General features: G+C 64.8%; 53 protein-coding genes (1 of these 53 running past the window's edge). 28 read left to right on the top strand and 25 right to left on the bottom strand.

Features of this window, described 5'->3' with window-relative positions; all coding sequences use genetic code 11:
* Together GEV05_00300 and GEV05_00295 are read left to right on the top strand one after the other, a co-directional pair.
* Positions 1-297, top strand: the 3' portion of a protein-coding gene (locus tag GEV05_00300) for a hypothetical protein (GenBank protein ID MPZ41847.1). 723 nt of this gene lie to the left of the window's left edge; 297 of the gene's 1,020 nt are visible here — the last part of the coding sequence; the start codon falls outside the window, past its left edge; its stop codon occupies positions 295-297.
* A gap of 137 nt (positions 298-434) precedes the next feature.
* Positions 435-1,376 (top strand): cupin domain-containing protein, encoded by a 942-nt coding sequence (locus GEV05_00295; GenBank protein ID MPZ41846.1) that lies wholly within the window; start codon positions 435-437, stop codon positions 1,374-1,376.
* Between the two features lie 10 nt (positions 1,377-1,386).
* Here GEV05_00295 and GEV05_00290 read toward each other — a convergent pair whose 3' ends face one another.
* On the bottom strand, positions 1,387-2,358 hold the full coding sequence (locus tag GEV05_00290; GenBank protein ID MPZ41845.1) for a tripartite tricarboxylate transporter substrate binding protein: 972 nt from the start codon (positions 2,356-2,358) through the stop codon (positions 1,387-1,389).
* A 318-nt stretch (positions 2,359-2,676) separates the two neighbouring features.
* Here GEV05_00290 and GEV05_00285 point away from each other — a divergent pair, with 318 nt between their 5' ends.
* Both GEV05_00285 and GEV05_00280 read left to right on the top strand, forming a co-directional pair.
* Positions 2,677-3,672 carry a tripartite tricarboxylate transporter substrate binding protein gene (locus GEV05_00285; protein ID MPZ41844.1) on the top strand — a complete coding sequence of 332 codons (996 nt, stop codon included), beginning with the start codon at positions 2,677-2,679 and terminating at the stop codon, positions 3,670-3,672.
* Between the two features lie 203 nt (positions 3,673-3,875).
* The gene (locus GEV05_00280; protein ID MPZ41843.1) at positions 3,876-4,883 is read left to right on the top strand and encodes a hypothetical protein; all 1,008 of its coding nucleotides are present in this window, start codon (positions 3,876-3,878) and stop codon (positions 4,881-4,883) included.
* Here the strand turns inward: GEV05_00280 and GEV05_00275 are convergent.
* The 3 genes from GEV05_00275 to GEV05_00265 all read right to left on the bottom strand — a co-directional run bounded on the left by GEV05_00275 (position 4,880) and on the right by GEV05_00265 (position 7,882).
* Positions 4,880-5,971: an alcohol dehydrogenase catalytic domain-containing protein gene (locus GEV05_00275; GenBank protein ID MPZ41842.1), complete on the bottom strand. Its 1,092-nt coding sequence runs from the start codon at positions 5,969-5,971 to the stop codon at positions 4,880-4,882. The two genes, GEV05_00280 and GEV05_00275, sit on opposite strands and share 4 nt — an antisense overlap.
* A 227-nt stretch (positions 5,972-6,198) precedes the next feature.
* Positions 6,199-7,161: a tripartite tricarboxylate transporter substrate binding protein gene (locus GEV05_00270; protein MPZ41841.1), complete on the bottom strand. Its 963-nt coding sequence runs from the start codon at positions 7,159-7,161 to the stop codon at positions 6,199-6,201.
* Between the two features lie 409 nt (positions 7,162-7,570).
* The gene (locus GEV05_00265; protein MPZ41840.1) at positions 7,571-7,882 is read right to left on the bottom strand and encodes a hypothetical protein; all 312 of its coding nucleotides are present in this window, start codon (positions 7,880-7,882) and stop codon (positions 7,571-7,573) included.
* Between the two features lie 198 nt (positions 7,883-8,080).
* On the opposite strand from GEV05_00265, the gene GEV05_00260 reads away from it, so the two are divergent.
* Entirely contained in the window at positions 8,081-9,010 is a 930-nt protein-coding gene (locus GEV05_00260) for an MBL fold metallo-hydrolase (GenBank protein ID MPZ41839.1), read from the top strand.
* A 256-nt stretch (positions 9,011-9,266) separates the two neighbouring features.
* Positions 9,267-10,604, top strand: a complete 1,338-nt coding sequence (locus GEV05_00255; protein ID MPZ41838.1) for an MFS transporter — start codon at positions 9,267-9,269, stop codon at positions 10,602-10,604.
* A 14-nt stretch (positions 10,605-10,618) separates the two neighbouring features.
* Here GEV05_00255 and GEV05_00250 read toward each other — a convergent pair whose 3' ends face one another.
* The gene (locus GEV05_00250; protein MPZ41837.1) at positions 10,619-11,548 is read right to left on the bottom strand and encodes a tripartite tricarboxylate transporter substrate binding protein; all 930 of its coding nucleotides are present in this window, start codon (positions 11,546-11,548) and stop codon (positions 10,619-10,621) included.
* A 138-nt stretch (positions 11,549-11,686) separates the two neighbouring features.
* Here GEV05_00250 and GEV05_00245 point away from each other — a divergent pair, with 138 nt between their 5' ends.
* The 11 genes from GEV05_00245 to GEV05_00195 all read left to right on the top strand — a co-directional run bounded on the left by GEV05_00245 (position 11,687) and on the right by GEV05_00195 (position 25,285).
* A complete protein-coding gene (locus GEV05_00245) occupies positions 11,687-12,529 on the top strand; it encodes a hypothetical protein (GenBank protein ID MPZ41836.1) in 843 nt (280 codons plus the stop codon).
* A 139-nt stretch (positions 12,530-12,668) separates the two neighbouring features.
* Complete coding sequence (locus tag GEV05_00240) at positions 12,669-13,766, top strand: gfo/Idh/MocA family oxidoreductase (GenBank protein ID MPZ41835.1); 1,098 nt, start codon at positions 12,669-12,671, stop codon at positions 13,764-13,766.
* 295 nt (positions 13,767-14,061) lie between these two features.
* Entirely contained in the window at positions 14,062-14,763 is a 702-nt protein-coding gene (locus tag GEV05_00235; GenBank protein MPZ41834.1) for a hypothetical protein, read from the top strand.
* A gap of 120 nt (positions 14,764-14,883) precedes the next feature.
* Positions 14,884-16,401: an MFS transporter gene (locus tag GEV05_00230; protein MPZ41833.1), complete on the top strand. Its 1,518-nt coding sequence runs from the start codon at positions 14,884-14,886 to the stop codon at positions 16,399-16,401.
* Positions 16,402-16,503: 102 nt separating this feature from the next.
* Positions 16,504-17,118: a hypothetical protein gene (locus tag GEV05_00225; protein ID MPZ41832.1), complete on the top strand. Its 615-nt coding sequence runs from the start codon at positions 16,504-16,506 to the stop codon at positions 17,116-17,118.
* 145 nt (positions 17,119-17,263) lie between these two features.
* Positions 17,264-18,406: a metallophosphoesterase gene (locus GEV05_00220; protein ID MPZ41831.1), complete on the top strand. Its 1,143-nt coding sequence runs from the start codon at positions 17,264-17,266 to the stop codon at positions 18,404-18,406.
* A gap of 474 nt (positions 18,407-18,880) precedes the next feature.
* On the top strand, positions 18,881-20,956 hold the full coding sequence (locus tag GEV05_00215; protein ID MPZ41830.1) for an EAL domain-containing protein: 2,076 nt from the start codon (positions 18,881-18,883) through the stop codon (positions 20,954-20,956).
* A 30-nt stretch (positions 20,957-20,986) separates the two neighbouring features.
* Entirely contained in the window at positions 20,987-21,895 is a 909-nt protein-coding gene (locus GEV05_00210; GenBank protein ID MPZ41829.1) for a PhnD/SsuA/transferrin family substrate-binding protein, read from the top strand.
* 102 nt (positions 21,896-21,997) lie between these two features.
* Positions 21,998-22,516 carry a hypothetical protein gene (locus tag GEV05_00205; GenBank protein MPZ41828.1) on the top strand — a complete coding sequence of 173 codons (519 nt, stop codon included), beginning with the start codon at positions 21,998-22,000 and terminating at the stop codon, positions 22,514-22,516.
* A gap of 3 nt (positions 22,517-22,519) precedes the next feature.
* Positions 22,520-23,671: a c-type cytochrome gene (locus GEV05_00200; protein MPZ41827.1), complete on the top strand. Its 1,152-nt coding sequence runs from the start codon at positions 22,520-22,522 to the stop codon at positions 23,669-23,671.
* The gene (locus GEV05_00195; GenBank protein MPZ41826.1) at positions 23,672-25,285 is read left to right on the top strand and encodes a SulP family inorganic anion transporter; all 1,614 of its coding nucleotides are present in this window, start codon (positions 23,672-23,674) and stop codon (positions 25,283-25,285) included. It begins immediately after the preceding gene.
* A 13-nt stretch (positions 25,286-25,298) separates the two neighbouring features.
* Here GEV05_00195 and GEV05_00190 read toward each other — a convergent pair whose 3' ends face one another.
* The 3 genes from GEV05_00190 to GEV05_00180 form a co-directional block, all read right to left on the bottom strand.
* The gene (locus tag GEV05_00190; protein ID MPZ41825.1) at positions 25,299-26,117 is read right to left on the bottom strand and encodes a hypothetical protein; all 819 of its coding nucleotides are present in this window, start codon (positions 26,115-26,117) and stop codon (positions 25,299-25,301) included.
* A gap of 120 nt (positions 26,118-26,237) precedes the next feature.
* On the bottom strand, positions 26,238-27,260 hold the full coding sequence (locus GEV05_00185) for a tripartite tricarboxylate transporter substrate binding protein (GenBank protein ID MPZ41824.1): 1,023 nt from the start codon (positions 27,258-27,260) through the stop codon (positions 26,238-26,240).
* 93 nt (positions 27,261-27,353) lie between these two features.
* Positions 27,354-28,442: a mandelate racemase/muconate lactonizing enzyme family protein gene (locus GEV05_00180; GenBank protein ID MPZ41823.1), complete on the bottom strand. Its 1,089-nt coding sequence runs from the start codon at positions 28,440-28,442 to the stop codon at positions 27,354-27,356.
* A 214-nt stretch (positions 28,443-28,656) separates the two neighbouring features.
* Between GEV05_00180 and GEV05_00175 the strand changes: the two genes are divergently transcribed.
* A complete protein-coding gene (locus GEV05_00175; GenBank protein MPZ41822.1) occupies positions 28,657-30,165 on the top strand; it encodes a DHA2 family efflux MFS transporter permease subunit in 1,509 nt (502 codons plus the stop codon).
* A gap of 61 nt (positions 30,166-30,226) precedes the next feature.
* Complete coding sequence (locus GEV05_00170) at positions 30,227-31,381, top strand: MFS transporter (GenBank protein MPZ41821.1); 1,155 nt, start codon at positions 30,227-30,229, stop codon at positions 31,379-31,381.
* Between the two features lie 20 nt (positions 31,382-31,401).
* On the opposite strand, the gene GEV05_00165 is transcribed toward GEV05_00170, so the two are convergent.
* The 3 genes from GEV05_00165 to GEV05_00155 form a co-directional block, all read right to left on the bottom strand.
* A complete protein-coding gene (locus GEV05_00165; GenBank protein ID MPZ41820.1) occupies positions 31,402-32,028 on the bottom strand; it encodes a glutathione S-transferase in 627 nt (208 codons plus the stop codon).
* A 259-nt stretch (positions 32,029-32,287) separates the two neighbouring features.
* Positions 32,288-33,316 (bottom strand): tripartite tricarboxylate transporter substrate binding protein, encoded by a 1,029-nt coding sequence (locus tag GEV05_00160; protein ID MPZ41819.1) that lies wholly within the window; start codon positions 33,314-33,316, stop codon positions 32,288-32,290.
* Positions 33,313-34,572: an alpha-hydroxy-acid oxidizing protein gene (locus GEV05_00155; GenBank protein ID MPZ41818.1), complete on the bottom strand. Its 1,260-nt coding sequence runs from the start codon at positions 34,570-34,572 to the stop codon at positions 33,313-33,315. Before GEV05_00155 ends, GEV05_00160 begins: the two co-directional genes overlap by 4 nt.
* 402 nt (positions 34,573-34,974) lie before the next feature.
* Between GEV05_00155 and GEV05_00150 the strand changes: the two genes are divergently transcribed.
* A complete protein-coding gene (locus GEV05_00150) occupies positions 34,975-35,967 on the top strand; it encodes an MFS transporter (protein MPZ41817.1) in 993 nt (330 codons plus the stop codon).
* On the opposite strand, the gene GEV05_00145 is transcribed toward GEV05_00150, so the two are convergent.
* Positions 35,895-36,191: a hypothetical protein gene (locus tag GEV05_00145; GenBank protein MPZ41816.1), complete on the bottom strand. Its 297-nt coding sequence runs from the start codon at positions 36,189-36,191 to the stop codon at positions 35,895-35,897. The genes GEV05_00150 and GEV05_00145 overlap by 73 nt on opposite strands.
* Entirely contained in the window at positions 36,192-37,226 is a 1,035-nt protein-coding gene (locus GEV05_00140) for a tripartite tricarboxylate transporter substrate binding protein (protein MPZ41815.1), read from the bottom strand.
* Between the two features lie 249 nt (positions 37,227-37,475).
* Between GEV05_00140 and GEV05_00135 the strand changes: the two genes are divergently transcribed.
* Both GEV05_00135 and GEV05_00130 read left to right on the top strand, forming a co-directional pair.
* A complete protein-coding gene (locus GEV05_00135) occupies positions 37,476-38,162 on the top strand; it encodes a transporter substrate-binding domain-containing protein (protein MPZ41814.1) in 687 nt (228 codons plus the stop codon).
* Positions 38,159-38,620 (top strand): hypothetical protein, encoded by a 462-nt coding sequence (locus tag GEV05_00130; protein ID MPZ41813.1) that lies wholly within the window; start codon positions 38,159-38,161, stop codon positions 38,618-38,620. The genes GEV05_00135 and GEV05_00130 overlap by 4 nt, the downstream gene beginning before the upstream one ends.
* A gap of 79 nt (positions 38,621-38,699) precedes the next feature.
* Here the strand turns inward: GEV05_00130 and GEV05_00125 are convergent, their stop codons facing one another.
* From GEV05_00125 to GEV05_00110, 4 genes are all read right to left on the bottom strand, one after another.
* Positions 38,700-39,263: a carboxymuconolactone decarboxylase family protein gene (locus GEV05_00125; GenBank protein ID MPZ41812.1), complete on the bottom strand. Its 564-nt coding sequence runs from the start codon at positions 39,261-39,263 to the stop codon at positions 38,700-38,702.
* Positions 39,264-39,355: 92 nt separating this feature from the next.
* Positions 39,356-40,537 carry a tripartite tricarboxylate transporter substrate binding protein gene (locus GEV05_00120; GenBank protein ID MPZ41811.1) on the bottom strand — a complete coding sequence of 394 codons (1,182 nt, stop codon included), beginning with the start codon at positions 40,535-40,537 and terminating at the stop codon, positions 39,356-39,358.
* A gap of 45 nt (positions 40,538-40,582) precedes the next feature.
* Positions 40,583-41,296, bottom strand: coding sequence for a hypothetical protein (locus GEV05_00115; protein ID MPZ41810.1), 714 nt, complete (start codon positions 41,294-41,296; stop codon positions 40,583-40,585).
* Between the two features lie 6 nt (positions 41,297-41,302).
* Positions 41,303-42,463 (bottom strand): tripartite tricarboxylate transporter substrate binding protein, encoded by a 1,161-nt coding sequence (locus GEV05_00110; GenBank protein ID MPZ41809.1) that lies wholly within the window; start codon positions 42,461-42,463, stop codon positions 41,303-41,305.
* A gap of 177 nt (positions 42,464-42,640) precedes the next feature.
* Here GEV05_00110 and GEV05_00105 point away from each other — a divergent pair, with 177 nt between their 5' ends.
* Together GEV05_00105 and GEV05_00100 are read left to right on the top strand one after the other, a co-directional pair.
* Positions 42,641-43,435: a hypothetical protein gene (locus GEV05_00105; protein ID MPZ41808.1), complete on the top strand. Its 795-nt coding sequence runs from the start codon at positions 42,641-42,643 to the stop codon at positions 43,433-43,435.
* Positions 43,432-43,614 (top strand): hypothetical protein, encoded by a 183-nt coding sequence (locus GEV05_00100; protein MPZ41807.1) that lies wholly within the window; start codon positions 43,432-43,434, stop codon positions 43,612-43,614. Before GEV05_00105 ends, GEV05_00100 begins: the two co-directional genes overlap by 4 nt.
* A gap of 278 nt (positions 43,615-43,892) precedes the next feature.
* Here the strand turns inward: GEV05_00100 and GEV05_00095 are convergent, their stop codons facing one another.
* Both GEV05_00095 and GEV05_00090 read right to left on the bottom strand, forming a co-directional pair.
* On the bottom strand, positions 43,893-45,323 hold the full coding sequence (locus tag GEV05_00095; GenBank protein MPZ41806.1) for a hypothetical protein: 1,431 nt from the start codon (positions 45,321-45,323) through the stop codon (positions 43,893-43,895).
* 160 nt (positions 45,324-45,483) lie between these two features.
* Positions 45,484-46,473 (bottom strand): tripartite tricarboxylate transporter substrate binding protein, encoded by a 990-nt coding sequence (locus GEV05_00090; GenBank protein ID MPZ41805.1) that lies wholly within the window; start codon positions 46,471-46,473, stop codon positions 45,484-45,486.
* Between the two features lie 322 nt (positions 46,474-46,795).
* Here GEV05_00090 and GEV05_00085 point away from each other — a divergent pair, with 322 nt between their 5' ends.
* The 4 genes from GEV05_00085 (at position 46,796) to GEV05_00070 (ending at position 51,312) form a co-directional block, all read left to right on the top strand.
* Positions 46,796-48,013, top strand: coding sequence for an efflux RND transporter periplasmic adaptor subunit (locus GEV05_00085; GenBank protein MPZ41804.1), 1,218 nt, complete (start codon positions 46,796-46,798; stop codon positions 48,011-48,013).
* Positions 48,014-48,228: 215 nt separating this feature from the next.
* Positions 48,229-48,933, top strand: a complete 705-nt coding sequence (locus GEV05_00080; GenBank protein MPZ41803.1) for an ATP-binding cassette domain-containing protein — start codon at positions 48,229-48,231, stop codon at positions 48,931-48,933.
* Positions 48,934-48,952: 19 nt separating this feature from the next.
* Positions 48,953-50,107: an FtsX-like permease family protein gene (locus GEV05_00075; protein MPZ41802.1), complete on the top strand. Its 1,155-nt coding sequence runs from the start codon at positions 48,953-48,955 to the stop codon at positions 50,105-50,107.
* 38 nt (positions 50,108-50,145) lie between these two features.
* On the top strand, positions 50,146-51,312 hold the full coding sequence (locus GEV05_00070) for an FtsX-like permease family protein (protein ID MPZ41801.1): 1,167 nt from the start codon (positions 50,146-50,148) through the stop codon (positions 51,310-51,312).
* Positions 51,313-51,391: 79 nt separating this feature from the next.
* On the opposite strand, the gene GEV05_00065 is transcribed toward GEV05_00070, so the two are convergent.
* The 6 genes from GEV05_00065 to GEV05_00040 form a co-directional block, all read right to left on the bottom strand.
* Positions 51,392-52,183 carry an SDR family oxidoreductase gene (locus GEV05_00065; protein ID MPZ41800.1) on the bottom strand — a complete coding sequence of 264 codons (792 nt, stop codon included), beginning with the start codon at positions 52,181-52,183 and terminating at the stop codon, positions 51,392-51,394.
* A 112-nt stretch (positions 52,184-52,295) separates the two neighbouring features.
* Complete coding sequence (locus GEV05_00060; protein ID MPZ41799.1) at positions 52,296-53,315, bottom strand: tripartite tricarboxylate transporter substrate binding protein; 1,020 nt, start codon at positions 53,313-53,315, stop codon at positions 52,296-52,298.
* Positions 53,316-53,365: 50 nt separating this feature from the next.
* Positions 53,366-53,635, bottom strand: a complete 270-nt coding sequence (locus GEV05_00055; protein ID MPZ41798.1) for a hypothetical protein — start codon at positions 53,633-53,635, stop codon at positions 53,366-53,368.
* Positions 53,521-55,011, bottom strand: coding sequence for an MFS transporter (locus GEV05_00050; protein MPZ41797.1), 1,491 nt, complete (start codon positions 55,009-55,011; stop codon positions 53,521-53,523). The genes GEV05_00055 and GEV05_00050 overlap by 115 nt, the downstream gene beginning before the upstream one ends.
* A 127-nt stretch (positions 55,012-55,138) precedes the next feature.
* A complete protein-coding gene (locus GEV05_00045) occupies positions 55,139-56,143 on the bottom strand; it encodes a tripartite tricarboxylate transporter substrate binding protein (protein ID MPZ41796.1) in 1,005 nt (334 codons plus the stop codon).
* Positions 56,144-56,294: 151 nt separating this feature from the next.
* A complete protein-coding gene (locus tag GEV05_00040; GenBank protein MPZ41795.1) occupies positions 56,295-57,002 on the bottom strand; it encodes a hypothetical protein in 708 nt (235 codons plus the stop codon).
* Between the last annotated feature and the right edge of the window lie 44 nt (positions 57,003-57,046).

Here is a 57,046-nt window from a genome sequence, read left to right as displayed (position 1 = left end):
ACGAAGCGCGAGCCCGATCTGCCCGACGTACCCACGGCGATCGAGCAGGGCATGCCAGAGCTCGTGGCCGTCAACTACTACGGCATTCTCGCGCCCGGCGGCACGCCGCCGGAGATCATCGATACCCTGTACCGCGAGATCACGCGCGTATCGAAATCCGAAGCTGCGCGCCGTGCGTACGCCAAGGCCGAGCTCGACCTCGTGCTAAATACACCCGCGCAATTCACCGAGTTCATCAAGCAGGACAGCGCGAAATGGCGGCGGGTCGTGCGTGAAGCGAACGTGAAGCTCGAGTGACGGCATCGACATCCGACTCGAACAGTGAATCGAACTACCCTGGAATGCCTCACACCCTCGATCCTCCCTCCTCCCTCACCCCCAGCCCCTCTCCCTAAGGGAGAGGGGAGCGAAGAATTGCCTGCAGGAGAAATGAAATGACTGCGGTACTGGAAGACAATCTGGCGGCGCGCATGAAGGCACGCGTCGGGCGTCATGCCGACAAGGTGCACGACTGGGACGCGTTTCCCGCAAGCCGCGGCTTTCCCGAGCTGGCGCGCTCGCAGATCCGTTACATCGGCGCGGGCGGCTCGCCGAAGATCGACGACCCCTCCACACTCACGCCCGATCACTTCACGCTGAGCATGGTGCACCAGCCGGTCGGCAAATACGGGGCATCGCACGCGCACGAGGTCGAAGAAGCGTTTCTCGTCATCGAGGGCGTACTCACCGTCGGCTGGGAATGGGAGGGCGAAGTCATCCTCGCGCGGCTCGGTCCCAAAGACATGGTGCTGCAGGCAAGCAACATCGCGCACGGCTTCAGGAACGACGGGGTCGAGCCCGTGCTGGTCTCCATCATGCTGGGAAGCGCGCGCCCGAACCCGCCGCAATACGTCTGTCACCCGAAGACGCACAGTCCCGAAATCGCCAGGGCCTTCGGTGCACAGCCGGGCAAGACGTATCTGCTGTCCCGGGAAAGCAGCGACCCGCGGCATCGCCTGCTCGCGCAGCACATCGTGCGCTACAGCCAGCAGAAGCCGCAGTGGCACGAAGCGGGGTTCGGCAAGCTCACCTATATCGGCGAAGGCGGCGCGCCTGCCGGCAGCTATCGCAAGGATCTCGTGTCCCTGCCGCGCGGGGCCGGCGTGCGCGCCTACGAACGTTCGGTCGAGGAGGCCTACCTGGTCCTCGAAGGCTGCATTACCGGCGGCTGGGAGGACAACGGCGTCATCGTCGAACAACGCCTCGGGCCGAAAGACCTCATCCTGAATCCGCCGGGCCAGCCGCACTATTTCAGGAACGACGGCTTCGGCGACGCGCAGTTCATGATGATCGTCGGCGAGCCCGTACCCGAGAACGTGCGCTTCCGGGCCGCGTGATGCGGTTGGGCTAGCGCTCGATCTTGATGCCGACCGTCTTGATGAGCTTCTCCCACTTGGCGATATCGTCGCGAATGAAGCGGGTGAATTCGTCCATGCCCATGGTCTTTGGATCCGCACCGACCTCCATGAGCTTGTCGCGCACGGCTGGCGTCTTGACCGCCGCCACGATCGCATCGTGCAGCTTCTTGACGATTGCAGGCGGCGTCTTGGCCGTCACCAGCAATCCGTAATAGTTCGTCATCTCGACGCCGGGATAGCCTGCTTCCTTGGTGGTCGGCACATCGCGAAAGTACTGCGAGCGCTGCTTCGCCGCCACTGCGAGGGCGCGCAACTTGCCCGATTTCACGTAGGGAGAGATGACCGGCAGGTCGACGAACATGCCGTTGATCTGACCGCCAAGCAGATCGGCTACCGCGGGTGCGGCGCCCTTGTAAGGCACGTGCGTGATCTTGATGTGCGCCTCGTGGAGCAGCATCTCGAGCAGCAGGTGCAAGGTGCCGCCGGTCCCGGCCGAGCCGAACGTGATCGAAGCGGGCTTGGCTTTCGCCAGGGCGACCAGATCCTGCAGGGTCTTGACGGGCATCGACGGGTGCACCACCAGCAGGCTTGCGGTGGTCATGATCGGCGACAGCGCCTGCAGGTCGCGCAGGGTGTCGTAGGGCGGTTTCCTGTAGGTGACCATGTTGATCGCGGCCACGCTCGCGGTGGCCATCAACAGGGTATAGCCATCGGGCGGTGCGTGCGCCACCACTTCGGCGCCGATGATGCCGTTGGCGCCGGCACGATTGTCGACCACGACGGGCTGACCCAGAAGCTCGGTCAGCCGCGGCGCAATATTACGCGTCGTGATATCGGTCGGACCGCCGGCCGAGAACGGCACGACGATACGAATCGGCTTGCTGGGGTATGACTGAGCCTGAGCGCCCACCGTACCAAGCAGCGTGATCGCCATCGCAGCCCATCTCAATCGGTATCGCATGCACTTTCCCCTCTGAACGTGAACATGGCGAATTGCGTGTGCTCGAATCGGGAATGGCAGCGAGCATAATCGAACGGCCCTGAGTGGTCACGGGGTCCTCTCGTACGCGGCACTTCTCCGCCGCTCGCCGTACGGACCTTATCGGCTTGCCGGACGGCGAGCAATCGGTGACGATCGAGTCCACATTTTGATCACCAGGAGCGTCCCACTCTCGAGAATCGGCTTTCCCTCAGAAATTCCATTCGTTCACGACCACACAGACGGGTGTCCGGCGCCTGCTTCAGGCAGCCGCAATTTCCACTTGTTCACGGAGGAAATATGCACCAAGTCGAATTGGGGTCCACTCGCGTCGCTGCAGCCTTGATCGTTGCCTGCGCCGCGCTTCCTGCCGCTCCCACGGCACACGCACAAAACTATCCGAACCGTTCCATCCGCCTCATCGTGCCCTTCCCGCCCGGCGGCCAGACCGACAATGTCAGCCGGCAACTGGGCAATGCCCTCGCATCGAAGCTCGGCCAGCAAATACTCATCGACAACCGCTCGGGCGCGTCGGGGACGATCGGCAGCACGGAGGCCGCAAACGCGCAAGCCGACGGCTACACGCTACTGATGGGCACCGCGTCGACCCACGCGATCAATCCGACGTTCATGACCACGATCGCGTACGACGCGGTGAAGGATTTCTCGCCGGTCATCGCGCTCGCCACCGGGCCGATGACGATCTCGGTTCATCCGAGCGTGCCGGCACGCTCGCTGGAACAATTGATCAAGGACGCGAAGGCGCACCCGGACAGGTATCTCTACGGAACGGCCGGCGTGGGCAGCATCAACCACCTCGGCGGCGAGATCTTCAAAACACGCGCGGGTGGATTGAAGATCGTCCACGTGCCTTACAAAGGCGCCGGCCCGGCCGTGGCGGACCTCATGGGCGGCCAGATCCCCATGATCTGCTCTTCGCTGAGCAGCGTCATACCGCATCATCGGTCGGGCCGTGTGCGAACCCTTACCGTGCTCAAGGAAGAGCGCTCGCAAGGTGCGCCGGAAATTCCGACCGCGGCCGAAGCTGGCCTGGAAGGCGCGGTCGCCTATACGTTCAACATGATCTTCGTGCCGGCAGGGACACCGTCCAGCGTGATCGATCGCCTGAGCGGAACGATGCAGCAGATCATGTCCGACCGGACCTTCACGCAGGCGCTGGTCAAGCTGGGCGTGGATCCGATCCTGAAATCGGACCCCAAGATGGCCGCGGCGATGCTGAGAACCGAGATCGCACGCTACAGGCCGGTGATCCACGCGCTGGCGTTGAAGCGGTAAGGAAGCTGTGGGGCGCGCGACCAAGGTCCGCGCCCCACGCAATCCGTCCCGATCGGCCGCTGGGGGTGCGAACGAGCGCGCACGCGGTCGAGGAAACCCTCGCTGACGTTGCGATGGAAGTGCCATAGGTTTCGGAAATCGCAATCAGGACATTCGCGGAGGGGCATATGGTGACGACTGCGTGGACTGAGCACGGACGATGCGTGGTTACCGCGCGATCCCATAGCGTCAGCGGGAACGGTAAAGCGCCCGATTGCCGCACCGCGTTGCGGGCTCTCTTGTTCGGCGCGATGCTGCTCGCGAGCATGCCCGCGCAGAGCGGCGTCGTGCAGCAGGTCGAAGCGCGCTTCACGCCGAGCGCCGGCGTCGAGGTCGTCGACAGCGACGAGATTTTCGGTACGACGAGCGGGGACATCAATCAGGACGTCCTGGCCCAGATCGGTTTGCCCGGCCGATACACCGTGACCGCGGCCGCCGGTCGCTTCGGTCAGGTTGGCCTGCAGGTCGGGAACCTCAGCGCCGGCACCGGAAGCACGCTCATGGCACAGGTGCTGGTCGGCAGCGACGAATTCGTCAACATCTCCGGCGCGCCGGCGCGAGTCCGGACGCAGTTCATCGTCGATGGCGGGCGGCTGCTCGATGCGTTTTCCACCAATACGAGCGTCACGTTCGACCTTCAGGTCGGTGCGGAAAACAGGGGTGCGGCCGAGCCGTTGCCGGATTTCCTCCTCCCCGGCTTTGCAGAAGTCACGGCAGCTGTCGGCTTCCTTGCTGCGGGCGGCGGCCGTTATACCGCCACGCTATCCACCGATGCCGGCGGCAATCGCAGCTTCACGAGCTCGTTCGTCGGTGGGCTCGACCTGGGAGCCACGTTCGACGGCATCCGCGAGGTGGAGATTCCGTTGAGTCTGCAGACGCTGGAGCTCGGCACGCTGCAGCCCAACGATCGCCTGTTGATCGGCTACCTGGCGACCATAACCATCACACAGAACGGAGGTGCCGAAGGCCTCAGCGGCACGTTCTCCGATCCCTTCACCCTGACCGGCGAGCCGAATCCGATATTCGCTCTCGGCGGAGTGGTGCTGACGCCGATTCCGGAGCCGCATGTCGCCACGATGCTGGTCGCGGGTCTGCTCGTGATCGGTTGCGCGCACTACCGGCGGCTCCGGCCTGGCGCAACCGGACTGCCGAACGCGAGCGCGCTGCCCTAATCGAACATGAGCACGGTGCGCGCGACTTCGCCCGCCTTCATTGCCCGAAACGCCTCGTTGATATCCGAGAGCCGCCCGCGCCGGCTGATCATCGAATCGAGATCGAGCCGCCCCTGGCGATAGAATTCGAGATAGTTCGGTATGTCGGTGCGAAACTGATTCGAGCCCATGCGCGAGGTCTGTACCTTGCACTCGGGCCGGATCGCGAGCCAGGGAAACTCGATGGTCGCATCCGGCGGCAGCACACCGCAGATGGTTGCCGTGCCACGAATCGCAAGGCTTTCGATTGCCTGCCGGCAAAGCTTGGAGAGACCGACCGCCTCGAATGCATGGTCCACGCCCAGCCCGCCGGTCAAGGCGCGAATCGCCTTCACGGGATCGTCGCGGCTCGCGTTCACCCGATGCGTTGCGCCCACGCCCTTGGCCATCTCCAGTTTCGAGTCGAACTGATCCACCGCAATGATCTGCCGCGCGCCGCCGATGCGCGCGCCCTGCACGATCGACAGGCCGACGCCGCCGCAACCGAACACGGCCACCGTCTGCCCGGCGCGCATGCCCGAGGAACGCAGCGCCGCGCCCACGCCCGTCAGCACACCGCAACCCACCAGCGCCGCGCGGTCGAACGGAATGTCGGTGTCGATCTTCACCACCGAGTTCTCGTGCACCAGCATTTTCTCGGCGTAGCTGCCCAGCCCGCCGAACTGGCGCACCAGGCCGCCCGCCTGCGACAGGCGCGGGGCCTCCGATTCCGCCCGCGTGGCGATGCCGCCGGTGCACACGTTGGGATGGCCGCTCAGGCATTGCGGACAGGTGCCGCAGAAACCGGACAGGCAGGCGACGACGTGGTCGCCGACCTTGACCGCGGTGACATCCGAGCCGACGGCTTCGACCACGCCGGCGCCCTCGTGGCCCAGCACGAACGGCCGGTCGGTCGGATAGCGCCCCAGGCCTTCGATGACATGCAGATCGCTGTGGCAGACGCCGGTCGCGACCGTGCGCATGATGATCTCGCGCCCGCGCGGCTGGTCCAGCTCGACCGTCTCGATCGTGAGTGGTTCGTGGACCTTGTGAAAGACGGCGGCCTGAATCTTCATGCGATGTTCTCCCATAACGAATTTCATTTGCTGGCGCAACACGGCATCTGGCACAACGATGCGTCCAGCGCAGAGCGATGCCGGTAAGCGACCCGCGTTGGAGTATGTCTTTTCGCCTCCACGCAGGTCAATGCGAACGCGCCTGCCAACGGTCGGCCGGTGCCTGCGCAACTCCCGGTTCCCAGCCTCCACCAGGTCGCGCCGACGCACGCGTGCGGGAGCTACTTTATCTCCAGATTCGCCTGCTTGACGATATCCCCCATGCGTTTCGACTCGCTCTTGCGAAACGCGTCGAGCGCAGCGCGCGAGCCGCCGAGGATTTCGATGCCGAGCGTCTTCAGTTGTTCGCCGAATTGAGGCTCCTCCATCGCTTTCACGATTTCGGCGCTCAACTTGTCCAATATGGCAACCGGCGTTGCCTTCGGGGCGATGATGCTGTACCAGCCGAAGTTCTCGAAACCAGCAATGGTGTCGGAGATCGGGGGGACGTCGGGCAGCAGTGGCGCAGGTTTCGTACTGCTGACGCCGAGTGGCCTGACGCGTTTGCCCTGAATGAAGGGCAACGCGGCCGGAACGACCGCGAACGTGGTGTGAATCTCCTGCCCCGCTACGTCCGCGAGCGCCTGCGCGATGCCTTTGTACGGCACGTGCAGCATTTTCGTGTCCGCCATGTGCAGGAAGTAGACCATGCAGAGGTGTTCGCCGCCGCCAGGGCCGGCCGAGCCGTGACTTAGCGACGTCTTCTTCGAATGCTGGATCAGATCAGCGACCGACTTCGCGGGCACCTGTGGATTGACTACCAGTACGTAGGGCACGCTGCCGATCAGCGCGACCGATGCGAAATCTCTCTCCAGGTCGAACTTCAGGTTCGGATATACCTTCGTGGCGATGAAAAGCTGCGAGGTCATCATGAGCAACGTGTAGCCATCGGGGGCGGAGCGTGCGGCGATCTCCGCGCTGACCGCACCCGCGAGGCCGGGGCGTGCGTCCACGACGATACGCTGCCGCCATGCCTTGTACAGCCGCTCGGAAAGGACGCGGGAGATGATGTCCGGCCCGGACCCCGGCGCGCTTCCGATCACGAGCCGGATCGGACGTTCCGGATAATTGGATGCAGGCTGCGCAGCGAGTACCGACGTCGCGAGCGCGAGCCAAGCTGCAATTGCGGAGCTGCTCTTCACCATGGCGCCTCCTCTCCTCGTGTAGGTACTGGGGGTAAGACTCCTCTCGATCGATTCCCGCCTGGACAACAGCTAGCGCGCGTGCCGCATATTATCTACGCGCGCCGTGCGGGACATGCAAACCTTTCGCACAGGCCGGTCTTACGCAAGAACCGGCAAATTGTCCGCGCAATATCTAAGATCGGGGCCGACGGTTTATCTTCGCCAGCCATCCACACTCCCCGCCTGTGGCCGGCTCGAACTCACCCACCGGCGGCAACGAGACAGCGAGGGAATTCATTCGGATGATGCGCACTCGGCAATGATGCGCTCGGACTGCTGGACGCATTCGCGCTGCGATGTCTCACCGGCCGCTATCCAGCCTCCGAGCTCGACGTGCGTCCGAGCCGCAAGCGCAGCGGCACCCTCGCCGCTACTGACTGAGGATTTCTCCCGGCCGGTAGAGCTGGCGCCGTTCCGACAGGCTCTTGCGCGGCTGCCGGCACGCCTCGCCGAACCTTCCTTGCACCTGCGGATTGCGGGCGTAGCCCCAGGCGCCCGTTTGCGTGTCGAGCCAGTATTGACCGTTCGGAATTTGGGTGCAGGCGCGCCGCTCCAGGTAGGCCACCTGCGCATCGCTCATGCGTTCGCCATTGACGATCACCCAGCGACTTTGCGCGCTGGCGGGCGTACCTGCGGCAAGCCAGCCGACGAAGACGAACATCGATGCACGGGCAGGACTCATGATCGGCCTCCACTCGGGTGGAACGAGCGGGCGCTCGACTGCAATCTCGGGCGCGGACTCGTCGGACGCCTTTCCGATTCGTCGGCGAACTCAGGCTGCACCTTACGACGAGAACGCGCCGTGTGAGAACGCTAACTCCATTCGCCGGGAAGGCGATAATGACTATTTCACCGATCCGACAATTGCCGCGCCTGGGCGATGGCGTTCACTTGGCACGAGGAGGCGAAGATGGGAATCGATTTCGAGAAGGGTGGTGTGGCCGATGTCGGGGACGGGGTGTTCGTCTACGTGGGCCCCGACGGCGATTCCAACAACGGCATCGTGCTGACCGGCGAGGGCACGATCTCCATCGACAGCTTCGTCAGGAACTACGCGGGTCTGACCGCGGCGCTCGAGCGCGTGAGCGACCGGCCGGTGCGCTTCGCCATCAACACCCACGACGACGCGGATCACTTCTCGATGAACCACTTCTTCCGGCGCCAGGGCGCGGTGATCATGGCCTCGGAAGCGTGCCGATCGCGAATCGAGACGAAGATGCGCATGCCATCGTGGGTCGAGGATCTGCGCCGGCGCAACCCCGCGCTCGCTCACGAGCTCACTTCGCCCGAGGAACTGGTGCCGCACGTCGGTGTGGCGGATCGCGCCACGCTGAAGATTGCCGGCGAAAGAATCGAGTTGCTGCACTTCGGTCACGGGCATTGCCCCGGCGACCTGGTCGTCAACGTTCCCGAGCGCGGCGTCCTGTTCGCAGGCGACCTTCTATTCGCCGGCGTGCATGGGCGGCTCAAGACCGCGGACATCGATTCGCTCATCGCCATGCTGGAGCGTCTTGCCGGAATTCCTTGCCAGACGGTGATCCCGGGGCACGGTATGCCGGTCAAGGGCGTCGGCAAGCAGGCGATCGATATCTACCGGGATTACCTCGTGGTGCTGCGGGCACGCATCACCGAGCTCATCGGCAACGGCGTGACGCCGGATCGTATTGCCGCCGAGTTGGAAGGCTGGAAGTACGGCAACTGGGGTCGCGCGGAGCTGTTTCCGGTGTGTGCCGAGCATGTCTACAAGGACGTCGCCTGGCACATGCGTTTCAGCCTCGACAACCCGGCTCAGATCATGACGCGCGCCTGAGGTGCGATCGTTCCGGGTGAACCGGGACGCCACACGATCTTTGCCCTCCTCCGCCCACGCGCGAGAACCGGGTGAAACCGCTTGTTCGTGTGCTATACGGGGAATCGCACTCCGAACGCATCCTCGAATACGCGCCGCCCTTCGGGCGTAAGGCAGCTTAATACAATCGCTGCCGCAATGCTTCGGCCGCCGCCGAAACAACGCTCCCCGCGACCGGCGCACAGTACGTCCGCGTGGCGAGCTGGAGGGCGAAGACATGGCGGTCGAAAGGCGTAACGCCGGATTCTACGGATGGCGGGTTGTCCACGCCGCATTCCTGCTGGCAGTATTCGGTTGGGGTATGGGCTTCTACGGTCCGCCGGTATTCCTCGGCGTCATGGGGCAATCGGGCAGCTGGTCCGTCGCGCTCGTTTCGCTGGCGGTCAGTTTTCATTTCGTAGCGGGCGCCGTCACTGGCGCGAAGCTCCCGATACTCCACCGCCGCTTCGGCATAGCGGCGGTGACGAAGGCGGGTGCGCTCTCGATGTCGGCCGGTGTCCTGGGCTGGTCGGTGGTGGAGTCGCCGCGGCAGCTTTTCCTTTCCGCGCTGCTGAGCGGGGTCGGATGGGGGACGATGAGCGCAGCGGCCCTCAATGCGATCGTCTCGCCATGGTTCGTGCGCGCACGTCCGGCCGCGCTCGGCATGGCATACAACGGCGGCAGCGTCGGCGGTATCGTGTTCTCCCCACTGTGGGTTGCCGCGATCGGCGCATTGGGGTTTCCAGCAGCGGCGTCCGTAGTCGCGGCAATCATGCTCGTTACGATCTGGGCATTGGCGGACAAAGTGTTCTGCCACACGCCCGAAACGATGCGCTTGAAACCCGACGGCATCGAACCCGGCGACTCGATCTTTTCCGTCACCTCGCCGTCCGCAAGACCGTTGCCCGGTGCGCGGCTGTGGCGTGATCGCAAGTTCCTCAGCTTGGCCGCCGGGATGAGTCTGGGACTGTTCGCGCAGATCGGCCTGACGGCGCACCTGTTCTCGCTGCTCGTGCCGGCGCTCGGCCCCATCAACGCGGGATCGGCCATGGCGGCAGTCACGCTGATGGCAATTGTCGGACGCTCCCTTCTCGGCTGGCTCATGCCTCTGCGAGCCGATCGGCGGCTGGTGGCTTGCTCTGGCTATGTCCTGCAGATCGGTGGCTCCGTAGCTTTCATTCTCGCGGAAGGCGCGAGCGTCCCATTGCTGCTCGTGGGGGTGGTCTTGTTCGGCATGGGGTTCGGCAACGCCACCTCACTTCCACCGCTCATTGCTCAGGTCGAATTCGTCAAGGAGGATGTTCCCCGAGTGGCTGCTCTCGTGGTCGCCATCGCGCAGGGCGGTTATGCCATTGCACCGGCCTTCTTCGGCATCGTCAGGACGTACGCGGCGCAAACGCGGACTACCGCGCAGGGCGATGCGCCGCTGCTGTTCGCGATCGTCATGGCCGTGCAGTGCCTTGCCGTTTGCGCGTTCCTTGCCGGACGCCAGACCCCACCTCCGACGGATCGGCCCGGGAGCGCACCGGAAAAACAGGCACACCTGACGTTGTCCGGGATCAACGCGGCGAGATGACGAGCAGCTCGTATTCAGTCGGCTTTCTTGATATTTCGCTTCCCGATGACGTCGGCGTATTTCTCCGTGTCCGCCCTCATGCGCGCGGCGAATGCTTCGGGCGAGGCGACATACGGCTCGACGCCAAGGCTCGCCAGCTTTTCCTTGATGTCTGGCATGAGCATGATCCGTCCGATCTCGCCGGCAAGCTTGTCGACCACCGGACGGGGGGTGCCGGCCGGAGCCAGTATGCCTTGCCAGAAGCCTACATCGAAGTTCGCCAGGCCGCCTTCGCCGAACGTCGGCACCTGCTTGAGCGCCGGCAACCGGTGCTCCCCGGAAACCGCAAGCGCCCTCAGCCTGCCGGCATTGATGTGATGCGCCACGTTGATCGGATTGCCGAACAACGCCTCGACCTGTCCGCCGAGCAAATCCGTGACGGCCGGGTTGCCGCCTTTGTAGGCAATCGCCTGCATCTTGATGCCCACCCGCATGCTGAACAGCTCCGCAGCGAGGTGCGCCGGGCTGCCGGCCGACGAAGTCGCGTAATTGAGCTGGCCCGGGCGAGTCTTCGCCAGCGCCACGAACTCTTTCAGGTTCTTCGCCGGCACCGACGGGTGGACGACCAGCATGACCTCCACATTGGACACCGGCGTCACCGGCGCGAAATCCTTGATCGCATCGTACGACACCGGCAACAAGAGCGGACTGATGACGTGTGTCGCAGTGACCAGGATGAGGGTATACCCATCCGCAGGCGCCTTCGCAGCGGCCGCGGCGCCGATCGTGGCGCTGCCGCCCGGACGGTGCAGCACGACGATCTGCTGGCCCCAGCTGTCGGTGAGCTTCTGCCGGATCAGGTACGCGAGGGTGCTGGTGGACCCGCCCGGCGCATACGGCAGGATGAGGGTGCGATGTGCGCCATCCGCGCAACCAGGGTTGCGGCAGACGCCAGGCAAATCCATGCGCGTGCGCCCGTCGAAAACGCACGCGGTTGGTCGCGGTTGCGTTATGTGGACTGACGGCGCGCAGGAACCGCCACGGCTTCATTCGAAGAGTAAGATTCGGGCAGGCGTGAATGCGCAGCGAGCTGGGAGTCGACGATGGAAATTCGATGTCTGGGCGATGGGATCGGGGCCGAAATCACCGGATTGGACGTGCGAGCAATGGACGATGACGCGTTCGCGCAGCTCTACCGGGCCTGGCTCGACTACAACATCATCGCCGTGCGCGACCAGCAGCTGGCCACCGAGGACTTCCTGGCCTACAGCCGGCGTTTCGGCCGGCTGGCCGAGCATCCCTCGAAGAACACACGCCATCTCGATCATGCGGAGATCACGCTGCTGGGCGTGAACAAGTTCGGACCCGACGGCAAGCTGAACAACAAGATCTACCGGCGCGGCGCCGAGAATTTCCACACCGACGGAAACTACGAAGAAGAACCGTTCAAGGCGACCCAGCTCTACGCCCTTGCCATTCCGAGCCGGGGCGGAGACACCTATTTCGCCAGCATGTATACCGCGTACGACATGCTGCCCGACCGACTGAAGGAGCGTCTGGAAGGGCGCTACGGCGTCTACCTCTATGGCGGTCGCAAGAAGGAATACAACACCCTGCTCACCCAGGAGGATTTCGAGACTCGAAAGCCGGTCCGGCACCCCATTCTCGGCACCCATCGGGAAACCGGCCGCCGGGTACTCTACTTCGACTCGGTGAAGATCTCGCACATCGAAGACATGGCGCCGGCCGCAAGCAACGAGCTGATCGAGGAGCTCGCCGCCTGCATGACGCCGCGCGGCGCTCAATACACCCACAAGTGGCGCAAAGGCGACATCGTCATCTGGGACAACCGCTGCTCCTACCACAAGGCCGCCGGCGACTATCCTCCGGAGGAAGAAAGGATCCATTGGCGGGTGTCCATAAAGGAGCCTGCGCCGGCGCATTGAAGCGGCATCAGCGCGTCATGCAAGGTTTCGGCGCTGAAGAAAGGCGCTGCGAGTCCTCGGAACGCGGCGGCCGCCTGCCGCGGCGAACCTACAGCCCCTCCAAGAGGGACACATCTACTTTGTCGAAGGAGTGCGCTGCATGCCAAACAAGATCCGCCTGGGCTTCATAGGCGCCAACCCCCGTTCGCACTGGGCTTCCCAGTCGCACTTCCCGGCGCTCGCCGCGAGCTCCGATGTCGAGATGACGGCGGTCTGCACGACCCGGCCCGAAACCGCCGAGGAAGCGCGCAAGGCATTCGGGGCGAAGCTTGCCTTCCACGACTTCCACACGCTGGTCGCCTCACCCGAGATCGACGCCGTTGCCGTATGCGTGCGCGTGCCGTCGCATTACGAGCCGACCAAGGCGGCCATCGAAGCCGGCAAGCACGTCTACACCGAGTGGCCGCTCGGACGCACCACGGCCGAGGCGGAAGAACTGGCCGCACTCGCCCGGGCCAAGGGCGTGCACACCGTGGTCGGGCTGCAGTCGCGCGTGAGCCCCGTGCTGCTCTACATGAAAGAGCTGATCGAGACCGGCTACGTGGGCGAGGTGCTGTCCTGCCATGCGGTCTGCATGCGCGACGGGCCGCTCGAGCGTCCCTCGAGCCGCGCCTGGCAGCGCGATGCGAGCCTCGGCGCGAACACGCTCACCATCGCCAACGGACACGTCATCGACGCGCTTCGCTTCGTCGCGGGCGATTTCACGCGCGTGGCGTGCGTGGTCACGACCCAGGTTCGCCAGTGGTACGAAACCGACACCAGGCAGACGGTCGACGTCACCTCGCCGGACAACGTGCTGGTGAGCGGCAAGCTCGCGAGCGGCGCGGTGGCTTCGGTCCATGTCGCGGGCGTGCCCTGGGCCGGCATCGGCTTTCGCATGGACGTCTACGGTCGGGAAGGCACGCTGGTCGTCACCGGCAACGTCTCGTCCCAGCGCGGCGAGATGCTGCGACTCCAGGGCGCGCAGCGCAGCCACGAGTTGCGCGACCTGACGATACCGGATCGCTTCGTATGGGTCCCGCCGGAGTTTCCGCGCGGCGATCCGTTCAACGTCGGACAGATGTACACGCGCTTCGCCGAGGCGATCCGCAGCGGCGAGAACCGCCTGCCGACCTTCGACACGGCGGTCGAGCTGCATCGCTTTCTCGATACGATCAAGCAGGCGTCGGATACGGGCCGGACGCTGCCGGTAACGTAACGATACCACCCCGTCCGCGCGATTCGCGCGTCCCGCCCCTCCTCGTCGAGGAGGGGAAGACGAACCATCTCTCTCGTCGAGGAGGGGAAGACGAACCATCTCTCTCGCCGAGGAGGGGGAGACGAACCATCTCAATCGACGAGGCGGGAAAACCCGACCCATCCCCTCCTGCCAAGGAGGGGCGCGACGCGCTGTGCGCGGAGGGGGTGGTGGCTTCGCGACCGAGTAAGGCCCGCGCGAACGACGCCGCCGGCTTTCCGGAAGAGCGCCGTTTTCCGCGCTATGATCGGCGGCCATGCTGAAGCCGCTCGTCGTTCCGGTCTGCCTTTGCGTGCTGGCGGCTTGCGCAAACCATGGCACGGTGCCGCGCAAGCACGCGCCCGGCTTTTCCACCTCTCAGCTCGCAAAGACCGACATCGACCGGGTGGCGGAAGCGCATCAGCGCGAGGTGTTCGGCAACCTTCGGCTGCTCGCCGAAAAGCTCTATCGGCGCAATCCGCGCGAGCTGCAGAAAAGCAATCGGACGCTTACCGCCGGCCTCGGCCGCATCTTCGACGAGCGGCACGCCTGGGATTTTGCCGAGCTGCAGGGCAAGCGCGGCACGCAGGCGATCCATCTCGCATTCGAGGACGGTTACCGCGGCGACCGGGTGCTGGCCTTCGTCGCCGGTCTCGGCAGCATGATCCAGACCGCCTTTCAGGACAAGACCGAGTTCTTCGTGCTGGACGACCTGGATCCGCAGAGCCTCTACAACGCCGCACGCAACGTGGAGATCGCGGTGTGGAAGCTCTCCAACGACCGCAACGGCACGGGTGCGCTTTACCTGCTGTCCAACGAAGCCGCCGGGCCGGTGGCGAACCTGAGCTTCGAACGCGAGTTCGGCAAGATGATCGGCAGCCTGGACGTGCTGTCCAAGATCGTCGCCGACAAGACCGACCGCACGGTCGTGAAGATGATCCAGAGCGTCGCCACGGCGGTATTCCTGCCGATCAAGTGACCCGACGGGCAGCGCATCAGCCCGAGGCAAGCGCCTGCGCGAATGCCTGCGATGTCGATCCCGGTCCTCGCCGGACGACTATCGGCATGCGTTTCCACCCCCACCGGCCGGATCTCCGACATGACCTCCCGTACCCCTGAATCGAAGGCGACCCGGCGCGAGTGGATCGGATTGGCGGTAATCGCATTGCCGTGCCTGCTGTACTCGATGGACCTGATGGTGCTGAACCTCGCGATACCGGCGCTCAGCGCGGACCTGGAGCCGACCGCGGCGCAGCTGCTATGGATCATCGACATCTACGGTTTCCTGCTCGCGGGCATGCTGATCCCGATGGGCACGCTCGGCGATCGCATCGGGCGCCGCCGGCTGCTGCTCATCGGCGCCGGGGCGTTCGGCATCGCCTCGGCGCTCGCCGCTTTCTCGCCCAACGCCGAAATGCTGATCGCCATGCGCGCGGTGATGGGAGTCGCGGGCGCCACACTGGCGCCGTCGACCCTGTCGCTGATCCGGAACATGTTTCACGACCCGCACGAACGGACGGTCGCGATCGGTATATGGGTCTCCAGCTACTCGGTGGGTGCAGCCATCGGCCCATTGCTGGGCGGCGCACTGCTGGAGCATTTCTGGTGGGGGTCGGTGTTCCTGATCAACGTACCGGTGATGCTGCTGCTGCTCGGGATCGCACCCCTGCTGCTGCCGGAATATCGCGATTCCGCGGCCGGCCAAATCGATCTGCCGAGCGCAGGGCTGTCGCTCGCCGCCGTGCTGGCCTCGATCTACGGGCTCAAGCGCGTGGCCGAACAAGGCGTCTCCTGGCCTGCGCTCCTGTCGATCATCGCCGGATTCATGATCGGGTGGGCATTCCTGCGCCGACAGCGCATGCTTGCCAAGCCGATGATCGATCTGAGCTTGTTTCGCCTGCCCGGGTTCGCCGCTGCGCTTGCGATGTACGCGCTCGGCACATTCGTGGCCTTCGGTATGTTCCTGTTCGTCGCGCAGCACCTGCAGCTCGTGCTCGGCATGAATCCATTGCAGGCGGGCCTGTGGACGACCCCCTTCGCTGCAGCCTTCATCGTCGGCTCCATGGTGACACCCAAGCTCGCGCGTCGCTATCCGCCGACGCGCATCATGACGGCCGGATTGTTCATCTCTGCGGCCGGTTTTGCGATGTTGAGTCAGGTGAGTGTCACCACCTCGCCTGTCGTGCTCGCGACCGCCTTCGTGGTCTACGCGCTCGGGCTGGCGCCGGTGTTCACGCTCTCCACGGACCTCATCGTCGGAAGCGCCCCGCCGGAGCAGGGCGGTGCGGCAGCCGCGATATCGGAAACCGGTTCGGAACTTGGCGGTGCGCTCGGCATCGCCATGCTCGGCAGCGTCGGCGCCGCCGTCTATCGCATCGCGATGAACGACGCGGCGCCGCAAGGCCTGCCCGAAGAGTCGATCCGGAGCGCGGCATCGACGCTGGGCGCAGCAGTCGAGGCGGCACGGCAACTCGGCGAACCGTGGGCCAGCGCGCTGCTCGATGCGTCTCGCGGAGCGTTCGTCGAGGCGCTGCGGGCGAGCGCGATCGGTGCGGCGCTCGTAATGGCAGCCAGCGCCATCCTTGCCTTGCGCTCGCTTCGCCCTGCGCGCGCCTGACTCGCGAACCGAGCCTGCGCCGATGGCCCCGTTCCCGGCCCGGCATGGCAGGCTCGCACACGCGTCGCTGCAGAAAAGTGACCGCCCGCCGTTAACGCGGGGATGAAAGGCTTCTTTCTATTCGCATTGCTCGCCGGCGGGGCATGGTTTTACTTCTCGCAGCCGGCAGCCCCGGTCGTGCAGGCCGCCCCGCCGCCGGTGGTCTTGCAACCGGTCTCGGAGACCGAAACGCCAGTGCAGCGTAACGCAGCCGTCGCGGCCGCGTTCGAAGTCAACGGCTACGAAGTAAGGGCTCTGCAGGCGTTCGCGATCAAGGCGCGCACGCTCTCGGTCGAACATTACCGCACGGGCCGGGAGGCCGATCTGTCGCCGACCGACATCGCGTTCGGCTGGGGACGGATGGCCGATCCGGCGATCTACGAGCAGCTCTCGATTTCGCAAAGCGGCCGCTGGTACCACTGGCGCTACAGCGGCAAGCCGCCGTTGCCCGTGCGCGAGATCGAGACGTCCAGCGCCAACATGCACCTCATCCCGGCGAGCCGCGAGGTCGCACGCGCCTTGAGCAGTGTGAACAAGGGACAGCTGGTCTCGCTTCGAGGCTATCTGGTCGAAGTCCGGGCGCGAGACGGCTGGATGTGGCGCAGCTCGCTCACCCGCGAGGACACGGGCAACGGCAGCTGCGAACTGGTGTTCGTCCAGGCGCTCGATCTGCACTGACCCCCGGCTCGTGCCGGGCGCGTATCCTAGCGACGGTCCGGAAAGTGGCTGACAAGCCGCTTCCGCAGCTCCCCTCTCCCTTCGGGAGAGGGGCCGGGGGTGAGGGAAAGACTCGCCAGGACAATTTCCCCAGACGGATGCCGCGGTGCGCACGGTCGTGTTCAGAAGACTTCCCTACATCATCCTGCTACTCCACCCCTACGTGAGCTGGCGACTGCTTCCCGATCTGCTTGCTTCGAATCCGGTCGCATGCGCTGCGACAGCCTTGTGGCTGATCGTCTCCGTCGTGGCGACGCCGCTGTGGCCGCTGGCGCGGCGCATCGAGCGCCAGCCGCTCAAGGATCGCCTGATATTCGCCAGCATGATCGCCATCGGCGCCTTCTCCTCGCTTCTCGCGCTCACCATTGCCCGGGACATCGCGCTTGGCGTGAGCGGGGCGATCGGCGCCGACGCCGCGACGGCGGCGTTGCGCTACCCGGGCGCACTCGTCGTCCTGATACTGGCCGCGATCGCGACGCTGCTGGGATACGCCAACGCCCGCATGCGCGCCCGGATCCGGCGCGTCGACGTTCCGATCGCCGGCCTGCCGGCTGCGCTCGACGGCTTCAGCATCGTCCAGATCACCGATCTGCACGTCGGCGCATCGATCAAGCGCCGCTTCCTGGAACGGGTCGTGGATGCCGCCAACCGGCTCGGAGCGGACATGATCGCCATCACGGGCGATCTCGCGGATGGAAGCGTGCGCGAGCTGGCCCCGCACACGGAGCCGCTATCGAAACTCAGCGCCCGGCACGGGACATTCTTCGTCACCGGCAATCACGAATACTACTCGGGCGTGCACGACTGGGTGAACGAAATGCGCCGCCTGGGGCTCGCCGTACTCTTGAACGAGCACATCGTGCTCGTCCACGACGGTGCGTCGGTGGTCGTAGCCGGTGTCACCGATTACAGCGCCGGCTACTTCGTTCCCTCGCACCGCAGCGATCCTGCCGCGGCCCTGGCGGGCGCACCGACCGATGCGGGCGTAAGGGTGCTGCTCGCGCACCAGCCGCGATCGGCCTTCGCCGCAGCGCCGGCGGGGTTCCATCTGCAGCTCTCCGGCCACACGCACGGTGGACAGATCTTTCCGTGGAAATATCTCGTGCGTCTTCAGCAGCCCTTCACCGCGGGCCTGCATCGCGTAGGATCGCTTTGGGTCTACGTCAGCCGCGGCACCGGCTATTGGGGACCGCCGAAGCGCTTGGGCGCGCCTTCGGAGATCACTTATTTGCGCCTGGTGCGAGCGTGATCGGCGCGCGCAAAATGTCGTGCTTCGAACACTAACACCCGCCCACGCACTTGCCCGCATTGTCGAACTCCATCAGCTTGCCGCTGAGCGGAATATGCACCGGCACGGTAACGGCCTTCTGGAACGTTTCGGTCTTGATCCCCGGCAGCACCCCGTCGGCACATTTCGTCCCGGCGATTCAAGGAATTAGCGACAGGCATTGCTCCGGGTGGAGGGTTGCCTAGGTACGAACCGGCTCGCCCCCGCCAACACGCCTGCCGGCCCCCGCCCGCCTGCAGCACCGGCGTACGGCGCTCCCCCCAAGGCTGTCTACCCTCGCGCAGAAGGGCCTCGATCATCCTCGCGATTCGGTGCCGAACGCCGATATAGGTCGGGAATCGACGGCATTCCCGCGGATAGAGACGCAAGGCCCTGTGCCAAGATGCTGCGCGATCCTTCTGAATAACAATCCGAATCCAAACGCAGGAACCTGTCATGCGGCTCGGCCTGGGCGCGAAATTCACTCTCACGGTGCTCACCATAGTGGCGGCCACCATGGCAGCGAATACGCTCTATTACCTGCATTCGTCGACGCGTTTTCACGAAAAGCAACTACTCGAGCGCGGACGTGCCCTCGGGCGCCTGATTTCGCTAGTCAGCCCGGATGCGATATTGGGCTTCGATCTTCTGCTACTCAATGACTACACGCGCCAGATGTCCTCGCAGCAAGACGTGGTTTATGGCGTGATCATGAGCCCCAAGGGAGTCCCGCTCAGTTCCTATATCGACGATTCCGATGCGTTGATCAAACGGCGCTTGAAGGCGGCGAAGTCGAACGACATACCGAAATTGCTGCAGGAGCTCGACCGTCAGGCTGGACTGATCCGGCTCGAATTTCCGATCAGCCACAACGACGTAGTGCTAGGACGCTTTCTGGTCGGCATCAGCAAACAATCATTGCACGACGAATTTCGTCGGCAATTGACGATACAACTACTGATGTGGACCGCCCTCGTTCTGTTTCTCAGCGCGGCGATCCACATCGTGTTTCGCCTGAAGGTTCTGGATCCGATCAAAGCGCTGATTGCCGCATCCGAGAAAGTCGGCCGAGGTCAGCACACTCTGGTCGAAGTCAAATCCATGGACGAATTCGGAATGCTCGGGAAGGCATTCAACGCCATGGCGGAAGAAGTTCGGCAGGAACAGGCCAAATTGTATCGTCAGGCCAACTTCGATACCTTGACCGGCCTTCCCAATCGGATGATGGCGCTGGATCGACTCGATCAGGCTATCCACCGATCGAAGCGCAGTCGTCAGCGGTTCGCTTTGTTCTTCATCGATCTCGATGACTTCAAAAGCGTCAACGATTCGCTCGGCCATGCCGTGGGCGATGAACTGCTGGTTTCCACGGGGAACCGGGTGCGCGCCATCTTGAGAGATGCTGACACGGTAGCTCGGCTCGGCGGAGACGAATTCCTGGTTCTCGCACCCGATATCGACAACGAAGTGCAGGTAGAGGAAATCGCCGAGCGCCTGATCCGGGCCATATCGGAGCCGCAGATGCTGGGCGGGCGCAAAGTGGTGGCGCGTTGCAGCATCGGTATCGCGATCTTTCCCGACAACGGCAACGGTCTGGTGAAGCTCATGGCGAACGCTGACAATGCCATGTACCAGGCGAAAGCCATGGGACAAGGCTCCGCCATTTTCTTCACGGAGGAAATGAATACCCGTCTGCGCGATCGCATGCAGATGGAGCAGGACCTGAACGTGGCGATAGAGTCCGGCCAGCTGACGCTGCATTTTCAGCCGATCTTCGATGCGGCCGCCCAGGTTCATCGCGGCGCCGAAGTGCTGTTGCGCTGGAACCACCCCGAAAAAGGGGCCATCAGCCCGGTCGAGTTCATTCCTCTGGCCGAGGCTACCGGTCAGATCGTCGGCATCGGCGACTGGGTGCTCGAACAGGCCTGCCGCAGTTGGTCGGCATGGCGCAGCAGCGGGATCGAACCAGGTTTCCTGGCAATCAATATCTCGCGCATTCAATTCAGAAAGCGCATTTCCCAGCGGCTCTCTGAACTGATCTCGCTTTACGGGATTCCGCCGCACGCAATCGAACTGGAAATCACCGAGAGCGTTCTTCTGGATGACCATCATCATGTCGCCGAGGAGCTGAGCAGCCTGAGGGCAGTCGGCGTGACGCTGTCCCTGGATGACTTTGGCACCGGCTACTCGTCGCTCAGTTACTTGAAACGCTTCCGCTTCGATATGTTGAAGATCGATCGAAGCTTCGTCGCCGGCCTGCCGAACAATGCGGAAGACGTCCTGTTGGTCAAGGCAATACTGGCCATGGCCAAAGGACTCGATCTCAAAGTGGTCGCCGAAGGCGTGGAAAATCTTCAGCAGCTCGGTTTCTTGACGATTCAAGGCTGCGACCTTGCTCAAGGCTATCTCCTTGCCAGACCCATGGGCGAGGAAGCCTACATGACCTATTTGAGTAACCTGCAAGCTGGCTCCGAATCGCTTCGACTTTCTGCGACCCGCAACAAACCGCGCCGGATCGGCAGTTCGGCCTGACGAACTGGTCGTGCAACTCGCTACTTATGGATGATGCCAATGGGACTTGAATTTTCTCGCTCGTTGAATCGCAAGAATTGGCTCCTCTGGGCTGCCTTGTTTGGGTTGATCGCCATGGCCGCAGTGGCGCCGGCTGCGCATGCCGCGGAAGAGCCTATCGTTTTGGGCATCTTTCCGCGGTACAAAGCCACCGAAACCACCACGATGTACACGCCGCTATCGAACTATCTGAGCGAGCGGCTCGGTCGCAAGGTCGTATTGGTCACTTCCAAGGACTTCGATTCGTTCTGGAAGGAGCTGATGGAGCGCCGGTACGACATCGTGCACTTCAATCAGAATCACTACGCCCGTTCGGCGCACTTATATAGAGTCATCGCCCACAGCCAGGAGTTCGGCAGAAGCGCGGTCGCGGGAGCGCTTTTCGTGCGCAAGGACAGCGGCATTACCAATCTGTCCCAGCTACGCGGCCGCACCATCATTTTCGGAGGCGGCAAGGACGCGATGATGAGCTATGTCGCGCCGCGGTTCCTGTTGATGCAGGCTGGGTTGGACGAAGACGATTTCAAGTCGGAGTTCGCCGTGAATCCTCCGAACGCGTTGCTCGCGCTTTATAGCAAGCAGGCGGATGCCGCGGGCGGCGGCGATATTCTGATCGATCTGCCGGTGGTGAAGAACGCCATAAATACCCAGGAGCTCGTAACGTTGGCGGTGACCGAACCCCTGCTCTTTCTGCCATGGGCGGTGAAACGCACAATGCCGACGAAGCTGGCCGAATCCATTCAGGCGATACTCGTGAGCCTCGATACTGCAGACGCCGGCAAGAACGTGTTGAAATCGGCGCGGACCACAGGCCTGGAAAAGGCAGCGGACAAGGACTATGATCCTCATCGCAAAATGATGCATGCGGTTTTTGGTCCAGACGATATTCAAGATAGATAATTCGGACCAGGCATGAGCTCATCAGCTTCGTCGGATGCCGAGAGCAAGCAGGGGGCGCGCAGAAGCGCGACACGAGTGAGAACACTAGTCACCATCGGTTTGATGGCCGGCTTCGTGATCTGGGCACATCTGGCGTCCGGGTTTCGAGTGTTCCACTCGGAAGTGGTCTCCGAGCCCGGCTGGGAAAGGTTCCGCACCGAGTATCACGTCGACCACTTCGGCAACGACGGTCAGTTCGTGAGAGCCGTGCAGAACGGCTACAACCTCGTTTTTTTCACTCACAAGTACGCATCGCGCTTCACCCGTAAGACCGCCGGCAACGCCGCCAACTCTTGTTCCACCTGTCATACGGCGGAGGATCTTGCGTACGGCTTCGTCAACTCGGACCGCCTCGACCGGAAGACGGGAAAGCGCATCTCGTTCGAAGACAGCGTAAGGCGCTGCTATGCCCGTTCCATGAATGGATTCGTGCCGACGATCTATGATCCCGCCGTCCGCGACATTCGCCTTCTCGCCCGAGCGGTTGCTCATCACCTTCAATTGAGCGAAGGCTCACTCGAGAAAGCGGAGCAGGAGCGCTTTACCCCGAATGAAGATCGTTTTGGATTGAACACGCACTAGATCATGTCCACGCCGACCGGAAAACTGACCCGAGTGATCCTTCTGCTTCTTGTAATGGGGGGTCTCTATGTCCTGGCAACGCACAAGCACAAGCAGCGAGAAGAGCTCCGGCAATCCACGGTGGCGCTGACACCCGGTTGCGAAGCGAAGCTCGCTCGCTATGGGCTCGCTGCCGGCGAGCACTACCAATCGCCGTACGTCCTGGCAAAGGCCGGCGCTCCCGTCAAGGTTCGCGGCTACAGTGAGGCCGATGTCCGTGCGATCCAGCGCGGCTGCAACATCATCGACGACACGCAAGGGCACTTCGCGCGCGTTGCAGGTGCCGAGCGCTGGAACTCGAAACGATTCATCCGTGGCAGCCACACCAGCTGCGATCACTGCCATCAAGGTATCGGGGACAAGCAGGATGCCAGCGGCAACCGGCTGAAGGGTTCGCTGAGCCTGGGCGCCTCATGGGTGATGGCGGACATGTACGATCGCTTTACCGGCTTGCTCCTGCCCTACGAGCTTCGGCAGATGCAGTGCTACATCAATTCGTCCAATGGATACAAGCCGAACATTGCCGATGACCTCGTACGCGATGTCACCGCCTATAGTCGCTTTCTCTCGGCTGCGCTGGATCTCAAGATCGGCAATCACTACGATGAACAAGGCGTCGACGAGATCGCCGCATCGGCCACCATCAAGCAAGGCGACGACTATGTTCGCGGCGAAGCGCTTTACAAGGAGAAATGCCAGGTGTGTCATGGCCGCCAGGCATTCGGCGTAGTGGCAGAGGGCCGCGTCGTCGCGCCCGCTCTGGCCGGGCCCAACGCCTGGAATATGCAGTCCCGCAACTACTTCTACTATGTCTCGACCATCCTGCCTGGCTTCATCTGCCGCAACATGCCATTGGGGCAGGAAAACACGCTCGACAATCAACAGTGCCGGGATATTGCTTTTTACATCAGCAATCTGCCCAGACCCGCGGGCGATCGCCAAGGACCGCTGATCGCTTTGCGCAACCAGCTTCTGATGACGGTGCTGCCGCCGCTGATGCAGCTGACGGAATCGGCAGAGAAGAGTCCGCAGCCAGGGCAGCAGGCTGCCGGAGCGCAGCCAGGGCAGCAGGCTGCCGGAGCGCAGCCAGGGCAGCAGGCTGCCGGAGCGCGATAGATGAGACCTTTCGCGCTAGCACTGAAAGACAAGGCCGTCGTTGCCCAGCATTGGCCGCAATTACAGGGCAATCTGGTGGTGGGCCTGACCCTCGCGCTGGTGACCTTGCCCCAGGCTGTGGCATTCTCGGTCACGTTGGCCGGGGTTCCCCCCCATTTCGGGATATACGCCGCCATCTGGGGCGTTCTGTTCTGCACTCTGCTCAATCCGTCGCGGGTTTTCCATGGCGGTCCCAACACCGCGATGTCCGCCACGATCGGCATCACCCTGTTGCCGCTTGCGCCTCCCTTCGGCGCCGAGTACATGGGCTATGCGTTGACGCTCGGACTCATGGCTGGCCTGATCCAACTGGCGTTCTATCTGGTGCGGCCACTGGGAAGGATGCTCGACCTGATAAGCGAGCCGGTCATCAACGGCATGATCTGCGGCATCGGTCTGTTTCTGATCTTCAAGTCCCTGACTACCTTCGGTGGGCTGCCGCTCAATACGGAAGTGGAATGGCCCCTCTGGATCGCATGGCAGTCGCTTCTCGCGGTGCTGGAGATCGGCAACATGCACGCCATCCAGGTGGGGATGATCACCCTCATCACCTGCGTGATCGTGCAGCAGTTCGCGCGGTTGCGCAATTGGGCGATTCTGTTCGGCATTGCGGCGGGTACCCTGTATTCGGAGTACCTGACCGCCACCCTGGGTCTGGACAACACACTCATCGAACAGATCGGCAATCTGTCGTCGATCGGCTTCGTGTCTCCCTCGCTGCCGCTGTTCAGCCAGGAGGCCATGCCGGATGTCATTGCGATCGTGCCCGGGGCCGTCACGCTCGCGCTGTTGGGACTGTTCCAGACGGTCGCGGCAATGCGCCGCATGAATCGCAAAGTCGGCGGTTACACCGACAGCCGCAAGGCGATCTTTTCAGACGCCGTATCGAACTGCCTGCTTCCATTCCTGTCGTCGCTGCCCACGTGCGCGTCATTCAATCGCATGTGGTTGGTGCACAGACTCGGGATTCATAGCCGTATCGCCATTGCCAGCTCGGCGCTGTGGCTGTTGCTCCTCGTATTGTTTCTTGCCCAGCTGATTGCAATCATCCCCATGCCGACCATGGCCGCGATCATCATGCTGCTCGGGGCGAACATGATCAACTGGGAGGACATCAAACCCCACTTCAAGGATCGCCGTGAAACGGTGGTGTTCATGGCGTCTTTTCTATCGGTGCTGTTGCTCGACCTGTTCGGCGCAGTGATCGTGGGATCCGTTCTCGCCATTGCATATTCCAAGTGGGCACAGGCGCATCCCAACATCAGCCTGCGCGGCAACGTTCTGAAGCTCCGCGGCAATCTCTATTACGGTTCCCTGCCCGTTGTCGAATCGACTTTCCACAGCGCGGTCGCCCGCACCCGCGACCTGACCATCGACTTCTCGGATTGCTACTACATCGATCAAGAAGGGGTTCGGTGGCTGGCGGCGACGAGGGCGAGACACGACGTGACCTTCACCGACCGTCGCAGCGGCGAGGATCGCCGCCACGGCGAACGACGAACGGAAGGCGACAGGAAACGCATGGCCGGCAGGCGGCGCGAGAGGCCGGACCGGCGGAAACGCTCGGAGTTCTGATAGCGCACGCTGGTTATGACCCCGCCGCCCTATCGTTGCGGGCCACGATTCGCGCCGATCGATCGAAGGTCCAATAGGACCAGGCCCAGTCTATCAGCACGACAAGGCGGTTTCGGAATCCGATCAGGAAATATATGTGGGCGGTCAGCCACGTAACCCAGGCGAGCCAACCCGAGAGGTGTACACGACCGAACATCGCAACCGCCTTGCTGCGACCGATCGTGGCGAGCTGCCCGTAGTCCCGATACCGAAACGGGCTTGGCTTTTTTCCGGCGAGCTCGGCGAGTAGATTTCGAGCAGCGTGCCTGCCCATCTGCTTTGCAGCCGGCGCCACGCCTGGCACGGGAGGGCTATGCATCGGCAGTATGGCGAGGTCGCCCACCACCTGGATCTCCGGGTGCCCTGGCACGGTGAGATCAGCCTCGACGATGACACGCTTGGTGCGATCGAGCGGCACGCCGAGCGATGCGCCGAGTGGACTAGCCGCAACGCCTGCGCACCAGATGACCGTCTTCGCCGCGAGCCGTTCTCCGCCGAGGTCGACGCCGTCGGCATCGATGCCGATCACGCGCTTGCCAAGCCAAAGCGTGACGCCGAGGCGCTCGAGCTGCAGACGCGCGCGCTCCGACAAGTCTGGTGGATACGCAGAGAGCACGCGATCGATACCTTCGACCAGCACGACGCGCGCGTTGCGGGGGTCATAGCGGCGGAATTCGCCCTTCAAGGTATGGTGATTGACGCGATCCAGCACGGTGATCTCGAACGATGCGTCGCACAACGCGCGCGCTGCGAACAAGCCGCCGAATCCGCAGCCGACGATCACGACGCGCATGTCAGTGCCCGTTTCCAGATCCAGGACGGCAGCACGCCCTGCGATCCGAACGCCTCGGAAGCCTTCCGCGAGACGATGCGCTCTGCCCGCTCGGCTCGCAGCGGGGCCCGCGCGGCGCCGTCACTTGTCCCGCGGCTTGATGTCGGCGAGCTTGACCAGGCGCCGCCAGCGCTCGATCTCCTCGCCGATGTGCTTGCGGAATGCTTGCGACGTGCCACCGACGATCATGCCGCCGTCGGCCGAGATCACTTTCACCACGTCCGGGTCCTTCAGCACCCGGTTCAACGCGCCATTGAGCGTACCGATGATGGCGCGCGGCGTGCCCTTCGGGGCGAGCCATCCGTGCCAGGTTGTCACTTCGTAGCCGGTCAATCCGGACTCGGCCAAGGTCGGGATCTCGGGCAGGCCGGCCGATCGTTCGGCCGTGGTGACCGCCAGCGGCCTGATCCTGCCGGCCCTGATATGCGGCCCCGCGCTGATGACGTTGGCGAAGCTGGCATGCACCTGCCCCGCGATCAGATCCTGCGTCGCCGGGCCCGTTCCCTTGTAGGGGATGGTCGTCATCTCGATGCGGGTCGCATCGGCGAGCCATACCTGCGCGAGATGAATGGTGGTGCCTATCCCGGAGATCGCGAAGTTGAGCTTGCGCGGATTAGCCTTGGCCCAGCCCAGGAACTCGCTTATGTTTTGGGCCGGAAACTTCGGATTCACCACCAGCACGTAGGGCGCCTTGCTCATAAGGATGATCGGCTCGAAATCCTTCTGCGGATCGAACGGCGGCTTCTCGTAGAGCGCTGGGACATTGGTAAAGCCGGGCGATGTGGCAAGCAAGGTATAGCCGTCGGGCGTCGCCTGCTGGACGATGTGCTTGAAGGCGATCATGCCGCCCGCGCCGGGCCGATTGTCCACCAGGAACGTCTGCTGCAGCGCCTCGGAGAGCTTCTGCGAAAAAAGTCGCGCCTGGATGTCGGTGGCGCCGCCCGGCGAGAGGGGAACGACCACGCGCACCGGCTTGTTCGGGTAATTCTCGGCGCCCGCCTGGAAGGACGAGGCCAGCATCGCAGCCAGAACGGCTTTCGCAAACAACGACGACATCTTCAACACCATCTCCTCCAATTCCCGCCGCAGTGGCGGCGATCCCATACCGACGCTGACACTCAGCGTAGACGACGCCACCGCTTGCGCGCGCTACGGCGTCGATTCGCAGACGCAGGTTTGTCCGTTTTCCCGACCGAGCTAACAATATCTGCGCAGTACCTCCCGATCGATCTCGATACCCAGGCCGGGCCCTTGCGGCACGGCGACGATGCCGTCGCTGTGGCGGATGGGCTCGCGCGCGAGCTCGGTGCGCAGCGCATTCTCGCTCATGTCGTACTCGAGCAGCGTCGGGAACGGCTCCAGTGCACGGGGCGAATCGGGCAGCGCGGCGAGCAGGTGTAGCGTGGCGGCAAGCCGGATCGAGGTGCCGAACATGTGCGGGATGACTCTCACATGGTTGGCGCTCGCCATGGCGGCGATCTTCCTGAACTCGGTGAAGCCGCCGCAGACACAGACGTCGGGCTGGATGATGTCCAGCGCGCGCTCCTGGATCACGCGCCGGAAGGCCCAGCGGCCGCGAAATTGCTCGGCGCCCGATATGCGGATGTTCAGGGCTCGGCCGATCTCGATGTAGCCCTCGACGTCGTCGGCACTGGTCGGCTCTTCGAACCACAGCAGATTCTGTTTGGCGATCTCCCGCCCCACGGCGATGGCCGTGCCGCGGTCGTAACCGCAGTTGGCGTCCACCGCGAACAGGATATCGTCGCCGATCGCGCGGCGCACGGCCGCCACGTTCCTGATGTCGTAGTCGGGGCCGAACCCGACCTTCATCTTCATGGCCTTGAAACCCTCGTCGACGTAGCCGCGCGCTTCTTCCACCAGGGCGGCGGTGCGATCGGCGCGTTCGCGGCGAAACAGACCCGTCGCGTAAGCCTGCACGCGCGTGCGGAATGCGCCGCCCAGCAGCTGGTGGATCGGCTGCTGCAGCGCCTTGCCCATGATGTCCCACAGCGCAATATCGACCGCGCTGATCGCAGCGGGGTCGACGCCTTGCTTGTGCAACCCTTCCCAGATGACTTCATGGTCGAATGGATTGCGGCCGATCGCCTGGGATTCGAGCGCACGCCGCGCCGGCACCGTGGCCCCTTCTCCCCAGCCGGTGATGCCGGCATCGGTGATGACCTCGACCACGCCGAACGGCCGCTCACGCGTCGTGCGCATGGCGTTGGAGAACGGATCCTTGACCGGATAGACCGGCGAATAGGTCTTGATGTCGGTGATCTTCATGGCCTCTCCTCACACAAGCGCACGCCTGCGATCATATCGCGGCCCGGGCCCGGCCCGCACGGGCTAGAATCACCCTCTTGCAGCGCTCACGGTCGCCTTCACGTAGCGCACCGAACGATTCTGCCTCCTCCCCAAGCCGATACATCCACGTCATAGCCCGTTGTCGACCACTGCCGCATCTCCAACCAACAAGTGGCTCGTAACGATCGCCGGCATGGCGGGCGCGATCTCGATGGTGCTCTCGTCGACGATCGCCAATGTCGCGGTGCCGACGGTCATGGGCGCGTTCGGGGTCGGGCAGGACCAGGCGCAGTGGCTGGCGACAGGGTTCGTTGCGACCATGGTCGCAAGCCAGCTGCTGAGCGCCTGGTTCGCGCGCGCCCTCGGGGTGCGCGGCGCATTCATGGTGGTCAACGTCGTGTTCTTTGCCGGCACCGCGATTTGCTTCTTCAGCCCGAACATCGAGATGCTGATCCTGGGGCGCGTGCTGCAGGGATTCGCCGCCGGGGTGGTGCAGCCGATGATCATGGCGCTCATCTTCAGCCAGTTCCCTGCGGACCGCCGCGGCCAGGCCATGGCAATCCACGGCATGGGCATTCAGATCGCCCCCATGCTCGGGCCGATGGTCGGCGGCCTGGTGATCGACACCCTGGGCTGGCGAGAAATATTCCTGATGCCCGTGCCGGTGTGTATCGTCGCGTTGTTCCTCGGCATGCTGTACTTGCCGGGGCGGGAGGAGCGGGGCGCCCTGCCCAGATTCGACTGGCTCGGCTACTCACTGCTGGTTGCGACCCTGGCAACGCTGCTCTTCGCCGGCGCCAACGGGCAGCGCTTCGGCTGGGACTCCAACCCGATCGTGACGATGGCGGCGACCGGGCTGGCCACCGGCACGGCGTTCGTGTGGCTGCAGCTCCGATCGAAGGCGCCGCTGCTCGACTTCTCGCTCTTCCGAATCCCGCAGTTCACCTCGGCAGTCATCGTCGCGTTCGTGTTCGGCCTCGGCAATTTCGCATCCAACTACCTCATCCCGGTTACCGTCCAGCACGTGCAGGGGTTCACGCCGTTCCTCTCCGGGCTGCTGCTCGTTCCGGCCGGAATGCTCGTGATCTCGGGAACATCGATCTTCGGCCGCGTCGCCGATGCCCTTCCGGCCAATCTGATGGTGATGTGTGGCCTCACCCTGTTCGCGCTGGGCAACTACCTGATGAGCGGAACCGATGCGAACACGACCTTCCTCGCTTTCGCCGGCATGATCGTGGTCGCCCGCTGCGGAATGGCCCTGATCATCCCCTCGCTCAACGTCTCGGCGCTGCGCGCGCTCACCCCTGCGCAGCTGCACCGGGGCACCGGCACGATCAATTTCATCCGTCAGCTCGGCGGCTCCTGCGGCGTCACCGCGTTGGTCGTGTTCATCGAGCAGCGCACCGAATTTCACGCCCAGGCGATGGCCGCGACCCAGACGCCCGCCAACACGACCAGCGTGGAGCTGCTATCCAAGGTCAGGGACCTGTTGGCGGAGTTGGGTCTGTCCGAGCACGTGCGGGGGCCGGGCGCGCTGCATTACCTCAACGAGATGATCGAGGCGCAGGCGTCCGCACGCGGTTTCAACGACGGCTTCCTGATGATCGCGATCGTGTTCATCCTGGCGGCGATACCGGCGTGGAATCTCGGCAAGGAGCGCAGGCGCTCGAGGCAAAGGCGCGAAAGCGGCATGGCACGCTGAACGCTGTGCAACAATGCCGGCTGCATGACCTGAAGCGCCGGAACGGGATTGGGAACGAGTGATGTCGATCTGGGTCGTGATGTTCATGGTGGTGTGCAACATGCTGGCCATGAAGGGCAGCAAGATCATCATCACCCTGTTCTCGATCGAGCTCGGCTCGCCGCAAGTGGTCATCGGCGTGCTGGTGGCGCTGTATTCGCTGTTTCCGATGATCCTCGCCATCTTTGCCGGCAAGCTGACCGATCGGCTGGGCGCACGCTGGCCGATGGTGGCTGGATCGTGCGGCATCGCGTTCGGGCTCACGCTGCCGTACTGGTTTCCGCATACGACCACGCTCTATTTTCAGGCAGCGCTGGTGGGCGCGGGGCACGTGTTCTACAACGTGTCGGTGCAAAACATGATCGGCGGCATCGGCGCGAAGGCGGATCACACCAAGAACTTCAGCAACTTCGGTCTGGCGATGGCAACGGGCAGTTTCATCGGGCCGCTGGTCGCCGGGTTCGCCATCGATCACGTCGGATACATATACGCGTATCTCATCCTGGCCGCGTCGCCGTTGATCACCGCCGTCATCATGGGCACGGCGAAACACGTGAGCAGCGGCCGCAGCCGGCACAAGGCGGACGATGCCATCACCAAGGACGAAGCAGCCGCTTCGTCGCAACCGTTCGAGCTTCTTTTCACCAGCCGTCCGCTGCGCCGGGTGCTGATCACCGGCGCGGTGCTGCTGACGGGGATCGATCTGTTTCAGTTCTACATGCCGATCTACGGGCACTACATCGGTCTTTCCGCCTCGCAGATCGGCGTGGTGCTCGGCACGTTCTCGGCGGCGGCGTTCATCGTGCGCATCTGGATGCCGGCCATCGTCGAGCGGCTGGGCGCGGAACGGGTGCTGGTCGCCTCCATGTTCACGGCGGCCGTCACCTATGTCGCGGTACCGTTCGTCACCCACATGGTGGTGCTGTGCGTGATCTGCTTCATCCTGGGCTTGGGCACCGGATGCGGACAGCCGCTGTCGCTATCGCTGATCTACCAGCGGGCACCGGGCGGGCGTTCCGGCGAGGCGCTGGGACTGCGCGCCACGCTGAACAACTTCACCCACATGGTGACCCCGCTCATGTTCGGCGCACTCGGCACGGCCTTCGGGGTGACGCCGGTGTTCCTGTTCAACTCGCTGATGCTCGCGGGCGGAGGGCTGATCATCGGGCGGCGGTAAGGAGCGTCCGATCGACGTGCTCAGGAGAGCGCGACCTCGAAGCCCTTCCTGGTCGCAGGTCGTGCCATGCAGCGCTCGTACCACGCTTTCACGTTCGGGAATTCCGCCAGATCCACCTTGTGCCGCTCGTGCCGCCAGGCCCAGCCGAGAATCGCGAAATCGGCGATGGAGCACTCATCGGCGACGTAGTCACGGCCCGCCAGGCGCCGATCCAGCACGCCATACAGGCGGCGCGTCTCCTTCGAGTACCGTTCCAGGCCGTACTTCTGGTCGGCGGGATCGGCCACCTGCAGGAAGTGATGCACCTGGCCGGGCATCGGCCCGAATCCGCCCATCTGCCACATCAGCCACTCCAGCACCGCGACCTTCTTGCGCGTGTCGGTGGGCAGGAACTTGCCGGTTTTCTCCGCCAGGTAGATCAGAATCGCACCGGATTCGAACACGCTGATCGGCTGGCCGCCGGGCCCGTCGCTATCGACGATCGCGGGAATGCGGTTGTTCGGACTGATCTTCAGGAACTCCGGCTGGTACTGCTCGTTCTTGCCGATGTTCACGGTGTGCACGTTGTAAGGCAGGCCCATCTCCTCCAGCGCCACGCTGATCTTGCGGCCGTTGGGGGTGTTCCAGGTGTGCAGCTCGATTGTCACGGGGCGCTCCCTTCCTTTCTCATATCGATGGTTCGAACCGGCCGGCACGCTTTCCGCACAAGACTCCCCTCTCCCTGCGGGAGAGACGCCACGATGCGCGCATCCCGACTTGCGCCCTGGAACCTGGCGTCTCTTCCCTCACCCCCAGCCCCTCTCCCAGGGGGAGAGGGGAGCGTCGCGTGCCCGCTGGGGCGGGCAGGTTCCTGGGTAGGGGATGGGGGTGAGGGAATGAAGGCTCGGGCCATGGCTGCGCGCTTACTCAATTCATCCGTATGCCGGCATCGCGGATGATCTTGCCCTTCACCTTCATTTCGGTGCGGATCAGCTCGGCGAATTCCTGCGGTGTGCTGGCCACCACGTCGATGCCTGCGTTGAACAAGCGCTCGGTGATATCAGGGCGCTGCAGGAACTGCGCGATCTCGCGGTGAAGCAGGCCGATGACGGCCGGCGGCGTGCCTGCGCGGGTGAAGGCGCCGATCGTCGCGGCCGATTCGTAACCGGGCAAGCCCGCGGATGCGATGGTGGGCAAGCCCGGCATGAGGCGCGTGGGCTGCGCCGTGGTCACTCCTACCGCCCGCAACCGTCCGGCCGCAAGATGCCCTTTCGAGGCGTTCGCGGTGGCGAACATCAACTGGACCCGCCCGCCGATCACGTCGTTCAGCGCGAGCTGCGCCCCCTTGTAGGGAATGACCGTGATATCCACACCCGCCATCGCGCTGAAGATGGCGCCGGCGAGATGGTTCGAATTGCCGATGCCGGAGCTCGCCATGTTGAGCTCGCCCGGCTTCTGCTTCGCCAGCTCGACGAGGTCCTTGACCGTCTTCACCGGCAGCGACGGATGGACCACGAGCACATTGGGCGATTGAATCGCCAGCATGATCGGCGCGAAATCGCGCACCGGATCGAACGGCACCGATGTGCGCATGAAAGGCGAGAGCCAGGTCACGGCGCCCGTCAGCATCAGGGTATGGCCGTCCGGCTGCGCCTCCACCAGGATCTGACCGGGAACGACGCCGCCCGGGCGATTGTCCACGACGACCGGCTGGCCGAGGCGGCTCGTCAGGTGAGGACCGATGAGACGCGCGGTGAAGTCTCCCGTCCCGCCCACGCCGGAGGCGATCAGGCGTATCGGTCGATGCGGAAACTCGGGCGCGCCGGCGGTGGCCGCGACGGCCGCATGGGCGAGCAGGCAACAGCCCAGGAGGCGAGCGCCCGGATTGCTCGGCGCCTGCCAACCGGATGCCTTCGACTCCTCGAGCTTGCGCGTTCGTCCCCGCAGAAGCATCACCGGCGCAGCGTGCTCACGTTCTGTGCGACCTCGGTGTAGTCGCTATCGGACAGACGTGAACCGGAACGAGACGAGCTCGCGCCTTGCAGCTCCCAATCGTAGGCGATGTGGTGGCGTCCGATGTCGGACACCGTGTTGCAGGAAATCTGCGCCATGCCGCGGCTGATCTCACCGCGATAGATGTCCAGCGCGCGTTTCGCGCCCGCGTAGCCCGCGGCGGCCGTGCCGTAGAGCGTGCTGCGCCCGATCAGCACCATCTTCGCGCCCAGCGCTAAGGCCTTCACCACGTCGCTGCCACGGCGCACGCCGCTATCGAAGATGACCGTGGTGCGATCGCCCACTGCGGCGACGATATCCGGCAATACTTCGATCGGCGCGGGCGCGCAGTCGCAGTTGCGTCCGCCGTGGTTGGAGACGATCACGCCGTCGGCACCGAGCTCGACCGACCTGGACGCGTCATCCGGATGCAGCAGCCCCTTCACGAGCAGCTTGCCGGGCCAGATGTCGCGCAGCGCCTTGAGGTCGTCCCAGTTGAGCGAATCGTTGCGCGTTTCCTTGTTGCCGCCGTAAGCGGCCGTGACCTTGCCCTGCAGCTCCGCGGGAAAATTCACCCGCTGCGGCATGCCGCCGTTGGCGATGTAGCGTCCCAGCACGCCCAGCATCCAGCGCGGGTGCATGAGCACGTCGGTCGTGTTCTTGCTGTTGTACTGGAAGGGCACGGAGAAGCCGTTGCGGCGGTTGTATTCGCGGTTGCCGGCGACCGCGCCGTCCACAGTGACCAGCAGCGCTTCGAATCCCGCGGCCGAAGCGCGGCGCACCAGTTGATGCGAGAGCTTGCGATCGGCCCACATGTAGAGCTGCATCCAGAGCGTGCCGCCCACCTCGCCGGAGATTTTCTCCATGCTGGTAATCGAGCCGGTCGCGAGCGAGAACGGAATGCCGGCGTCCTTGGCGGCGCGCGCGAGCTCGAGCTCGCCCTGATACCACATCATGCCGGCGGCGCCGGTGGGCGCGATGCCGATCGGCATCCTGTGTTCCTTGCCGAAAACCGTGGTGTCGAGCTTGCGGCCGGACACGTCGACCAGCATGCGCGGCCGAAACCGGATGCGCTCGAACGCCTCGCGGTTGTTGCGCAGCGCGCACTCTTCCTCGGTGCCGCGATCGACGAATTCGAACAGCCACTTGGGCAAGCGCCGCTTGGCCATGTCGCGCAGGTCGAAAATGTTCTGAGCCTCGTCCACGCTCGGGAAAATCATTGCGTCACCTTTCGTTCGGGTTCGATGTGCTGCCGGGTCGGAAGCGAGGTCCCCGCCCTCTCCGCGCGGCCTCTCCGCGCGCCTGGGCTGTGCGCCTGGACTGCGCGCCTGGACTGCGCGCCGCAGCCGCGTTCGGATTTCAGCCGCATTGTCCACCAAGAGCGCCGATTGTAGAAGTGCCGTCGTCCATCCACCGAAGCCGTACAGCCGCATTGTGGACTGTCACGCGCAGCCAAACCAGACGCGGCCGCCTGTGGCAACATCGGGACCCCGACACGCTTCGCTGCGGATCGCAGCGTCTGCCCGTCGGCGCACAGCACAAGAAATCACACCCCTTCGAGCTCGGCATGATGCAAGAGGTCCTGGTCCGGCTGAGCCGGATGCCCTTTGCCGCGCTCCGCCATGGACAGGCGTCTGCTGCTCATCGTCGCGGCCGCGGTGAACCTGGCGGTGTCGACGCTCATGCTGCTGCTTTTCGTCAGCGCTGCGCTTGCGCTGTGGCACATCATCGCCCTGGCGCTCGTGAGCAGCCTGACCTGGGCCGTGGACAATCCCACCCGTCAGGCCTTCGTGCCGGACCTGGTGGACCGGGAAGACCTGACCAATGCCATCGCGCTCAATTCGGTCGCCATAGAGATCACGGTGGTGGTCGGTCCGGCCCTGGGCGGGATACTGATTCCGGCCTTGGGCATGAGCGGCGCCTACGCGCTCATCTCGGCCATCTATCTCCTGGATGTGCTGGTGCTGCTGATGCTGAAGGACGTGAGGCAGGCTGCGCCGCACGCGCACGAGTCCCCGGCGCGCAGCCTGCTCGGCGGACTGCGCTATGTCTGGAGCAACCAGACGGTGTTCGTGCTGCTGGTGGTCGCCTTCCTTCTCAACCTGCTCGCCGCGCCCTACCGCTATGCATTTCTGCCCCTGTTCGCCCGCTACATCCTGGATGCGGGCCCGGCGGGCTACGGCATGCTCACAGCCATGGCCGGCGTCGGAGCGCTGGTGGCGGGTATATGGGTCGTCTCCCTGGGCAATTTCCGACGCAAGGGGCGGATGCTGATATGGAGCGGCCTCGCCTGGCCGGTCTCCCTGCTGCTGTTCGCGTTCTCGACCCAATATTCGGTTTCGATGGCGCTCGTGTTCGCCGCCGGGCTTGCCCAGGCGATCGTCTGGACCATGATAGCGACGTTGATCCTGAGCAACACCGCGCAGTCGATGCGAGGCCGGGTGATGGGACTGCGCACCGGCGTCGTCTTCAGTTTACCGATCGGCAATTTTCTCGCCGGCGCGGCGGCCGAACGCTTCGGCGCACCGATCGCCCAGGGCGCCTACGCAGCAATCGCGATCTTCATCATGCTGGCGATCGTGCTGCTGGTGCCCAGCCTGCACCGTTCGCAATGACGGGATCGCGCTCGCGGCTCGGCGTGCTCCTCGCTCTTCACTTCGAGGCCGATCTGCGCGCGCGAGAAGACGATCGAGTGCTCGCAGACGAGATCCGCGACCTCGGCCTTGTCCTCGGCCGATAGCGCATCGTAGGCGGTGCGCATATCGGCGAACTCGGTGTTGCCGCCGCTGGAGGGGATCACGCGCGCATGCAGAAGCGTGTAGCCGGCGCCGACCGACAGCTACTTGATGCTGATCCCGGTCTCCTTGACCAGTGTCGTGAGGCGCTTGCGCTCCACGTTCCGATAGTCGTCGAGCTCCTTGCGCCCGCCGGCGATGATCTCGATGCCCAGCGTCTTTAGGCGATCGCCGAACGCGGGCTCGCGGGCAGCCTTGACCACTTCCGCTGCTGCCTTGTCGACGATCGCCTCGGGCGTGCCCTTGGGGGCGACGATGCTGTACCAGCCGAAGGTCACGTAGCCCGGCACCGTGTCGGCGATGGTCGGCAGTTTGGGCAATCCCGGTGCGCGCTTGGCCGTGCTGACACCGAGCGCCCGCAAGCGCCCGGACGTCACATGCGGATACGCCGCCGGGAACACGGCGAACTGCATCTGGATCTCGTTCGCGATCGCATCGATCAGGGCCGGCGCGACACCCTTGTACGGCACGTGCAGCATGTCGATGCCGCTCATGTGCGTGAACATGACGGTGGTGAAATGCTCGCCGCTGCCCATGCCGCCGGAGCCGTAGCGCAGCTTCCCCGGCGACTGCTTCGCCAGCGCGATCAGCTCGGAGACCGACTTCGCCGGCACCTGGGGATTGACGGCCAGGATCCATGGCACCAGCCCAACCAGCGAGACCGAGACGAAATCCTTGTCCAGGTCGAACTTGAGATTGGGGTAGACCGCGGTGGCGATGAAGAGCTGCGAGGTCAGCATCATCCAGGTGTAGCCGTCGGGATTCGCGCGCAGCGTATGCTCCGCGCTCAGGATGCCGGCCACCCCCGGACGGGAATCGACGATCACCCGCTGGCCCCACACGTTGTAGAGATGATCGGCAATCAGCCGGGACATGATGTCCGGGCCCGACCCCGGCGCGCTGCCGATGATCAGGCGGATCGGCTTGTCCGGGAAACTCGTTTGCGCGGCAGGCGCCATAGGCGCTGTCGCAGCGGTGAAGATGGCGATTGCGATCGGCAGTGCGGCACGCATTGAGACCCTCCTCCGTTTTACGCTGCTCGGTGGACCGTTGCGGCATCGATCCGATGCCAACATCATCGGGCCGGACGGTACACCCAGCGCGCGAACCGCGCAATTCGCGCCCTCCCTATTCGCGCTTTCCCTAATCCTCGCCTTGCGGCCTCCGCTCCTTCCCGTGCCGACCGGTAATTCTTTCGCCCCGGTGCAACAGCAAGTCAGTATGATCGAGGCGAGCCGGTGGAATGAAACCGCAGTGAGCGTGGCGTCCGCAGATCGCGACCATCGGGGAAGTGGCCGCGGAACGACGCGCCGGACGCACGCGAGGGGATGAGGATGAACGACAAGCTTTTTCTTTGCTGCACGCTGATGTTCGCGCTGGCCCTGCCTGCGGCCGCCCAGGGTGGAGGAACCCTCGAGAGGATCCGCCACAAGGGCGTGATCACGCTGGGATACATCGACGGCGCAGCACCTTTCTCCACGGCCGGCGCGAACCGGGAGCCGCAAGGCTATTCGGTGGATCTGTGCCGTGAGATCGCCAGCGGCATCCGGGAGCAATTGAAGCTTCCCAAGCTCGACACGCGCTGGGTTGCGCTCACGATACAGAACCGGCTCGAGGCCGTGCGCACAGCCCGCGTCGATCTCGAGTGCAGCACCACCACTCGGACGCTGTCGCGCCAAGCCGAAGTCGATTTCAGCCTGATCACCTTCGTCGACGGGGGCAGCATCCTGACCACGAGCGCCAGCAGCACGCGGCGCCTGCTCGACTTCGGCGGCAAACGCATCGCGGTGATCTCGGGCACCACCACCGAGAAGGTATTGCGCGAGTCGCTCGCCGAGCGCTCGATCAAGGCCGAGGTGGTGACTGTCAAGTCGCGCCCCCAAGGGTTGAAGCTGGTCGAAGGCTCCAAGGTGGACGGATTCGCTGCCGACCGTACGACACTGATCGGGCTGATGTCCGCGAGCCAGCGCAGCTTCAGCCTGCTCGACGAGGACTTCTCGATCCGCTTGCCGTGATGTTCTGGTCGTCGCTCGCGCTGGCGGCCTTTGCGCAATCGATCAAGCTGCCGGATTTGCGCTCGCCGCCTCCGTCGATGGTCACGTTGAAACCCGGCGAGCCCTGCAACGCGTGCGGCCGCGTCGTCTCGATCCGGGAGGTCCAACTCGATCAAAGGTCCAGTGTCCCGCCGGCGTTCCACGGCAGTCCCGGCAGTTCGTCCGGATCGGTCGATCGCAACCTGGTTGGCGCAGTGATCTATCTTCCGCTCGGCGGCGCAACGAGGGAGCGACCCTTCGTCGGCGGCGTCGGCACGCCCGAGGCGCAGGCGCGCTTCCGTCAAAGCAGCTACGAGATTCTGGTGCGTCTCGACGACGGCACGCTGCGCACGACCCAGCGTCACGATGGCAGCCGCTACAGCGTCGGCGACCGGGTGAGACTCGCGGGCAACGACGAGATTGAACTGATCGCCCGATGAAGCCATCGCGGGCGGCGTCCGCTGTACGGCGCCTGCAGGGAAAGTGTGAGCGCTCGGCCAGGCAAGCTTTCGGGATCGCCTACTGCAAAGCCGGCAGCGGCGGCGCCACGCCGCCCGGAAGCGGCTGCTGCGCGACGTTGAGCACCATGGCCAGCATGGTGTAGTACCCGGTCAGCCCGATCAGGTCGACGACACCCTGCTCGCCGAATCGGTCCGCCACGGCGGCGAAGGTCGCATCGCTCACGCCGTGGCTGTCGTGCAGCTCCTTGCAGAAGCGGTAGACGGCCGCTTCGTCGTCTTGCAGCGCGCGCGGCGGCCTACCCTGCAGGAGGTCTTCGATTACGCCGGGATCGATCCCCTCTTTCACAGCTCGCGGACTGTGCTCGATCCATTCCACCTGGGCGCTCCACTGGCGCGCGGTAATGATGATGGCGAATTCGCGCAGGCGCGGTGGCAGCGAACAGCTGTAGCGCAGGTATTCGCCGACCTTCTGCGTTCGGGACATCAAGGCCACGCTGCGCAACAGGACAGCGTTCGGACCGAGCGGATTGAACTTGCCACGCGGGCCGCTCTCCAGTTCCTTCACGGCCTTGCGCTGCGCGTCGCTCATCTCGCTTTCGGTCAGCGGTTTGAATCGAGACATTTCTCGCACCCTGTTCGAGTTTCGATTGGAGGAAGCATTTCGCTTGTTCGGAAGCCGCCGCCCGCGGCCATCAGGCATCGCCGCGGCGGCAGCTATTGCGGCAGGATGCCGTGCTTGCGCATGAGCTTGCCCCAGCGCGCCACTTCCTTGCGATTCTCCTCGGCGAACTGCTCGGGCGTGGTGGTTCTGGGGATGGAGCCACCGGCGATCAGCCGGGCATTGATGTCGGGCATGTTGACGATCTTCACCAGGACGTCGTGCATCTTGTCGATGACCAAGCGGGGCGTTCCCGCCGGCGCGACCAGGCCTTTGAAGTTGCTCGATTCGAAATCGACGAAGCCCTGCTCTTCGAAGGTGGGCACGTCCGGCATGGTGGCCAGGCGCTTGGGACCGGCAAAGCCCAGCACCTTTACCCTGCCGGCCTTGTAGTGGCCCATGGCGACCGCCGGATTGATGAACATGAGGTCGTTCCTGCCTGCAAGCACTTCCAGTACGGCGGGGCCAGCGCCCTTGTAAGGGATGTGCAATACGTCGATCTTCATCGTGTCCATCAACAGCAGGAGCGACAGGTGACCGCCGGAGCCTGCGCCCGAGGAAGCGAAGTTGACCTTGCCCGGATGGGCCCTGGCGTAGGTGATCATCTTTTTCGCGGTGTTGGGCGGAAAGCTGGGGTGCGCGATCAGCACGTTCGGCGTGAGGTCGAACTTCGTGATCATGGCGAAGTCCTTGACCGGATCGTAAGGGACCTTCTTGTGCAGCAGCGTCGCGAAAATATGCGTATTGGGCGCTGCCACCAGAAACGTGTAGCCGTCGGGCTCCGCCCTGGCGACGATCTCCCCGGCGATCATGCCGCCGGCGCCGCCCCGGTTTTCGTAGATGACGGATTGACCCAGCAGCTCGGCTGCCTTGACCGCGATCGGCCGCACGATCGCATCCGTGCCGCCGCCGGCCGCGTAGGGAATGACCCAGCGCATCGGCTTCCTGGGGTAGTTCTCCTGGGCGTGGGCTCCCCCGATGGCGGCGACGGCAAGCACGGCCATCCCGAGTGTGCGCAGCATCATCAAAATTCCCTCCACGGATCGCGCTTTGAAATTTCTGCGCCCGCAAGCCGTGCCGGTCATGCCGGCAACGACGGGGCGTTCCTGCGCCCGGACACAGCCTGCCGGTATGGTAACTCCGATCATGGACGAAGCCGTTTTCGCGCGCGTGCCGCGTTCCAGCCGTACACCGAAGCTTGCGTGCGCTCCCGGCGAATCGGTTGCACGCGCGGCCATCGAGCCGCTGCGCCGGCGCTGCTCGCGGGCCGTGCGAGAGGGCAATCAGCCCGGATCGGGCACGAAACGCACGGCACCCGGAAACGGCCGCGGTTGCGCGAATCGTGGCGCACCCGGGATGATGCCGCGCGCGACCAGGTTCTCATAGCGGTCGTAGTAGATCGTGAACACTTGCTCAGGGTGCGCGCTCGCACGCCGGAAGTCGGTGAACGCCACCGCCGAATGCTCGCGCTCGCCATGGCCGGTGCCGAGCTTGTCGAGTTGCCGCCTCGGCGCCGTCGCGCCGAATTGCTCCGACTCCCGCACGCTGCCGGCAGGATCGTCCGCAGGCGCAGCGGGCGCTTCGGAGCGCTCGGCCTTCCCGCTCTCATCCATCCGGTTCCCTGCGCTTTCCTGGGGATGCGGATAGGGCTGCGGCCTGCGACGCGCTGGCGTCCGCTCGCGAAACACCGCGACGCCGATGACGCCCACGTCGTTCGCACGCCCGGTGCGTGCGGCGTAGCTGTCGGGTAGCGCCGTGAAATAAAACGAAGCCACCTCGTCGGCGTTCTTGCGCCACCCCGATATCTCGTAGGATTGCCACGGCGAGAATACGTAGCCGGTCTGGCCCGGGGCGGCGCTTTCGCCGCTCACCACGTTGACACCGTCGACCGATACCACCGAGAGGATTCTGCCGGCGCTGCGATTGCTGACCCGGATGGCATAGCGCTCACCGGGCTGGCCGGCGATATAAAGCTTGCCGCCGTGCAAGAACGGCAAGCACGATCACTCCGCCGTGATGTTCTTCTCCCGAATGAGCTTCCCCCACTTGTCGTAGTCGCGCTCGAGCAGCGCGGCAAGCTGCTCGGGCGTTCCGGCAACGGGGTCGGCGCCGGTGGCGAGCAACTTGTCGCGCACGTCCGGCATGCTCATCGCCTTCTGGATCGCCTGGCTCAAACGATTCACCAGCTCGCGCGGCGTCTTGGCCGGGGCAAGGATCGCGTACCAGTTGGCCGCCTCCACGTTCTTGAATCCCTGCTCTTCCAGGGTGGCGACATCGGGAAGGACCTCGACCCGCTTCTCGCCGGCGATGCCGATCGCGCGCAGCTTGCCGGCGCGAATGTGCGGCAGCAACGGCGTGACATCCAGGATGATGGCGCTCACCTGCCCGCCCATCGCATCCACCATCGAAGGCGCGGCGCCCTTGTACGGCACGTGCACGAGGTCGATCTTGGCCGCAGCCTTCAGCAGCTCCAGCGCAAGGTGCGGAATGCTGCCGACCCCGCTGGACGCGAGCGTAACTTGACCCTTGCGCGCACGGGCGAGCGCCGCGAACTCCTTCACATTCTTCACCGGCAGCGACGGATGGACGGCAAGCGTGCTGCTGGCATTGACCACCTGGCCGATCGGCGCGAAATCCCGCAGCGGATCGTACGGAAGTTTCGGCATGATGTGCGGGCTGATCGCGAGCGCTCCGCAGGTGGAAAAGTACAGCGTATGGCCGTCGGGCGCCGATCGCGCGACGTGATCGGCGGCGATGGTGGCGTTCGCGCCGGCCCGATTCTCGACGATCGCATTGGTGCCGAGCAGCGCCGGCATCTTCGCGGCCAACAGGCGAGCGGTGAAGTCGGTCGGGCCGCCGGGCGGAAAGCCGACCACGAACCGGATCGGTTTCCCACCGAAGCTCTGGGCGAATGTCGGCGGCGTGGCGGCGCACAGGACCAGCGCGCCGATGGCCAGGATGCGATTCATGTGTGTTTTCCTCCTCATGCTGCGTCTCTTCATTGTAACCACAGGCCCACGCGCCTTCGGCGCATTCTTGCCTCCCGCCGGCGCATTCTTGTCTCCCGGCCGGCGCATTCTTGTCTCCCGGCCGGCGCATTCTTGCCTCCCGCCGGCGCATTCTTGTCTCCCGGCCGGCGCATTCTTGTCTCCCGGCCGGCGCATTCTTGCCTCCCGGCCGGCGCATTCTTGCCTCCTGCCGGCGCATCCCTTGCCTGCCGCCGGGCGTGTTCCTGCCGCCCGTCGTGCGCAAGACGCGCCTTAAGCTCACGGCCCCAAGCCCGAGGCACGCGTCGACATGGGCACGCCTCAACTGTTCAAACGCCGCGCAGGCGAGTACATTTGGACGACTTCCGGGAGGACGCTGTGCTGGTGATCAGCGAGCAGCATATGGCTGCCCTGCATCGAACTGCTGGCGTGCAGTTCGAAAACGAAATGGTGGCGCACGGCCTTCAGTTCGCTCCGAAGCTCGCCAAGGTGATCGGCGAGGAGCAGCTGCGCCGTGCCATCCGTGCTGGCTCGACGCGTGCGCAGCAGCACGGCTTCACCCAGCGCGGCCCGGTGCGGCTGTGCATCGAAGCGATGTTCCTGTTCGGCAGCGCCTTCGACGACGACCCGCAATATCCCTGGGCCCGCGCCATCCTGCAAGCCGATGCGGAGCAGATGACGCGGGCCAACCGCCTGTACGAAAAAGTGCTCGATTACCAGCAGAAGGTTTCAGGCCCGGACGGCGTCAATACGCGCGAAGCGCTGCGCAAGCTCGCGCAGCTCAGTCAGCGTCCGCCGGCGCCTCCTCACGGCTCCATCGAAGACGGCGTGATGTGGGAGCTTGCGAACGTCTTTCCCGAAAAGGCGGCGTACGCCGGCAAGGAGGCGTTGCGGGGTCTCGTCGCCGAAGGCATTGCAGCCGCCCGCAAGGCCGGCTTCGAAGCGGCGCGCAGCCAAACGGCCGTAGTGATGCTGATGTTCATGTTCGGGCACGGCTGCAGCGACGACCTGCTGTATCCGTGGATCGCCCGAACCCTGCACGACCCGCGCATCGCCGATCCGGCGGTTCGAGCCGATCGACTGGAACGCAAGGCGCTCACCTGGTTGAGTCACGTGCTGGCCGGCCACAAGGAGCGGGCAACGGCATGAGCGAGGAAAAGAAGCCGACCGCGCCTGCCGCCGGTAACGGCGCCGCACCGATCGCCTGCACCACGATCCGACTCCCGCCCGACGACAAAAAGGAAAGCCGCGCGAACCCTGCCGGACGCAACGCGGTAGATCCCGAAACGACCGTGATACCGCCGCAGCATCCGCCGCAGGCGGGTTGAGGCGAATCTTCCCTCACCCCCAGCCCCTCTCCCGGGGGGAGAGGGGAGGGTGAGGCCGGGAATTCGCGGACCATAGCGGCGCGAGCTTCCCGGGCGAGGGGCCCCACTTGTGGGGATCGATCGCAAAGCGAGTCGACGCCAACCGCCGTGTCACCGATCGTCGAGCCTACGACGTAGCTGTTCGAGGCGGTCCGCGCCGGCCAAACGACATCCGCCTGCATGCCGATGCGCGCACTGCAAGTGAGGGAGCGGGCTGTCCGCCATGTGGCGGAAGCTCGCTACGCCCCCGAAAGCGCCCGCGCCAGCACCCGGGCGTCTTGCACTTCTTCCAGGCCGTCGACCAGGTCGATCAGCCGCTCCATGGCGGCTTCGGGCAGCGCGCGGCGCATGCAATCGCGCACCTTCACCAGGTGCTGATCGCGCCCGATCGGATTGCGCGACGAGCCGCGATACGCATCGCAGCGCTCGACCAGTTCGCGTCCGTCCTTCAGTTTCGCCCGCGCCTGCACCCAGGTCTCGAGGGTCGAGGTGGAGATATCGGGGTTGGGCTTGAGGCGGATCTTCTTCAGCGCGGCCTCCACTGGCGCCGAGAACCGCACCGCGTCGGAAAACGAATCGATGCCGACCTGATCCTGGGTGAGCGCCACGGCCGCAACGTACTGGTAGCTGAACTTGCCGTCCAGCCCGGTCTCAGGCGCGGGGCGCGAAAGGCCGGGCCGGCGCGAGGACGCTTCGATCTCGAGCCACTCGACATCGTCGGCGCGAATACCGTGCTTCTCGCGCAAGAGCACCACCGACTCGGTCGCCCATTGCATGTTGATCTGCGCCGGGTAGCGCTTGATGTTGAAGCCGTGCTGCTCCAGGTTCCAGCGGCTGCCCAATCCGTCCAGCAGGTCCTCCCAGACGAACTCGGCGCCGAAGATCGTCTCGACGTAGCCGCGTTCCGTTTCGAAGATCGCATCGTGCGCGGTGAACCCGTCCGCGGCCAGCAGGGCCGCTTCCACGCCCATGCGGCACGAATTGCCCGGATGCGTGCACTTGGTCATGGTGCCGTTGTTGGCGAACAGCGCCCCGGTTCTCGATGCGCCGATGCCGAGCGCCATGCGCACCTTCTGTTCGTCCAGCCCGAGCAGCTTGGCGCAAGCCGTGGCGGCCGACGGCGGACCGTAGATGCCCGGCGGATGGAACGGGCGCGACTCGGACTTGCGCGCGGCCATCGCGATGCGCTGCTGGATTTCCCATCCCACCGCGAACGCGGTCAGCACCTCGCGCCCCGAGGAGCCGTTGACTTCCGCCAGTGCCAGCACGCCGGGCAGCAAGGTCGAGGTGCCGTGCGTCGAGGGAATGCCCTGCGGCTCGTAATCGAGCACGTGCATGGCGGCGCCGTTGGCGAACGCCGCGAGCAACGCATTGGTGCGAAAGCTCGCACCGACCACGGCGCACTCGGGGCGGCCGCCGAGACGCTCGACGTAGCGATGGATGTGGTCCAGCACCGGCTGCTTCGAACCCGCCAGAAGGTTGGCGATCCCGTCGAGAATGATGGTCCGGGTGGCAGCGCGCACCGGCTGCGGGATGTCCTCGTAGCGCGTCGTGGCGATGAAGCGGGCGATTTGCTCGGTGGCGTTGGCGTTCACGTGGCACCTCGTGCGGTGGAACCGGTTCGATTCGGATTGCGACGAGTGTCGCGCCCGCGGGCAGTGGGCGTCAATCGTTCACCGCGAGGTCATCGCTGACAAGGCGGATGCGGGGATGCGGGTTGGCGACCCTGCGCACATCCGAGCCGGCGAACGCCGATGCGCTGCATCGCATCGGGCCACGTGCCCGCGGATGCGGGCGGGGTGGTGTGGATTTAGATCAACGCGCCAGTCGTTACTGCGGCTCGATCCCGGCTTCGCGCGCGACCTTGGCCCACCGGGCGGTCTCGACACGGAAGAACTCGGTGAAGGCAACCGAATCGAGAGGCTCCACGATCACACCCATGTCCGTGAGCCGCTGCTTGAGTTTCGGCTGGGTGAGCAGCTTGAGAACGTCGGTCTCGATCTTCTTCTGGATGGCCTTGTCCAGTCCGACGGGCGCACAGATGCCGTACCAGGAAGAGACGTCGTAGCCAGGCAGGGCCTCCGCGATCGACGGCACTTCCGGCAGCCATTCGCTGCGCTTGGCCGTCGTCACGCCGAGCGCGCGCACCTTGCCCGCTTTGACCGGCGCGATGTAATTGGGCAGGTTCGACATGTGCGCCGAGATCCGGCCGGCCAACAGGTCGTTCTGGGCCAGCGCGGCGCTCTTGTAGGGCACGAACGTGATGTCCGCCTTGGACATGCTCTTGAGCAGCTCGAACGAAAGCTGCGGCGACGAGCCGCGCCCGGTCGAGCCGTACTCGAGCTTGCCGGGATGGGCCTTGGCGAGCGCGACGTACTCCTTGAGGTTCTTCGCCGGTATGCTGGGATGGATCACCAGGATGTTGGGCGACAGGCCGATCCGCGCCAGGATGGCGAAGTCGCGCAGGTGGCTGTACGAAAGGTTCTTGTACAACGCCGGGGCGATCGAATCACCCACGCCGCAGCGGTGCAGCGTGTAACCGTCCGGGGCGGCCTTGGCAACGTAGGCGGGCGCGATCGTATTGCCGGCGCCCGACCGATTCTCGACCACGACCTGCTGGCCCCACATCTCGCTCATGGCAGCGGCCACGACGCGCGTCAATCCGTCCGCCACGCTGCCCGGTCCCGGGCCCAGGAGGAGCCGCACCGGCTTCGCGGGATAGCTCGCAGCGGCGCTCGACTGGGCCAAAGCGGAACAAGCGCCGAACAAAGCAGCAAACGCAAGCGACCCGATGACAACTCGCATGATGACTCCTCGCATTGACAATAGGGGTATGACGAACCGATGGTAGCGCGCCGCGCCGCCTTACGGCACTCGACGCAAGCGATCGCGCCGAAAAGCGAACGCGCGTGCCGCGTATCGGAACGCAGTGGATGCGAAAGTCCGTATGGCGGGCTGTTAGAATCCGGCCACGTGAACGCACCGCAGTCGCGGCGCGATTACATCCGGCCCGAGCGCCGGCGCGAACCGCCTGGGACGCCTCGTCGGCGCCCCTGCGACCCCGCTTCCCCTGCACGTTTTCGGAGGCACGAGGCAGCATGCCGCCAGCACCGCGCTGCCGGCAGCGAGCCCAGAACGAAAGATGGCCCAACCGGATCTGTCCAAGCTGCGCATCGAACGCGGCGCCGGTGCAATGCGCGCGAAACGCCGTTGGCCCCGCCTTATCGGGTGGCTGATCGTGCTCGCCGCAATCGCTGCGGGCGTGTTCTACTGGCGCTCGACCGCGCCGTTGCCGGTCGAGACCTACTCGGTTGCCACGGCGTATCCCTCGCAGGCGTACACGCTGCTCAACGCGACCGGTTACGTGGTCGCGCAACGCAAGGCCGCGGTCGCCTCGAAAGCAACCGGACGGCTCGAATGGCTGGGCGTGCGCGAGGGCAGCAGCGTGCACCAGGGCGAGGTGTTGGCACGCCTCGAGAACCGCGATGTGACCGCGAAGCGCGAGCAGGCCGCCGCCAACGTGAAGCTCGCCCAGGCGAATCTCGAACAAGCGCAGGCCGAGCTGCACGAAGCCGAACGCGCGTTCAAGCGCTCGAGCGACCTGCTCGAGCGCAAGTTCGTATCGCAGGCCGCGCACGATACCGCCATCGCCCGCCTGGACAAGGCGAAGGCCGGGATCAGCGCCCAGCGCGCCGCGATCGCCGTGGCGCAGGCGAACCTGCGCGCGACCGAAGTCGAAGTCGAACAGACGCTCATCCGCGCGCCGTTCGACGGCGTGGTCCTCACCAAGAACGCCAACGTGGGCGATGTCATCACGCCGTTTTCTTCGGCGCTGGGATCGCAGGCGGCGGTGGTGACGATGGCCGACATGTCGACCCTGGAAGTGGAAGCCGACGTGTCCGAATCGAGCGTGGGCAAGGTGCGGCTCGATCAGCCGTGCGAAATCCAGCTCGATGCCCTGCCCGATGGGCGCTTCCGCGGCGTGGTCGCGCGCATGGTGCCGACCGTGGACCGCGCCAAGGCCACGGTGACGGTGAAGGTGCGCTTCATCGACAAGGACCCGCGCGTGCTGCCGGAGATGAGCGCCAAGGTGGCGTTCCTGTCGCAGGAGCTGCCGCCGGAGCTGCGCACCCGGCGCACCGTGATCGATCCCGGCGCCATCGTCGAGCGCAACGGCCGGCGCGTGGTGTACGTCGTGCGCGAGGATCGCGCCATCGAGACCCCGATCGAAGCGGGCGACAAGCTCGGCGACTGGCTCGAAGTGGTCAAGGGCGTCGCGCCCGGCGACAAGGTGGTCGCGAACCCGCCCGAAAAGCTGCACGACGGCGACCGGATCGCGTTGCAGGCCGCTTCGGGCTAGGCTGTTGGAAAAGTCGGCCAAGCGAAGAAAGTCGTCATTCCCGCGCAAGCGGGAATCCAGCAACCGACGGATTCGGATTGCAGCCCAAATCCTGGGCTCCCGCTTGCGCGGGAGGTCGCTTCCGCCAGAGCGGGAGGTCGCTTCCGCCAGAGCGGGAGCGACATCGTTTTTCAATCGCCTGCTGATGCGACGTGCAGGCAGCGAGCTCCGCCGGCATGGATGAAGCGCCGCCTTTCATCGCGATCCATCGTCTGTTCAAGGCGTATCGCCGCGGCGGGCAGATCGTGCCGGTGCTCTCGGACATCACGCTCGACGTCGCGGCCGGCGAGTTCACGGCCCTCATGGGCCCTTCAGGCTCGGGCAAGAGCACGCTGCTCAATCTGATCGCGGGCATCGACAAGCCCGACAGCGGCGAATTGCGCGTCGGCGGCCTCGACATCACCGCGCTGTCCGAATCGGAGCTCGCGGATTGGCGCGCCGGCCACATCGGCTTCGTTTTCCAGTTTTATAACCTGATGCCGGTATTGAGCGCATTCGAGAACGTCGAGCTGCCGTTGCTGCTCACCGCGCTCTCGCGCGCCGAGCGCCGCAAGCGGGTGGATCTGACACTCTCGATGGTGGGACTCGACGATCGCAAGACGCACTACCCTTCCGAGCTCTCCGGCGGCCAACAGCAGCGCGTCGCCATCGCGCGCGCGATCGTCACCGACCCTGCACTCATCGTCGCCGACGAGCCGACGGGTGATCTCGACCGCGTCTCCGCGGGCGAGGTGCTGGGATTGCTGCAGCGTCTGAACCAGGAGCTCGGCAAGACCATCCTGATGGTGACGCACGACGCGCAGGCAGCCCGTTTCGCACGGCGCCTGATCCAGCTCGAGAAGGGCGAGCTCAGCACCCAGCCGCAGGCGTCCGCATCCTGATGGCACGGCCACCCAGCGCATGTTCGTCCTGAAACTCATCGTCCGAAACAGCATGCGCCACCGGCTGCGCACGCTGCTCACGATCGTGGGGCTGCTGATCGCCGTGGTTGCCTTCGGGCTGCTGCAGACGGTCGTCGATGCCTGGTACGCCGGTGCGCAAGCCGCATCCAGCACGCGCCTGGTCACGCGCAATGCGATCTCGCTCGTCTTCCCCTTGCCCTTGAGCTACGAGGCCCGCATCCGCAGCGTGGAAGGCGTCACTACGGTTGCGCGCGCCAACTGGTTCGGCGGCATCTACCAGGATCCGAAGAAGTTCTTCGCCCAGTTCGCGATCTCGCCCAACTATCTCGATCTCTACCCCGAGTTCGTGTTGCCCGATGCGCAGCGCCAGGCGTGGCTACGCGACCGCAAGGGCTGCCTGGTAGGGCGCCAGCTCGCGAATGACTATGGTTTCAAGGTGGGCGACGTGCTGCCGCTGCGGGGTACGATCTTCCCGGGCACCTGGGAATTCGTGATCCGCGGCATCTTCGATGGATCGGACGAAACCAAGATCACCCGCCAGATGATGTTCCACTGGGATTACCTCAACGAAACGGTGCGCAAGTCCTCGAAGACGCGCGCCGACCAGGTGGGCATCTACATCGTCGGCGTCAAAACCCCGGAAAGCGCACCCAGCGTCGCGCGTGCCATCGATGCCACCTTCCGCAACTCGCTGGCCGAAACGTTGACCGAGACCGAGCAGGCGTTCCAGCTGGGCTTCGTCGCGATGTCCAACGAGATCATCGCCGCGATCCGGCTCGTTTCCTACGTGGTCATCGTGATCATCATGGCGGTGATGGCCAACACGATGGCGATGAGCGCGCGCGAGCGGGTCGCCGAATACGCCACGCTGAAGACGCTCGGCTTCCGGCCCGGCTTCATCGCGCTCATCGTCTTCGGCGAATCGGCCGCGATCTGCGCGCTCGGCGGCGGCCTTGCGATCGCGGCCATGCCGCAGGTCGCGGCAGGTTTCAAGCATCTCGCCGGGACGTACTTCCCGGTATTCGAAGTCTCCGGCCTCACCCTCGCGCTGCAAGCGGCCTGCGCATCGATCGTGGCGATTGCCGCCGCAATCGTCCCGGCGTGGCGCGCCTCGCGCGTGCGCATCGTCGAGGGCTTGCGCGCGATCGGCTGACCGGATGCCATCTCCGTGACTGACCGGATGCCCCCTGCGTGAAGATTCCCTTCATTTACGTCGCGCGCAACCTGTGGGCGCGGCGTCTGACCACGGCGCTGACCGCGGGCGGCCTGGCGCTGGTCGTGTTCGTTTTTGCTACCGTGCTGATGCTCGATGCGGGCCTGAAGCGCACGCTGGTAACCACCGGTGAGCACGACAACGTGGTCGTCATCCGCAAAGGTTCGGAAACCGAGATCCAGAGCGGCATCACACGCGACCAGGCCGGGGTGATCGAGACCCACCCGGCGGTTGCGATTGGGCGCGATGGCAAACCGCTGGCCTCCAAGGAGACGGTGGTTTTGATCTCGCTCTTGCGGCGCGGCGACAGCCGCCCCTCGAACGTCGTCATCCGCGGCACGTCGACCACCGGGCTCGCACTGCGCCCGCAAGTCCAGGTGCGCGCCGGGCGCATGTTCCGCCCGGGCACCAGCGAGATCGTGGTGGGCAGCAGCATTGCCGCGCGCTTCGATTCCGCGGCCCTGGGCAGTCGCATGAGCTTCGCCCAGCGCGAATGGACCGTGGTCGGGATATTCGACGCCGGCGGCAGCGGCTTCGACTCCGAAGTGTGGGGCAATGTCGATCAACTCATGCAGGCGTTCCGGCGCAATTCGTATTCCTCGCTGGTGCTGCGCCTGGCGCGCTCGGACCTTTTCGAACGCTTCCGCTCGGACATCGACACCGACCCGCGGCTCACCAACGAGTCCAAGCGCGAGCAGATCTTCTACAGCGACCAGTCGAAGGCGCTGTCCGCATTCATCAATGTCCTCGGGCTTACGCTTTCGATCATCTTTTCGATCGGCGCGATGATCGGCGCGATGATCACCATGTACGCCTCGGTCGCGAACCGGGTGGGCGAGATCGGCACCCTGCGCGCGCTGGGGTTCAAGCGCCGGGCCGTGCTCGGTGCGTTCCTCACCGAGGCGCTGCTGCTGGGCCTGGTCGGCGGTGTGGCCGGTCTGGTGCTCGCCTCGTTCATGCAGCACGCCTCGTTCTCCACCATCAACTTTCAGACCTTCGCCGATCTTTCCTTCCGCTTCGTCCTTACGCCCGAGGTGGCGATGAAATCGATGCTGTTCGCACTCGTGATGGGATTGCTCGGCGGCTTTCTGCCGGCGATCCGGGCGGCGCGGCTCAATATCGTCGATGCGCTGCGGGCGGTGTGACGACTTGCGCGAACACGCGACACCGCTCGAGCTCGATCGGTACAAGGCAACGGCAAGCGTTTATCGGCCGGCGTGATGCTCAGATGCTGCGCGTGCGCCCGCCGTCGACGTTGAGGCACACGCCTGAAATCGCTCGCGCCCGAGCCGACGCGAGAAACACCGCGGCGTCGGAAATGTCCTCCGGCTCGATCACGATGCGCAGCGGCACCTCGTCCAGCAGGCGTGCCTCGGCGTCCTTCTGCGAAAGGTCGTGGTTGCGCATGGTGATCGCCACGAGTTCGTCCCAGCGCCGCGTGCGGGTCGAGCCGGGCGCGATCGCGTTCACGGTGATGCCCTGCGGGCCAAGCTCGTTGGCGAGCGCCTTGGTGACGCTCAGCGTGCCGAAATTGATCGGCCCCGCCATCACCGATTGCGGGCCAGGCTCGCGTCCGCGCGTGCCCGAGATGTTGATCACGCGCGCCTGGTCCGACTTGCACAGGTGCGCCACCGACTCGCGCGTCATGCGGATGAGGCCGATCGGCTTCACCAGGAAGTAACGCTCCCAGGCGTCGTCCGGGATCTCGGCGAGCGTGCCGCGATACGCCCCGCCGGCGCAGTTGACCAGGATGTCGAGCCCGCCGAGCGCGCGCACGCTCGCTTCGACCGCGGGCTGGATGGTCTGCGGCTGCTCGAGATCGACATGCACGGCCGTGCACCGAATCTGCGGATGGGCCTTTGCGATCTCTGCTGCCAGCGCGTTGCAGGCTTCGCGATCCCGCCCAAGCAGCGCCAGGTGCACGCCTTCGGCGGCGTAAGCCAGCGCGATGGTACGGCCGATACCGCGGTTCGCGCCGGAGAGGATTGCCTTGCGATCGGCGAGTGCCAGATCCATGCGTTGTACCCTCGGTGACTTGAAACTGCCGCGGCCCGCGGCAGGAGCGAAAAGGGCCAGGTTCCTCCACGGACACCTGGCCCCGCGCCGCTACGGTCGAAACGCCAGGTTATCACTGCACGACGATATTCGCCGTCTTGATGACTTTCGCGTACTTGCCGACCTCGCGCTTGAACAACGCGTTCAGTTCCTGCGGAGAGCTCGCCACCGGATCGGCGCCCTCCCGCGCCATGAAGTCGAGCACGTCCTTGGCCGCCAAGGCCTTGCGGATCTCACCGTTGATCTTGTCGACCAGGGGCTTCGGCGTCGCGGCGGGAAAGAACATGGCGTACCAATTGTCGACGTCGAACCCCGGGTAGAGCGAGATCATCGTCGGCAGGCCGGGAAACGCCTTCGAAGGCTTCGCCGTGGTAACCGCCAGGCCGCGCACCTTGCCGGCCTTGAGCTGCGGCGTCACCGTGAGCGCGGTCGCGAAATTGAAATCGACCTCGCCGCCGATCAGCGCGGCCATGGAAGGACCGCCGCCCTTGTACGGAATCGGCTCAACCTCGATGCCGGCGGACTGCTTCAGCATCTCGACCGCAAGATGGCTGGTGGTGCCCGCGCCGTTGTGACCCGCGTTCAGCTTGCCGGTCTTCTTCGCCAGCGCCAACAGCGACTTCACGTCCTTCGCCGGCACGCTCGGGTGCACCACGAGCACCAGCGGCACGGACGAGATCCAGCTGATCGGCTGCAGATCCTTCAGCGGATCGATCGCCAGGCGCTTGGCATACAGCGTGACGTTCACCGATAGCGACGCCGTGGTGAACAGGATCGTGTAACCGTCCGGGGGCGACTTGGCCGCAAGCTCGGTGCCGATCAGGCCGCTTGCGCCCGCACGGTTGTCGACCAGGAAGGTCTGACCCATGCTTTCGAAGAACTTTTTGGCGAGGAGCCGCCCCTGGATGTCGGTGCCGCCGCCTGCGGCGAAGGGAATGACGATACGAACCGGCTTGGCCGGATAGGTTTGTGCGTGAATCGGACCGGACAGGACCATCGCGGCCGCGCCGGCCGCAATGCCAGTTGCAAACAGTGCTTGTTTCGAGTGCATTCCTTCTCTCCCTGTTTCCTTTCGATCGCCTTCCGAGCCCATTGGAATGGAATCGCCGTGCTCGAAGGATTGCCGCGGCCGATGCCCGAAAATCAGTGCTGTGCCTTCGCCCGCGATCGTGCGAGCATACACTCGGTGTTCGGAACGTGCAGCAAATGGGAGATCTTGCGCACGAAGTGATCTTCGTCGCGATCGAGCCGGCCATCCGCGTAGGCGACGCGCAATCCTTCTCGACGCGTAATCCTTGTTAGTGGGGCTGACGCTGCGCCGAGTTCCGATGCACGGCCTCGTCCGTGTGCAGCGACAACGGCGCCGCCACGCCCTCGAGCGAACGGCGCTCGGCGTCGACCCCCCAGCACCATGCCACCGCCGCCGCGATCAGCATGAGCACGGTGCCAAGCGCGTAGCCCCAGAAAACCGCGAGGCGCTCGCCGGTGCCGATCAATGCGCCGAACAACCACGGTGCCGCCACGCCGCCCGCCGCGGTGCCGAGCGCGTAGAACACGGCGATCGCGAGCGCCCGCAACTCGAGGGGGAAGATCTCGCTGGCGGTGAGGTATGCCGAGCTCGCCGCGGCTGACGCGAAGAAAAAGATGATGCTCCAGAGGAGCGTCTGCTCCAGCGCGGACAGCACGCCCTGCAGGAACAGGTAGCCGGTGGCGAGCAGCAGCAGCCCGGACAGCGCGTAGGTCAGGGCGATCATCACGCGCCGGCCCACCGTATCGAAAAGATGCCCAAGAAGCAGCGGACCCAGAAAATTGCCGATCGCGAACGGCAGCAGATAGAGCCCCGTGTGCTGCGAGGGCACCGCGTAGAAGCGCGTCAGGACGAGCGCATAGGTGAAGAAGATGGCGTTGTAGAGGAACGCCTGCGAGGTGATCAATACGAAGCACAGCGCCGAGCGGCGCCGGTAGCGGGCGAACATCGTGTGAAAAACGATGCCGAGGCCAGTATGGGTACGCGGCCGAATCATGATCGGGCCTTCCATCGCGGCAGGAAGTGCGGCGCCCGTCTCGCGCGCCACCCGTGCTTCGATGCTCGCCACGGCGTCCTCGGCCCTGGCGTGATAACCGTGAATCGCGAGCCAGCGCGGACTCTCCGGAATGAAGCGGCGCGCAAACAGCACCAGGAATCCGGCCGATGCGCCGATGGCGAAACCGAGCCGCCAGCCGACGTCAACCGGCAGGATCGCGGGATCGAGCAGCACCACGGTCGCAGCCGACCCCGCGACGGCGCCCAGCCAGAAGCTGCCGTTGATGATGAGGCTGACGCGCCCGCGAACACGGGCGGGAATGAGCTCGTCGATGGCGGAATTGATCGCCGCGTATTCGCCGCCGATGCCGAATCCGGTGATTGCGCGAAACGCGCACAGACTGACGAAATCCCACGAGAACGCGGTCAACATCGTTCCCGTGAGGTAGATCGTCATGGTGATGAAGAACAGCCGCGCGCGGCCATGGCGGTCCGTGAGGTGGCCGCAGAAAAGCGCGCCGATGACGGCACCGAGCAGATACGACGAGGCGGCGAAACCGATCTCGGTGCTCGTGAGCCCCAGCGTGCCCGGGTCCTGCAGCACGCCGCTCACCGCGCCTTTGAGCGTTACCTCCAGCCCGTCGATCGCCCAGCTCGCGCCAAGCGCCAGCACCACCAGCCAGTGGAAGCGACTCCACGGCAGGCGGTCGAGCCGTGCGGGGATGTCGGTGGAAAAAGGGTCGAGTCGGCGCTCGGCGGATGGCATACCGCCTCGAATGTTACTCCGGCAGCCCGATTCCGAAACTCGGGAGTTTCACTCGCAGGCCGACTGCGCGCAGGGACTCACGGCGCGCATCCGTCTCTCGGGCAGAGGAACGCGCGCCGATACGACGTTACTTGATCCCCGCCTCCTGGATGAGCTTGCCCCAGCGGCCTTTCTCGACCTTGATGTAGTCCGCGAACTGGGATGGCGACATGTTCCCGGGCTCCAGCGCCTGGGAAGCGTACAGCTTCTTGATATCGGGCCGCGCCAGCACCTTGACGAGTTCGGCGTTCAGGCGGCTCACCACCTCCGGCGGCGTCTTGGCCGGCGCGAGGATACCGAAAAAGCCGACCACCTCGAATCCCGGCAAGCCGGATGCGGCCATCGTCGGCAAATCAGGCATCGCAGGCGAGGGCTTAAGACCCGTGCTCGCGAGCGCGCGCAGCTTGCCGCTTTTCACGAACTGGCTCGACGCCGAAACGTTGCTGAACATGAACGGCACGTGACCGCCCATGATGTCGGTCAGCGCAGGCGCCTCGCCCTTGTACGGAACGTGCACGAACTTCAGTTTGCCCATGGTGGCCAGGAGCTCGCCGGAAAGATGCGGGGTGGTGCCGACGCCGCCCGAGGCGTAATTGATTTCGCCCGGACGCGAGCGGGCGAGCGCGATCAAGTCCTTCACCGACTTCACCGGAAACGACGGATTGACCACGAGGATGAGCGTGCTCGTGGCCACCAGCCCCACGTGCGCGAAATCCTTGAGGATGTCGGGGAAGGTCTTGCGCTCGATCATGACCGAGGTCATCAGCGTCTGCGTGGTCATCATGATGACATGGCCATCGGGCGGGCTCTTGGCGACCACATCGCCGGCGATCTGACTGCTCGCCCCGGGTCGGTTCTCGATCACGACCGACTGCCCGAGACCCTCGGACAGGCCCGGCCCGAGCGCGCGGGAGATGATGTCGGTCGCGCCGCCGGCGGAGAAGCCCACCACCATTCGCACCGGCTTGAGCGGAAATTTGGTCGCTTGCGCAGCAGCGTTCGTCCCGCACGCCACCAGCGCGAGCGCCGTAATCCAATGCGTGCTCCTCATGCCTTTCCTCCTCCCAGTCGAGAACGGGCCGCATACCCGCATGTCATCGTTGCGGGGTTTCCAAAACCACCCGTGCGTCCGGCACGGGCAATCATAGGCTGGAGCTCACTTACCCGCAATGTGAACGAGCTTCTCCAAACACGCTCCGTACGGCGCGCCGAACCGCCACGCTCGAAAGCTGGAGCGAGGCTGGCTACCCGGGCGGCAGCTCGCCGAGCAAGCGGCCGAATCCCGCCAGGCGTTCGCCGCCGAGCTGGTGCGCCACTGCCCATAGCAACGCCTGGCTCGAAGTCACCACGGGCTTGCCGAACTCCGCTTCCCACGCGGCAATCGAAGCCATGGTGGCGAAATTGCCGCCGGGCACGACGAAGGCGTCGATGTCCGGCCGATCGATGCGCACGAACGCTGCGCGCGCATTCTCGGGACCGAGCTTGCCGATCGCGTACGAATCCGTGGCGGCAAAGCCGTCGAGCGCTGCGATGTCGAGCCCGTGCTTGCCGGTGAAGTAGTGGCGAGCGCGCTCGTTGACTTCGGGCGAATACGGCGATACGAGCGCGATGCGGCGCGCACCGAGCGCGCGCACTGCACGGCCGACGGCAAGCGCCGAGGTGGTCGCGGGTACGCCTGCGGCTGCGTGCATGCGCTTGATCGTCGCCTCGTCGTAGTCGTCGGCGAAGAGGCTGGCGGAGGTCTGCAGAAGCGCGACCATCCGCACCTTGGCGGTGGCGAGCAGCTCCGATTGATACGTGACCTCCTCCTCACGCCCCGGCGAGAACGGCCGGCCGGGCGTGCTCGTGCGCACGCGCGCATAGTGCGCCTGGTAGGCCGGCGGCAAGCGCGAGTACTCGGTCTCGGTCGTCGTGTTGGTGGACGGGATCAAAACTCCGAAGTGAATCGTCATGGGTCTCCTCCATGGATTGTTGCAGCCTGTTGATTGCTGCAGCC

The sequence above is a fragment of the Betaproteobacteria bacterium genome (assembly GCA_009377585.1).
Taxonomy (GTDB): Bacteria; Pseudomonadota; Gammaproteobacteria; order Burkholderiales; family WYBJ01; genus WYBJ01.
Note: the sequence above shows the minus strand (reverse complement) of the source record. Positions and strands in the feature narration are given on the sequence as shown.

Excerpts from the sequence above, each read along its gene's own strand:
- GEV05_00295 (MPZ41846.1), top strand. The coding sequence starts at position 435 with ATGACTGCGGTACTGGAAGACAATCTGGCGGCGCGCATGAAGGCACGC.
- GEV05_00290 (MPZ41845.1), bottom strand. The coding sequence starts at position 2,358 with ATGCGATACCGATTGAGATGGGCTGCGATGGCGATCACGCTGCTTGGT.
- GEV05_00285 (MPZ41844.1), top strand. The coding sequence starts at position 2,677 with ATGCACCAAGTCGAATTGGGGTCCACTCGCGTCGCTGCAGCCTTGATC.
- GEV05_00270 (MPZ41841.1), bottom strand. The coding sequence starts at position 7,161 with ATGGTGAAGAGCAGCTCCGCAATTGCAGCTTGGCTCGCGCTCGCGACG.
- GEV05_00265 (MPZ41840.1), bottom strand. The coding sequence starts at position 7,882 with ATGAGTCCTGCCCGTGCATCGATGTTCGTCTTCGTCGGCTGGCTTGCC.
- GEV05_00260 (MPZ41839.1), top strand. The coding sequence starts at position 8,081 with ATGGCGTTCACTTGGCACGAGGAGGCGAAGATGGGAATCGATTTCGAG.
- GEV05_00255 (MPZ41838.1), top strand. The coding sequence starts at position 9,267 with ATGGCGGTCGAAAGGCGTAACGCCGGATTCTACGGATGGCGGGTTGTC.
- GEV05_00250 (MPZ41837.1), bottom strand. The coding sequence starts at position 11,548 with ATGGATTTGCCTGGCGTCTGCCGCAACCCTGGTTGCGCGGATGGCGCA.
- GEV05_00245 (MPZ41836.1), top strand. The coding sequence starts at position 11,687 with ATGGAAATTCGATGTCTGGGCGATGGGATCGGGGCCGAAATCACCGGA.
- GEV05_00240 (MPZ41835.1), top strand. The coding sequence starts at position 12,669 with ATGCCAAACAAGATCCGCCTGGGCTTCATAGGCGCCAACCCCCGTTCG.
- GEV05_00235 (MPZ41834.1), top strand. The coding sequence starts at position 14,062 with ATGCTGAAGCCGCTCGTCGTTCCGGTCTGCCTTTGCGTGCTGGCGGCT.
- GEV05_00230 (MPZ41833.1), top strand. The coding sequence starts at position 14,884 with ATGACCTCCCGTACCCCTGAATCGAAGGCGACCCGGCGCGAGTGGATC.
- GEV05_00225 (MPZ41832.1), top strand. The coding sequence starts at position 16,504 with ATGAAAGGCTTCTTTCTATTCGCATTGCTCGCCGGCGGGGCATGGTTT.
- GEV05_00215 (MPZ41830.1), top strand. The coding sequence starts at position 18,881 with ATGCGGCTCGGCCTGGGCGCGAAATTCACTCTCACGGTGCTCACCATA.
- GEV05_00210 (MPZ41829.1), top strand. The coding sequence starts at position 20,987 with ATGATGCCAATGGGACTTGAATTTTCTCGCTCGTTGAATCGCAAGAAT.
- GEV05_00205 (MPZ41828.1), top strand. The coding sequence starts at position 21,998 with ATGGCCGGCTTCGTGATCTGGGCACATCTGGCGTCCGGGTTTCGAGTG.
- GEV05_00200 (MPZ41827.1), top strand. The coding sequence starts at position 22,520 with ATGTCCACGCCGACCGGAAAACTGACCCGAGTGATCCTTCTGCTTCTT.
- GEV05_00195 (MPZ41826.1), top strand. The coding sequence starts at position 23,672 with ATGAGACCTTTCGCGCTAGCACTGAAAGACAAGGCCGTCGTTGCCCAG.
- GEV05_00190 (MPZ41825.1), bottom strand. The coding sequence starts at position 26,117 with ATGCGCGTCGTGATCGTCGGCTGCGGATTCGGCGGCTTGTTCGCAGCG.
- GEV05_00185 (MPZ41824.1), bottom strand. The coding sequence starts at position 27,260 with ATGGGATCGCCGCCACTGCGGCGGGAATTGGAGGAGATGGTGTTGAAG.
- GEV05_00180 (MPZ41823.1), bottom strand. The coding sequence starts at position 28,442 with ATGAAGATCACCGACATCAAGACCTATTCGCCGGTCTATCCGGTCAAG.
- GEV05_00175 (MPZ41822.1), top strand. The coding sequence starts at position 28,657 with ATGGCGGGCGCGATCTCGATGGTGCTCTCGTCGACGATCGCCAATGTC.
- GEV05_00170 (MPZ41821.1), top strand. The coding sequence starts at position 30,227 with ATGTCGATCTGGGTCGTGATGTTCATGGTGGTGTGCAACATGCTGGCC.
- GEV05_00155 (MPZ41818.1), bottom strand. The coding sequence starts at position 34,572 with ATGATTTTCCCGAGCGTGGACGAGGCTCAGAACATTTTCGACCTGCGC.
- GEV05_00150 (MPZ41817.1), top strand. The coding sequence starts at position 34,975 with ATGGACAGGCGTCTGCTGCTCATCGTCGCGGCCGCGGTGAACCTGGCG.
- GEV05_00140 (MPZ41815.1), bottom strand. The coding sequence starts at position 37,226 with ATGATGTTGGCATCGGATCGATGCCGCAACGGTCCACCGAGCAGCGTA.
- GEV05_00135 (MPZ41814.1), top strand. The coding sequence starts at position 37,476 with ATGAGGATGAACGACAAGCTTTTTCTTTGCTGCACGCTGATGTTCGCG.
- GEV05_00125 (MPZ41812.1), bottom strand. The coding sequence starts at position 39,263 with ATGTCTCGATTCAAACCGCTGACCGAAAGCGAGATGAGCGACGCGCAG.
- GEV05_00120 (MPZ41811.1), bottom strand. The coding sequence starts at position 40,537 with ATGGCCGCGCGTGCAACCGATTCGCCGGGAGCGCACGCAAGCTTCGGT.
- GEV05_00110 (MPZ41809.1), bottom strand. The coding sequence starts at position 42,463 with ATGCGCCGGCCGGGAGACAAGAATGCGCCGGCCGGGAGACAAGAATGC.
- GEV05_00100 (MPZ41807.1), top strand. The coding sequence starts at position 43,432 with ATGAGCGAGGAAAAGAAGCCGACCGCGCCTGCCGCCGGTAACGGCGCC.
- GEV05_00090 (MPZ41805.1), bottom strand. The coding sequence starts at position 46,473 with ATGCGAGGAGTCATCATGCGAGTTGTCATCGGGTCGCTTGCGTTTGCT.
- GEV05_00085 (MPZ41804.1), top strand. The coding sequence starts at position 46,796 with ATGGCCCAACCGGATCTGTCCAAGCTGCGCATCGAACGCGGCGCCGGT.
- GEV05_00080 (MPZ41803.1), top strand. The coding sequence starts at position 48,229 with ATGGATGAAGCGCCGCCTTTCATCGCGATCCATCGTCTGTTCAAGGCG.
- GEV05_00075 (MPZ41802.1), top strand. The coding sequence starts at position 48,953 with ATGTTCGTCCTGAAACTCATCGTCCGAAACAGCATGCGCCACCGGCTG.
- GEV05_00065 (MPZ41800.1), bottom strand. The coding sequence starts at position 52,183 with ATGGATCTGGCACTCGCCGATCGCAAGGCAATCCTCTCCGGCGCGAAC.
- GEV05_00060 (MPZ41799.1), bottom strand. The coding sequence starts at position 53,315 with ATGGGCTCGGAAGGCGATCGAAAGGAAACAGGGAGAGAAGGAATGCAC.
- GEV05_00055 (MPZ41798.1), bottom strand. The coding sequence starts at position 53,635 with ATGGTGCTGGGGGGTCGACGCCGAGCGCCGTTCGCTCGAGGGCGTGGC.
- GEV05_00050 (MPZ41797.1), bottom strand. The coding sequence starts at position 55,011 with ATGCCATCCGCCGAGCGCCGACTCGACCCTTTTTCCACCGACATCCCC.
- GEV05_00045 (MPZ41796.1), bottom strand. The coding sequence starts at position 56,143 with ATGCGGGTATGCGGCCCGTTCTCGACTGGGAGGAGGAAAGGCATGAGG.
- GEV05_00040 (MPZ41795.1), bottom strand. The coding sequence starts at position 57,002 with ATGACGATTCACTTCGGAGTTTTGATCCCGTCCACCAACACGACGACC.